This window comes from Pseudomonas sp. Je.1.5.c (genome assembly GCF_051129895.1).
Classification (GTDB): Bacteria; Pseudomonadota; Gammaproteobacteria; order Pseudomonadales; family Pseudomonadaceae; genus Aquipseudomonas; species Aquipseudomonas urmiensis.
The window spans coordinates 1-56,313 of sequence record NZ_JBCPSP010000001.1; the positions used below are offsets into that span (position 1 = coordinate 1).

General features: G+C 63.0%; 54 protein-coding genes (1 of these 54 only partly in view). 31 read left to right on the forward strand and 23 right to left on the reverse strand.

The annotated features are described in order from the left end of the window. Positions 1–92 precede the first annotated feature (92 nt). Both cysS and AAZU54_RS00010 read right to left on the reverse strand, forming a co-directional pair. Positions 93–1,475 carry a cysteine--tRNA ligase gene (cysS, locus tag AAZU54_RS00005; RefSeq protein WP_186555264.1) on the reverse strand — a complete coding sequence of 461 codons (1,383 nt, stop codon included), beginning with the start codon at positions 1,473–1,475 and terminating at the stop codon, positions 93–95. Between the two features lie 9 nt (positions 1,476–1,484). Further along, positions 1,485–3,188, reverse strand: coding sequence for a glutamine--tRNA ligase/YqeY domain fusion protein (locus tag AAZU54_RS00010; RefSeq protein ID WP_368973250.1), 1,704 nt, complete (start codon positions 3,186–3,188; stop codon positions 1,485–1,487). 260 nt (positions 3,189–3,448) lie between these two features. On the opposite strand from AAZU54_RS00010, the gene AAZU54_RS00015 reads away from it, so the two are divergent. The 4 genes from AAZU54_RS00015 to AAZU54_RS00030 all read left to right on the forward strand — a co-directional run bounded on the left by AAZU54_RS00015 (position 3,449) and on the right by AAZU54_RS00030 (position 7,648). Beyond that, positions 3,449–3,952, forward strand: coding sequence for a peptidylprolyl isomerase (locus AAZU54_RS00015; RefSeq protein WP_186555262.1), 504 nt, complete (start codon positions 3,449–3,451; stop codon positions 3,950–3,952). Beyond that, positions 3,949–4,671, forward strand: coding sequence for a UDP-2,3-diacylglucosamine diphosphatase (locus AAZU54_RS00020; RefSeq protein ID WP_434726287.1), 723 nt, complete (start codon positions 3,949–3,951; stop codon positions 4,669–4,671). The genes AAZU54_RS00015 and AAZU54_RS00020 overlap by 4 nt, the downstream gene beginning before the upstream one ends. Positions 4,672–4,876: 205 nt before the next feature. Then, positions 4,877–6,640, forward strand: a complete 1,764-nt coding sequence (locus AAZU54_RS00025; protein ID WP_434726288.1) for an L-lactate permease — start codon at positions 4,877–4,879, stop codon at positions 6,638–6,640. A gap of 42 nt (positions 6,641–6,682) precedes the next feature. Next, complete coding sequence (locus tag AAZU54_RS00030; protein WP_312152734.1) at positions 6,683–7,648, forward strand: ribonuclease Z; 966 nt, start codon at positions 6,683–6,685, stop codon at positions 7,646–7,648. 55 nt (positions 7,649–7,703) lie between these two features. Here AAZU54_RS00030 and AAZU54_RS00035 read toward each other — a convergent pair whose 3' ends face one another. Further along, positions 7,704–9,107: a purine-cytosine permease family protein gene (locus tag AAZU54_RS00035; protein WP_312152732.1), complete on the reverse strand. Its 1,404-nt coding sequence runs from the start codon at positions 9,105–9,107 to the stop codon at positions 7,704–7,706. A 319-nt stretch (positions 9,108–9,426) separates the two neighbouring features. On the opposite strand from AAZU54_RS00035, the gene AAZU54_RS00040 reads away from it, so the two are divergent. The 10 genes from AAZU54_RS00040 to AAZU54_RS00085 all read left to right on the forward strand — a co-directional run bounded on the left by AAZU54_RS00040 (position 9,427) and on the right by AAZU54_RS00085 (position 19,120). Beyond that, positions 9,427–9,912 (forward strand): flavin reductase family protein, encoded by a 486-nt coding sequence (locus AAZU54_RS00040; RefSeq protein ID WP_434726289.1) that lies wholly within the window; start codon positions 9,427–9,429, stop codon positions 9,910–9,912. A gap of 95 nt (positions 9,913–10,007) precedes the next feature. Next, on the forward strand, positions 10,008–11,051 hold the full coding sequence (locus AAZU54_RS00045; RefSeq protein ID WP_186555256.1) for an LLM class flavin-dependent oxidoreductase: 1,044 nt from the start codon (positions 10,008–10,010) through the stop codon (positions 11,049–11,051). A 297-nt stretch (positions 11,052–11,348) separates the two neighbouring features. After that, positions 11,349–11,945 (forward strand): amino acid synthesis family protein, encoded by a 597-nt coding sequence (locus tag AAZU54_RS00050; RefSeq protein ID WP_003256068.1) that lies wholly within the window; start codon positions 11,349–11,351, stop codon positions 11,943–11,945. A gap of 60 nt (positions 11,946–12,005) precedes the next feature. After that, positions 12,006–12,839 (forward strand): alpha/beta fold hydrolase, encoded by an 834-nt coding sequence (locus tag AAZU54_RS00055; protein WP_186555255.1) that lies wholly within the window; start codon positions 12,006–12,008, stop codon positions 12,837–12,839. After that, positions 12,836–14,317: an aldehyde dehydrogenase gene (locus AAZU54_RS00060; protein WP_186555254.1), complete on the forward strand. Its 1,482-nt coding sequence runs from the start codon at positions 12,836–12,838 to the stop codon at positions 14,315–14,317. The genes AAZU54_RS00055 and AAZU54_RS00060 overlap by 4 nt, the downstream gene beginning before the upstream one ends. A 14-nt stretch (positions 14,318–14,331) precedes the next feature. Next, positions 14,332–14,817, forward strand: coding sequence for a flavin reductase family protein (locus tag AAZU54_RS00065; protein ID WP_186555253.1), 486 nt, complete (start codon positions 14,332–14,334; stop codon positions 14,815–14,817). A gap of 236 nt (positions 14,818–15,053) precedes the next feature. Further along, on the forward strand, positions 15,054–15,443 hold the full coding sequence (locus AAZU54_RS00070; RefSeq protein WP_186555252.1) for a carboxymuconolactone decarboxylase family protein: 390 nt from the start codon (positions 15,054–15,056) through the stop codon (positions 15,441–15,443). A 90-nt stretch (positions 15,444–15,533) separates the two neighbouring features. Next, positions 15,534–16,286, forward strand: a complete 753-nt coding sequence (locus tag AAZU54_RS00075; RefSeq protein WP_186555251.1) for a GntR family transcriptional regulator — start codon at positions 15,534–15,536, stop codon at positions 16,284–16,286. 2 nt (positions 16,287–16,288) lie between these two features. After that, positions 16,289–16,852 carry an NUDIX hydrolase gene (locus tag AAZU54_RS00080; protein ID WP_027595373.1) on the forward strand — a complete coding sequence of 188 codons (564 nt, stop codon included), beginning with the start codon at positions 16,289–16,291 and terminating at the stop codon, positions 16,850–16,852. 96 nt (positions 16,853–16,948) lie between these two features. Continuing rightward, the gene (locus AAZU54_RS00085; RefSeq protein WP_434726290.1) at positions 16,949–19,120 is read left to right on the forward strand and encodes an ATP-binding protein; all 2,172 of its coding nucleotides are present in this window, start codon (positions 16,949–16,951) and stop codon (positions 19,118–19,120) included. A gap of 3 nt (positions 19,121–19,123) precedes the next feature. Here the strand turns inward: AAZU54_RS00085 and AAZU54_RS00090 are convergent, their stop codons facing one another. Beyond that, positions 19,124–21,334, reverse strand: a complete 2,211-nt coding sequence (locus tag AAZU54_RS00090) for an ATP-binding protein (protein ID WP_434726291.1) — start codon at positions 21,332–21,334, stop codon at positions 19,124–19,126. 180 nt (positions 21,335–21,514) lie between these two features. Then, positions 21,515–22,129: a LysE family translocator gene (locus AAZU54_RS00095; RefSeq protein ID WP_434726292.1), complete on the reverse strand. Its 615-nt coding sequence runs from the start codon at positions 22,127–22,129 to the stop codon at positions 21,515–21,517. Between the two features lie 111 nt (positions 22,130–22,240). Here AAZU54_RS00095 and AAZU54_RS00100 point away from each other — a divergent pair, with 111 nt between their 5' ends. Further along, on the forward strand, positions 22,241–22,693 hold the full coding sequence (locus AAZU54_RS00100; protein WP_186555247.1) for an Lrp/AsnC family transcriptional regulator: 453 nt from the start codon (positions 22,241–22,243) through the stop codon (positions 22,691–22,693). 345 nt (positions 22,694–23,038) lie between these two features. After that, entirely contained in the window at positions 23,039–24,451 is a 1,413-nt protein-coding gene (locus tag AAZU54_RS00105; protein ID WP_186555246.1) for a purine-cytosine permease family protein, read from the forward strand. Between the two features lie 112 nt (positions 24,452–24,563). Here AAZU54_RS00105 and AAZU54_RS00110 read toward each other — a convergent pair whose 3' ends face one another. Further along, positions 24,564–25,448, reverse strand: a complete 885-nt coding sequence (locus AAZU54_RS00110) for a LysR family transcriptional regulator (RefSeq protein ID WP_186555245.1) — start codon at positions 25,446–25,448, stop codon at positions 24,564–24,566. A 131-nt stretch (positions 25,449–25,579) separates the two neighbouring features. Further along, complete coding sequence (locus AAZU54_RS00115) at positions 25,580–25,870, reverse strand: DUF1330 domain-containing protein (protein WP_312156031.1); 291 nt, start codon at positions 25,868–25,870, stop codon at positions 25,580–25,582. A gap of 77 nt (positions 25,871–25,947) precedes the next feature. Between AAZU54_RS00115 and ribBA the strand changes: the two genes are divergently transcribed. From ribBA to AAZU54_RS00140, 5 genes are all read left to right on the forward strand, one after another. Then, a complete protein-coding gene (gene ribBA / locus AAZU54_RS00120; protein WP_186555243.1) occupies positions 25,948–27,069 on the forward strand; it encodes a bifunctional 3,4-dihydroxy-2-butanone-4-phosphate synthase/GTP cyclohydrolase II in 1,122 nt (373 codons plus the stop codon). A 186-nt stretch (positions 27,070–27,255) separates the two neighbouring features. Next, complete coding sequence (locus AAZU54_RS00125) at positions 27,256–28,281, forward strand: polyamine ABC transporter substrate-binding protein (RefSeq protein WP_186555242.1); 1,026 nt, start codon at positions 27,256–27,258, stop codon at positions 28,279–28,281. Further along, positions 28,278–29,195, forward strand: coding sequence for an ABC transporter permease (locus AAZU54_RS00130; RefSeq protein WP_186555241.1), 918 nt, complete (start codon positions 28,278–28,280; stop codon positions 29,193–29,195). The genes AAZU54_RS00125 and AAZU54_RS00130 overlap by 4 nt, the downstream gene beginning before the upstream one ends. Before the next feature lie 6 nt (positions 29,196–29,201). Continuing rightward, the gene (locus AAZU54_RS00135; RefSeq protein ID WP_186555240.1) at positions 29,202–30,011 is read left to right on the forward strand and encodes an ABC transporter permease; all 810 of its coding nucleotides are present in this window, start codon (positions 29,202–29,204) and stop codon (positions 30,009–30,011) included. Positions 30,012–30,031: 20 nt separating this feature from the next. Next, positions 30,032–31,180, forward strand: coding sequence for an ABC transporter ATP-binding protein (locus AAZU54_RS00140; protein ID WP_434726293.1), 1,149 nt, complete (start codon positions 30,032–30,034; stop codon positions 31,178–31,180). A 306-nt stretch (positions 31,181–31,486) separates the two neighbouring features. Here AAZU54_RS00140 and AAZU54_RS00145 read toward each other — a convergent pair whose 3' ends face one another. The 10 genes from AAZU54_RS00145 to AAZU54_RS00190 form a co-directional block, all read right to left on the reverse strand. Further along, on the reverse strand, positions 31,487–33,439 hold the full coding sequence (locus tag AAZU54_RS00145) for a response regulator (protein ID WP_186555238.1): 1,953 nt from the start codon (positions 33,437–33,439) through the stop codon (positions 31,487–31,489). Continuing rightward, positions 33,429–34,304, reverse strand: coding sequence for a sensor histidine kinase (locus tag AAZU54_RS00150; RefSeq protein WP_186555237.1), 876 nt, complete (start codon positions 34,302–34,304; stop codon positions 33,429–33,431). Before AAZU54_RS00150 ends, AAZU54_RS00145 begins: the two co-directional genes overlap by 11 nt. After that, positions 34,297–35,307 (reverse strand): ATP-binding protein, encoded by a 1,011-nt coding sequence (locus tag AAZU54_RS00155; protein ID WP_434726437.1) that lies wholly within the window; start codon positions 35,305–35,307, stop codon positions 34,297–34,299. The genes AAZU54_RS00150 and AAZU54_RS00155 overlap by 8 nt, the downstream gene beginning before the upstream one ends. Continuing rightward, positions 35,304–35,708, reverse strand: a complete 405-nt coding sequence (locus AAZU54_RS00160; RefSeq protein WP_186555236.1) for an ATP-binding protein — start codon at positions 35,706–35,708, stop codon at positions 35,304–35,306. Before AAZU54_RS00160 ends, AAZU54_RS00155 begins: the two co-directional genes overlap by 4 nt. Then, the gene (locus tag AAZU54_RS00165) at positions 35,705–36,067 is read right to left on the reverse strand and encodes an STAS domain-containing protein (RefSeq protein WP_186555235.1); all 363 of its coding nucleotides are present in this window, start codon (positions 36,065–36,067) and stop codon (positions 35,705–35,707) included. Before AAZU54_RS00165 ends, AAZU54_RS00160 begins: the two co-directional genes overlap by 4 nt. Before the next feature lie 4 nt (positions 36,068–36,071). Next, complete coding sequence (locus tag AAZU54_RS00170) at positions 36,072–36,923, reverse strand: STAS domain-containing protein (protein WP_312155900.1); 852 nt, start codon at positions 36,921–36,923, stop codon at positions 36,072–36,074. A gap of 328 nt (positions 36,924–37,251) precedes the next feature. Further along, the gene (locus AAZU54_RS00175; protein ID WP_186555233.1) at positions 37,252–38,124 is read right to left on the reverse strand and encodes an alpha/beta fold hydrolase; all 873 of its coding nucleotides are present in this window, start codon (positions 38,122–38,124) and stop codon (positions 37,252–37,254) included. 22 nt (positions 38,125–38,146) lie between these two features. Continuing rightward, on the reverse strand, positions 38,147–38,767 hold the full coding sequence (locus tag AAZU54_RS00180) for a LysE family translocator (RefSeq protein ID WP_186555232.1): 621 nt from the start codon (positions 38,765–38,767) through the stop codon (positions 38,147–38,149). A 100-nt stretch (positions 38,768–38,867) separates the two neighbouring features. Beyond that, the gene (locus tag AAZU54_RS00185) at positions 38,868–39,071 is read right to left on the reverse strand and encodes a helix-turn-helix transcriptional regulator (protein WP_405129794.1); all 204 of its coding nucleotides are present in this window, start codon (positions 39,069–39,071) and stop codon (positions 38,868–38,870) included. After that, the gene (locus tag AAZU54_RS00190; RefSeq protein ID WP_186555284.1) at positions 39,068–39,442 is read right to left on the reverse strand and encodes a hypothetical protein; all 375 of its coding nucleotides are present in this window, start codon (positions 39,440–39,442) and stop codon (positions 39,068–39,070) included. The genes AAZU54_RS00185 and AAZU54_RS00190 overlap by 4 nt, the downstream gene beginning before the upstream one ends. Before the next feature lie 133 nt (positions 39,443–39,575). On the opposite strand from AAZU54_RS00190, the gene AAZU54_RS00195 reads away from it, so the two are divergent. Beyond that, a complete protein-coding gene (locus AAZU54_RS00195; protein WP_434726294.1) occupies positions 39,576–40,055 on the forward strand; it encodes a GNAT family N-acetyltransferase in 480 nt (159 codons plus the stop codon). A 115-nt stretch (positions 40,056–40,170) separates the two neighbouring features. On the opposite strand, the gene nikR is transcribed toward AAZU54_RS00195, so the two are convergent. After that, positions 40,171–40,578, reverse strand: a complete 408-nt coding sequence (nikR, locus tag AAZU54_RS00200; RefSeq protein ID WP_186555229.1) for a nickel-responsive transcriptional regulator NikR — start codon at positions 40,576–40,578, stop codon at positions 40,171–40,173. A gap of 88 nt (positions 40,579–40,666) precedes the next feature. Between nikR and nikA the strand changes: the two genes are divergently transcribed. From nikA to nikE, 5 genes are read left to right on the forward strand one after another with little or no spacing between them, the layout of a single operon-like run. Then, the gene (nikA, locus tag AAZU54_RS00205; protein WP_186555228.1) at positions 40,667–42,241 is read left to right on the forward strand and encodes a nickel ABC transporter substrate-binding protein; all 1,575 of its coding nucleotides are present in this window, start codon (positions 40,667–40,669) and stop codon (positions 42,239–42,241) included. Between the two features lie 3 nt (positions 42,242–42,244). Beyond that, positions 42,245–43,186, forward strand: coding sequence for a nickel ABC transporter permease subunit NikB (gene nikB, locus AAZU54_RS00210; RefSeq protein WP_186555227.1), 942 nt, complete (start codon positions 42,245–42,247; stop codon positions 43,184–43,186). Further along, positions 43,183–44,028: a nickel ABC transporter permease subunit NikC gene (gene nikC, locus AAZU54_RS00215; RefSeq protein ID WP_186555226.1), complete on the forward strand. Its 846-nt coding sequence runs from the start codon at positions 43,183–43,185 to the stop codon at positions 44,026–44,028. The genes nikB and nikC overlap by 4 nt, the downstream gene beginning before the upstream one ends. Next, the gene (gene nikD, locus AAZU54_RS00220) at positions 44,029–44,799 is read left to right on the forward strand and encodes a nickel import ATP-binding protein NikD (RefSeq protein WP_186555225.1); all 771 of its coding nucleotides are present in this window, start codon (positions 44,029–44,031) and stop codon (positions 44,797–44,799) included. It begins immediately after the preceding gene. Continuing rightward, positions 44,796–45,617: a nickel import ATP-binding protein NikE gene (nikE, locus tag AAZU54_RS00225; RefSeq protein ID WP_186555224.1), complete on the forward strand. Its 822-nt coding sequence runs from the start codon at positions 44,796–44,798 to the stop codon at positions 45,615–45,617. The genes nikD and nikE overlap by 4 nt, the downstream gene beginning before the upstream one ends. Before the next feature lie 60 nt (positions 45,618–45,677). On the opposite strand, the gene AAZU54_RS00230 is transcribed toward nikE, so the two are convergent. Beyond that, positions 45,678–46,580 carry a LysR family transcriptional regulator gene (locus tag AAZU54_RS00230; protein WP_186555223.1) on the reverse strand — a complete coding sequence of 301 codons (903 nt, stop codon included), beginning with the start codon at positions 46,578–46,580 and terminating at the stop codon, positions 45,678–45,680. Between the two features lie 105 nt (positions 46,581–46,685). On the opposite strand from AAZU54_RS00230, the gene AAZU54_RS00235 reads away from it, so the two are divergent. Then, a complete protein-coding gene (locus AAZU54_RS00235; protein WP_186555222.1) occupies positions 46,686–47,756 on the forward strand; it encodes an AbrB family transcriptional regulator in 1,071 nt (356 codons plus the stop codon). A gap of 84 nt (positions 47,757–47,840) precedes the next feature. Next, complete coding sequence (locus AAZU54_RS00240) at positions 47,841–48,395, forward strand: lipocalin family protein (RefSeq protein ID WP_186555221.1); 555 nt, start codon at positions 47,841–47,843, stop codon at positions 48,393–48,395. Between the two features lie 74 nt (positions 48,396–48,469). Here the strand turns inward: AAZU54_RS00240 and pvdQ are convergent, their stop codons facing one another. Then, on the reverse strand, positions 48,470–50,785 hold the full coding sequence (gene pvdQ, locus AAZU54_RS00245) for a bifunctional acylase PvdQ (RefSeq protein ID WP_186555220.1): 2,316 nt from the start codon (positions 50,783–50,785) through the stop codon (positions 48,470–48,472). A gap of 199 nt (positions 50,786–50,984) precedes the next feature. Here pvdQ and AAZU54_RS00250 point away from each other — a divergent pair, with 199 nt between their 5' ends. Beyond that, positions 50,985–51,359, forward strand: coding sequence for a fe2+ zn2+ uptake regulation protein (locus AAZU54_RS00250; RefSeq protein ID WP_186555219.1), 375 nt, complete (start codon positions 50,985–50,987; stop codon positions 51,357–51,359). Between the two features lie 32 nt (positions 51,360–51,391). Here the strand turns inward: AAZU54_RS00250 and AAZU54_RS00255 are convergent, their stop codons facing one another. Further along, positions 51,392–51,580 (reverse strand): hypothetical protein, encoded by a 189-nt coding sequence (locus AAZU54_RS00255; protein ID WP_186555218.1) that lies wholly within the window; start codon positions 51,578–51,580, stop codon positions 51,392–51,394. A gap of 460 nt (positions 51,581–52,040) precedes the next feature. Here AAZU54_RS00255 and AAZU54_RS00260 point away from each other — a divergent pair, with 460 nt between their 5' ends. Continuing rightward, positions 52,041–52,421 carry a Mor transcription activator family protein gene (locus tag AAZU54_RS00260; protein ID WP_186555217.1) on the forward strand — a complete coding sequence of 127 codons (381 nt, stop codon included), beginning with the start codon at positions 52,041–52,043 and terminating at the stop codon, positions 52,419–52,421. 84 nt (positions 52,422–52,505) lie between these two features. Here the strand turns inward: AAZU54_RS00260 and AAZU54_RS00265 are convergent, their stop codons facing one another. After that, entirely contained in the window at positions 52,506–56,180 is a 3,675-nt protein-coding gene (locus AAZU54_RS00265; protein ID WP_434726295.1) for a translocation/assembly module TamB domain-containing protein, read from the reverse strand. Then, positions 56,177–56,313, reverse strand: the end of a protein-coding gene (locus AAZU54_RS00270) for an autotransporter assembly complex protein TamA (protein ID WP_312153019.1). It continues 1,606 nt past the right edge of the window; the window shows 137 of its 1,743 coding nt (coding positions 1,607–1,743); its start codon lies off the right edge, out of view; it ends in the stop codon at positions 56,177–56,179. The genes AAZU54_RS00265 and AAZU54_RS00270 overlap by 4 nt, the downstream gene beginning before the upstream one ends.

The following is a 56,313-nucleotide window of genomic DNA, read 5'->3' on the forward strand; positions in this document are numbered from 1 at the left end:
CCCACAAGGACTGCGCCGCCCTTAGGCATGCGCGGTCCCTGTGGGAGCGGGCTTGCCCGCGAAGGGTCGCAAAGCGGCCCCAAAATGCCAGATCAGTCAGCCAGACGCCAGGTAGTCGCGCCCTTGCTGTCCTCCAGCACCACGCCCATGGCCGTGATCTGATCACGAATCCGATCAGACTCCGCCCAGTTCTTGTCAGCACGTGCCTGCAGACGCGCCTGAATCAACGCCTCCACCTGCGCCGCATCGACCTTGCCTTCGGCACCGGCACGCAGGAAGTCATCCGCCTCCAGCTGCAACACGCCCAACACATCGCCCAGCTCACGCAGACGACCGGCCAGGCCAGCGGCGGCCTGCGGATCGCTGTCGCGCAGGCGGTTGATTTCGCGCACCAGGTCGAACAGCACCGCACAGGCTTCCGGCGTACCGAAGTCGTCGTTCATCGCCACGCTGAAGCGCTCGACGAACTCTTCACCACCGGCCGCAGCCACCCGCGGCAAGCCGCGCAGGGCGTGGTAGAAACGCTCCAGGGCGCCCTTGGCATCGCGCAGGCTGTCTTCGGAGTAGTTGATCGCACTGCGGTAGTGACTGGCCACCAGCAGGTAGCGCACCACTTCCGGATGGTACTTCTCGAGCACGTCGCGGATGGTGAAGAAGTTGTTCAACGACTTGGACATCTTCTCGCCGTTGATACGGATCATGCCGCAGTGCATCCAGGCGTTGGCATACTGCTTGCCGGTGGCCGCTTCGCTCTGGGCGATCTCGTTCTCGTGATGCGGGAACTCCAGGTCGCTGCCGCCACCGTGGATGTCGAAGCTCTCGCCCAGGCAGCAGGTGGACATCACCGAGCACTCGATGTGCCAGCCTGGACGACCCGGGCCCCATGGCGACTCCCAGCTCGGCTCGCCGGGCTTGACGCCCTTCCACAGGACGAAGTCGAGCGGGTCTTGCTTGGCCTCGTCGACTTCGATGCGCGCGCCAATGCGCAGGTCTTCGATCTTCTTGCGCGACAGCTTGCCGTAACCGACGAACTTGCCGACCCGGTAGTACACGTCGCCGTTACCCGGCGCGTAGGCATAGCCCTTGTCGATCAGGGTCTGGATCATGGCGTGCATGCCGGCGATGTGGTCGGTGGCACGTGGCTCTTGATCGGGCGGCAAGATGTTCAGGCGCCGCTCATCTTCGTGCATCGCGTCGATCATGCGGGCGGTCAGCGCATCGAAGGTCTCGCCGTTCTCGTTGGCGCGGTTGATGATCTTGTCGTCGATGTCGGTGATGTTGCGCACGTAGGTCAGGTCGTAGCCGCTTTTACGCAGCCAACGGGTGACCAGGTCGAACGCCACCATGCTGCGGCCGTGGCCCAGGTGGCAGTAGTCGTAGACGGTCATGCCGCAGACGTACATGCGCACCTTGTTGCCATCGAGCGGCTTGAAGGCTTCCTTGGTCTTGCTCAGCGTGTTGTAGATATTAAGCACGGCGATTCCTTAGCTACCCCAGGAGTCACGCAGGGTGACGGTGCGGTTGAACACCGGGCGGCCCGGCTGGGTGTCTTTCAGGTCGGCGCAGAAGTAGCCTTCGCGCTCGAACTGGAAACGGTCTTCAGGCTGGGCGTTGCCCAGGGAAGGTTCCGCACGACAACCGGTCAGCACCTGCAGCGAGTCTGGATTGATGTTGTCCAGGAAGCTGCCGCCCTCCTCGGTCTTCTCCGGGTTGGCCGAGCGGAACAGGCGATCGTACAGGCGTACTTCGCATTCGACGCTGGTGGCGGCCGGCACCCAGTGGATCACGCCCTTGACCTTGCGCCCCTCGGGGTTCTTGCCCAGGGTGTCGGGGTCGTACGAGCAGCGCAGTTCGACGATGTTGCCTGCTGCGTCCTTGATCGCCTCGTCGGCGCGAATCACGTAGCTGCCGCGCAGGCGCACTTCACCGTTTGGCTCAAGGCGCTTGTAGCCTTTTGGCGGCTCTTCCATGAAGTCGTCACGGTCGATGTACAGCTCACGGGCGAACGGCAGTACGCGCACGCCCATGTCTTCTTTGGGGTGACGTGGCAGCTCGAGGTTTTCCACCTGGCCTTCTGGATAGTTGCTGATCACCACCTTCAGCGGACGCAGCACGCACATGGCGCGTGGCGCATTGCGGTCGAGGTCGTCACGGATGCTGAACTCGAGCATGTTCATGTCGACCACGCCGTCGGAGCGGTTGGTGCCGATCATTTCGCAGAAGTTGCGGATCGATGCCGGGGTGTAGCCGCGACGGCGGAAGCCCGACAGAGTCGACATGCGCGGGTCGTCCCAGCCATGCACGTGCTGCTCGTCGACCAGCTGCTTGAGCTTGCGCTTGGAAGTAATGGTGTAGTTCAGGTTCAACCGGCTGAATTCGTACTGGCGCGGATGGGCCGGCACCGGCAGGTGGTCCAGGAACCAGTCGTACAGTGGACGATGACCTTCGAACTCCAGGGTGCAGATCGAGTGGGTGATGCCCTCGATCGCGTCCGACTGGCCGTGGGTGAAGTCGTAGTTGGGGTAGATGCACCACTTGTCACCGGTCTGGTGGTGGTGGGCATGACGGATGCGGTAGAGGATCGGGTCGCGCAGGTTCATGTTCGGCGAGGCCATGTCGATCTTGGCCCGCAGCACCCGCTCGCCGTCCTTGAACTCGCCGGCCTTCATGCGCGCGAACAGGTCGAGGTTTTCCTCGACGCTACGCTCGCGGAACGGGCTGTTCTTGCCAGGCTCGGTCAGGTTGCCCCGGTACTCCTTGGCCTGCTCAGGCGTCAGGTCGCAGACATAGGCGTTACCCGCCTTGATCAGCGCTACGGCCCAGTCGTGCAATTGGTCGAAATACTGCGAGGCGTAACGCACCGGACCTGCCCACTCGAAGCCCAGCCACTTGACATCATCCTGGATGGCGTCGATGTATTCCTGGTCTTCCTTGGCCGGGTTGGTGTCGTCGAAACGCAGGTGGCAGACGCCGCCGAACTCTTTGGCCAGGCCAAAGTTGACGCAAATCGACTTGGCATGGCCGATGTGCAGGTAGCCGTTAGGCTCCGGCGGGAAGCGGGTGACGATTTGCGTGTGCTTGCCCGAGTCCAGGTCGGCCTGGACGATCGGCCGCAGGAAGTTCGCAGGGACGGCGGGAGCGCCTTTGGCAGCGGCGTTGGGCGCGTTGTCGGCAGTGGGCTTGCTCATAGGATCCTTGAATGCACGTATTCGGCCTGGGTAGGCCTATTGAATCAAAGGGCCTATCATAGCCGAAGCAGTCAAGCTGCTGACAGCCGGACACCGACAAAGTGGCACGATTTATCGCAGTGTTTATCGCGACGGTGTAGCGTAATCCGGCAAAATGGCCGCCGCGCACTTGTGTCGCGCTCGCCCGATCCTGCGTCAGGTGACAATATGCGCACCTGTGCACCCTATTTCCAAAATGCCTTGATAGAGCGAATTTCAGCATGTCCAAAGTCAAATTGAGCACCAACCACGGCGACATCGTCCTGCAACTGGATGCCGAAAAGGCCCCGCTGACCGTTGCCAACTTCCTGGAATACGTCAAAGCAGGCCACTACAGCAACACCGTGTTCCACCGTGTGATCAAGGGCTTCATGATCCAGGGCGGCGGTTTCGAACCAGGCATGAACGAAAAACGCGACAAGAAGCCAAGCATCCAGAACGAAGCCGACAACGGCCTGAAGAACGACAAGTACACCATCGCCATGGCCCGTACCATGGAGCCGCATTCGGCCTCCGCGCAGTTCTTCATCAATGCCTCGAACAACGACTTCCTCAACCACAGCGGCAAGAACGTGCAGGGCTGGGGCTACGCCGTGTTCGGTAAAGTGACCGAAGGCCAGGACGTGGTCGACAAGATCGAAGGCGTTGCCACCGGTTCCAAGGCCGGCCACCAGGACGTGCCGAAAGACGACGTGATCATCGAGAAAGCCGAGATCATTGAGTGATTCTGCTGATCTCTGATCTGCACCTGCAAGAAGAACGCCCGGACATTTCCCGGGCGTTTGTTGATCTGCTCGAAGGCCGTGCGCGTCACGCCAAGGCGCTGTACATCCTGGGCGACTTCTTTGAAGCCTGGATCGGCGATGACGCCATGAGCCCTTTCCAGCAGTCGATCTGCCAGGCCTTGCGCCAGCTCAGCGACGCTGGAACGGCGATCTACCTGATGCACGGCAACCGCGACTTTCTGCTTGGCCAGGACTTCTGCAAGGCCGCTGGCGCCACGCTGCTGGACGACCCTTGCGTGGTCGAGCTGGGTGGCGAGCCCGTACTGCTGATGCACGGCGATACCTTGTGCACCCGCGACCTGGGCTACATGAAGCTGCGCCGCTACCTGCGCAACCCGCTGAGCCTGTGGATCCTGCGGCACCTGCCGCTGTCCACCCGGCAAAAGCTGGCGCGCAAGCTGCGTAGCGAAAGCCAGTCGCAATCGCGCATGAAAAACACCGAGATCGTCGACGTTACCCCTGAGCAAGTGCCCCTGGTGATGGCTGCGCACGGCGTGCGTACGCTGGTGCATGGGCATACCCACCGGCCGGCGATTCACAAGCTGGTGGTCGATGGTCAGCCAGCACGGCGTATCGTGCTCGGCGACTGGGACCGCCGCGGCTGGGCGTTGCAGGTCGATGAACAGGGCTTCCAGCTGGCCCCGTTCGACTTCAACTGATCTGCTTCTCACTGCTCAGCCCTGGCGTGATTGGCGGCCTGCCCGCGAACACGCCAGGGCTGATGCAATTCAAATGGATGCAAACGGCACATTGCTGCCCTGCAACTGCACGCGAACAAATCCTTCCTATACTGCACCTGGCGTCCTTGCAGTGCCGACCGCCCATTCAATGCAATACCTCCCATAACAACAAGCGAGGTGGCAGATGGTTTGGCAGCAGATCTACGATCCGTTCGGGAGCCCCTGGCTCTCCACCCTCATGGCCGCAGTCCCCGTCGTGGTGATGCTGGCGGCACTGGCGTTCTTCCACATCAAAGCGCATATCGCCGCCCTGCTCGCCCTGGCGTCGGCCTTGCTGATTTCCATCCTGGCGTTCGACATGCCCGCCAACATGGCAGGTTCTGCGGCGTTGTACGGCGCGGCCAACGGCCTGCTGCCCATCGGCTGGATCGTGCTCAACATCATCTTCCTGCACCGCCTGACCACCGAAAACGGCTCGTTCAAGGTGCTGCAGGACTCGCTCGCACGCATCACTGACGACCGTCGCCTGCAGTTGTTGCTGATCGCGTTCTGCTTCGGCGCCTTCTTCGAAGGAGCGGCGGGCTTTGGCACACCGGTGGCGGTGACCGGGGCGATCCTGATCGGCCTGGGCTTTTCGCCCCTGGCCGCCTCGGGCCTGGCGCTGATCGCCAACACCGCGCCCGTCGCCTTCGGCGCCCTGGGCACGCCGATCATCACCCTGGCCAAGGTCACCGGTCTGGATGAAATGGAGCTGTCGATGATGGTCGGTCGACAGTTGCCGTTCTTCTCGGTGATCGTGCCGTTCTGGTTGATCTGGGCGTTTGCCGGCTGGCGCAAGACGATCGAAATATGGCCGGCGATTCTGGTGGCCGGGGTCAGCTTTGCCATTCCGCAGTTTCTGGTGTCGAACTACCACGGGCCAATGCTGGTGGATGTGATCGCCGCACTGATCTCCATGGCCTGCCTGACCGGCTTTTTGCGGGTGTGGAAACCGGCCACGGTGCACACCTCTGCTGCCCTCACCGGGCGGGTGGACAATTCCAAGGTCGAAGCCGACCCCAAGGCGCCTGCTGGCGATACCCTGGCCTTCAGCCAGTCGGACCGGCGCACGGTGCTGCGGGCGTGGATGCCTTGGATCATCCTCACGGTATTCGTCTTCGCCTGGGGCACGGCCAGCTTCAAGAACCTGTTCGATACCCGCCCCGCGCTGGACCCTGCTACAGGCGTGGTGATGATGGACCCGCAGGGCAAGCCGCTGCGTGAAGCCAACCCAATCTTCGCCCCGAGCATCACGTTCGAGGCCATCCACCAGCAGATCGAAAAAGTCCCGCCTGTTGTGCCCACGCCGAAAAAAGAGGACGCGGTGTACAAGTTCACCTGGCTGACCTCGACCGGTAGCGGGATCTTGCTGGCGGCGATTCTCGGCGGCCTGCTGATGGGCTACTCGCCGCTAGCCCTGGCCAAGCAGTACCTGCGCACGATCTGGGTGGTGCGTTATTCGCTGATCACCATCGTCGCGATGCTCGCCCTGGGGTTTCTCACGCGCTACTCAGGGCTGGATGCGACCATGGGCCTGGCGTTTGCCGCCACCGGCATTTTCTACCCGATGTTCGGCACCCTGCTGGGCTGGCTGGGGGTCGCCCTGACCGGCTCGGACACCGCCTCCAACGTGCTGTTCGGCGGGCTGCAGCGGGTGACCGCCGAGCAACTTGGCCTGAGCCCGGTACTGATGGCTGCGGCCAACAGCTCGGGTGGGGTGATGGGCAAGATGGTCGATGCGCAGTCGATCGTGGTCGCCTCCACCGCGACCCGCTGGTATGGGCATGAAGGCGAGATCCTGCGCTATGTGTTCTTCCACTCGGTGATCCTGGCGATTCTGGTCGGCGGCCTGGTGACCTTGCAGGCGTACGTGGCGCCGTTCACGGCGATGGTGGTCGGCGGCGGCTGAAAGTCTGGGTAAAATGCCGATTTATCCGTAGAGGATCCTGCAATGGACCTGCAGTTTCTGGGCACCTCCTCCGGGGTGCCCACCAAGGCCCGCAATGTCAGCGCCACGGCCGTGATCGAGGCATCCGGCAAAGGCTGGTACCTGGTCGATTGCGGCGAAGGCACGCAACACCAGCTGCTGCACACCCCACTGTCGATGCGCGATCTGCGCGCCATTTTCATCACCCATGTGCATGGCGATCACTGCTATGGCCTGCCAGGTTTGCTGGCCAGTGCCGGCATGTCTGGGCGCAGCGAACCACTGCCGATGATCCTGCCGCTGGCCTTGCACGACTGGCTACGCCAAAGCCTGGCCGTGAGCCAGACCTACCTGCCCTTCGAGCTGCACTTGCAGGCTGTGGAAACCCTCCAGCACTGGAGCAGCGCCCAGCTGCAGGTGAGCACCGTCGAGCTGTCGCACCGGGTGCCCAGTTATGGCTTCGTGTTTAGCGAAATCAATCCCGAGCCGCGCCTGGATACCGACAAGCTGCTAGCCGATGGCATTGCCCGTGGGCCGCTGTGGGGTGAGCTGGCCCAGGGCCGCTCGATCGAGCACGCCGGCCAACAGCTCGCTGCGCAGGATTACTTGAAGCCCTCGCGCCCGCCACGACGCGTCATCGTCTGTGGCGACAACGATTCACCGAACCTGTTGGCCGAAGTGGCCAAAGGTGCCGATGTACTGGTACATGAAGCGACCTTCACCCAGCCCATCCTGGCGCGTGCACAGTCGAACTTTGGCCATAGCACTGCCGCCGCTGTCGCACAGTTCGCCCACGCTGCGGGGGTGCCGAACCTGGTGCTGACGCACTTCAGTGCCCGCTACCAGGACAATCCGCAGCGCAGCCCCTCGATCGATGATGTGCGTGCCGAGGCGTTGGCCCATTACAGCGGGCAGCTGATCCTGGCGCGGGATCTACAGCGTTACCACCTGGACCGGGAAGGCCGACTGCAGCCGATAGCCAGCCTTTGAGGGGCCTCGCTAACAGCCACGACCACCAAGGGCCGCAACGCGGCCCCTGATCTGCTTACTCATTCACACTCAAAGCGCGCGCCGCTCTTTCGCTGCGGCCACGCGTCGCCAGGCAGTAATACAGCGGGCACGTCACCAACAAGCCAAATAACCAGGACAGGTCCGCCCCTTCCACCAGGTTCGAATACGGCCCGACATACAGCGCGGTATTGGCAAACGGCAACTGCACCAGGATCCCGCAGGCGTAGGCAATGATCGCGTGCGGGTTGAACCGGCCATAGATCCCACCATCGGCGCGGAAGATCGAGGCGATGTCATACACGCCCTTCTTGATCAGGTAGAAGTCGATCAGGTTGATCGAAGCCCACGGCACCAGCACCAGCAGCAACGCCAGGATCAAGCCGATGAACTGGCCAATGAAATCCGCCGACGCGTTCAACGCGACCAGGCCACAACCGAGCAGAATCACCGCTGCGAGGACTACCCGCAGCTTGATGCTCGGCGTCCACTGCGCCACGAAGGTCTGGATCGCGGTGACGATCGACAGCACCGCGCCATACAGGTTGAGGGCGTTGTGGCTGATGATGTTGAGCAGGAACAGCACCATCAGAATCGGCCCCAGCCAGCCTGTGGCCTGCTCGACCGCAGCCATGGCGTCGGTGCCTTCCGGCACGCACAGCACGGCAATGGCACCAAAGCTGAAGCACAGGATGGTGCCCAGGGTGGCCCCCAGGTAAGTGGCCCAGAACGGCTTGGCGATCCCGATTTCACGCGGCAGGTAGCGCGAATAGTCGGAGGTGTAAGGCGAGAAGCTGATCTGCCAGATGGTGCCCAGCGACACCGTGGCGATAAAGCCCGACAGATTGAAGCTGCCCCGGCTGAAGAAGTCTGCCGGCAGGTCCTGGATGAACATCATGGCGAAGCCAGCCAACAGCGCCGAGCCCATCACCCAAGTGCCGATGCGGTTGAGGGTATGAATGAAGCGATAGCCAATCACGCCAATCGCCGTAGCGCTCAAGGCGCCGATGACGATGGCCGTCGGCATCGGTACGCTGGGGGCAATGCCATGGATCGACTTGCCAGCCAGGACAATGTTGGAAATGAAGAAGCCGATGTAGATCAGCGCGGTGAAGAACACGATCAGCAACGCGCCATAACGGCCGAACTGGCCACGGCTCTGGACCATCTGCGGAATGCCCAGCTGCGGCCCCTGCGCAGAAGCCAGGGCGATGACCACCCCGCCCAGCATGTGGCCAAGCACAATTGCAATCAGCCCCCACAGCAGGTTCAAGTGGAACACCTGGACCACCATGGCACCGGTGACGATAGGCAGGGGTGCAATGTTGGTGCTGAACCAGAGGGTGAACAGGTCGCGCGCCTTCCCATGGCGCTCGGCAGGTGGGACGTAATCGACCGTGTGATTCTCGACAAACTGGTGTTGCGACGACGGTTGGGACATAGGATTTCAGCTCGAAAGGGTCGTTTTTTATCGTTGTAGGAAACCGCTCTGGGCGGCCTCTCAGCTGCGGACCATATTATGGTATTCCAAACTTTTGACAACACTGCACCGCCCGAAAATAACCTAACTGATCCGGTTCAGCAGCCCACCGGCAGAGCGTGATTCTTTGGCTAAGCCACGTTTTACGCGGCCTTGCGCCGCTCATCGTGATTTTCACCAGGCGGAAAATTCCGCTTGCAAATCGAGTATTACGGTATACCATCAGACACATCAACGATAAAAAGCGGACCACCGCTACCCCTGCGAAGAGGATCACTTCATGATCGACGCAACCGTCTACAAGAACGTTTTGGGTTCCTTCCCTTCCGGCGTCACTGTCATCACCACCCTGGACGACGACGGCCAGATCGTCGGCCTGACCGCCAGTGCCTTTTCCTCGCTGTCGATGGACCCGCCACTGGTGCTGTTCTGCCCCAACTACAGCTCCGACTCCTACCCGGTACTGATGCAGAAAAAGCGCTTTGCCATTCACCTGCTTTCCGGTGAACAGCAGGCCGAAGCCTATGCCTTCGCCAAAAAAGGCAAGGACAAGGCCGCCGATATCGAGTGGACCTTGAGCGAGCTGGGCAACCCGCTGCTGGCCAATGCCACCGCCATCATCGAATGCGAGCTGTGGCGTGAATATGAAGGTGGCGACCACGCCATCATGGTTGGCAAAGTGCAGAACCTGATCGTCCCCGAGCAAGCGCCACTGCCGATGATCTACTGCCGCGGCAAGATGGCCAGCCTGCCCGCCTTCGCCTGAGCGCACCTATCCTGTCGATGGGTGCCGGGCGCGCCCGTCGTGGTTTCTGGCGCCTGCCCAGGCAGGCGCGACATTCAAGCTTCGAGGAAAGCCCCATGAAATTTTCGTTGTTCGTGCACATGGAACGTTGGGATGAACAGGTCAGCCACCGCCAGCTGTTCGAAGACCTCACCGAACTGACCCTGATGGCCGAGGACGGCGGTTTCAGCACCGTGTGGATCGGCGAACACCACGCCATGGAATACACCATCTCGCCCAGCCCGATGCCATTGCTGGCGTACCTGGCGGCGCGCACCGAAAACATCCGCCTGGGCGCCGGCACCATCATCGCGCCGTTCTGGAACCCGATCCGGGTAGCCGGTGAATGCGCCCTGCTCGATGTGATCAGCAACGGTCGGATGGAAGTCGGCCTGGCCCGTGGCGCCTACCAGTTCGAGTTCGACCGCATGGCCAACGGCATGCCGGCTACCGACGGCGGCAAGGCCCTGCGCGAGATGGTCCCGGCGGTGCGCGAACTGTGGAAAGGCGACTATGCCTTTGAAGGTGAGGTGTACAAGTTCCCCACCTCCACCAGCGTGCCCAAGCCGGTACAGAAAGGCATGCCGCCGATGTGGATCGCCGCACGCGATCCGGATTCGCACAACTTTGCCGTGAAAAACGGTTGCAACGTCATGGTCACCCCGCTGATGAAGGGTGACGAAGAAGTGCTGGACTTGAAGAACAAGTTCCAGGCCGCGCTGGACAACAACCCGGACGTGCCGCGCCCGCAGTTGATGGTGCTGCGCCACACCCACGTGCACAGCCCGGCGGAGCCAGACGGCTGGAAGATCGGCGCCCAAGCCATCTCGCGCTTCTACCGCACCTTCGATGCCTGGTTCGGCAACAAGACCACCCCGGTCAATGGCTTCCTTGAGCCGAGCCCGGAGTCGAAATTCGCCGAAGTGCCCGCGTTCGAGCTGGAAAACATTCGCAAGAACACCATGATCGGCACGCCTGAAGAAATCATCGCGCGGATCAAGTACTACCAGGAACTGGGCGTCGACGAGTTCAGCTTCTGGTGTGACAACAGCCTGCCGCATGCCGAGAAGAAGAAGTCGCTGGAGCTGTTCATCAAGGAAGTGGTGCCGGCGTTCAACTGAATTCCCATTGCCTGATTGATTGCGGGAAGCGCCCGCTCCGGCTGCTGCAGGAGCGGGCATTTTTTTGCGTGCTTGGCGCAGCAAGGTGGCAGCGGCGGTGGACTTTTCGCGGGCAAGCCCGCTCCCCCTGGGCCCGCGCGCTATCCCTGTGGGAGGGGGCTTGCCCGCGAAAAGGCTCAAGCCGACAGAGCACCTTTCATCTTCTGGGCAGAGAAATTTCCGACCACCTCTTGCACTACAAATATTATGGTATACCATCAGACAACAAGACCTGATAACCCTTCACAGGAGCTGCCCATGAGTTTCGAAATCCGCAAGATCGTCACCTACTCCGAAGAGACCCGCATCGAAGGCGGCAAGGCCACCGACAAACCGGTGACCATGGTCGGCCTGGCCGTGGTGATCAAGAACCCGTGGGCTGGCCGCGGGTTCGTTGAAGATCTGAAGCCGGAAATCCGCGCCAACTGCTCCGAGCTGGGTGCACTGATGGTCGAGCGCCTGACCGCTGCCATCGGCGGTGCCGACAAGATCGAGGCCTACGGCAAGGCGGCGGTGGTCGGCGCCGACGGCGAAATCGAACACGCCTCGGCGGTGATCCACACCCTGCGCTTTGGCAACCACTACCGCGAAGCGGTCCAGGCCAAGAGCTACCTGAGCTTCACCAACAAGCGCGGTGGCCCTGGCACCTCGATCCAGATCCCGATGATGCAAAAGGACGACGAAGGCCTGCGCTCGCACTACATCACCCTGGAAATGCAGATCGAAGACGCACCGCGCGCCGACGAAATCGTCGTGGTCCTGGGCGCCGCTGACGGCGGTCGCCTGCACCCGCGCATCGGCAACCGCTATATCGACCTGGAAGAACTGGCCGCCGAGAAGGCCAACGCTCAATAACAACAACCAGAAGCGCTGGGGCATTGCCTGCAAGCCCCGGCCTTCAAGGAGCGCCCCACCATGATTCAGCCTGTTGCTGAACGTACACCGGCCGGGACCAGTTACCTGAGCCAAGGCCAGGGCCAGCCTGTGGTGCTGATCCACGGCGTGGGCCTGAACAAGGAAATGTGGGGTGGGCAGTTCGTCGGCCTGGCCAACGACTACCGAGTCATCGCCTACGACATGCTCGGCCACGGCCAGAGCCACCTGCCTGCCGCTGACACACCGCTGGAAGGCTACGCCGCGCAATTGGCCGAATTGCTCGATCATTTGCAGATTACTCAAGCCACCGTGATCGGTTTTTCCATGGGTGGCCTGGTCGCCCGCGCCTTTGCCCTGAACTACCCGCAGCGATTGTCCGCGCTGGTAGTGCTCAATAGCGTCTTCAACCGCACCCCAGAGCAGAGCGCAGGGGTTATCGCCCGCGCCGCCCAGGCGGCTGAACAAGGGCCGGACGCCAACGTCGATGCCGCCCTGGACCGCTGGTTCAGCCGCGAATACAAGGCCGCCAACCCGGCCCAGGTCGCGGCGATTCGCCAGGTCCTGGCCAGCAACGACCCCCAGGGTTACCACACCACATACTCGCTGTTCGCCACCCAGGACATGTATCGCGCAGACGACCTGGGCACGATCCAGGTACCGACCCTGATCGCTACCGGCGAGCTCGACCAAGGTTCGACCCCGGCCATGACCCGCCAGCTCGCCGCGCGCATTCCCGGTGCGCACAGCGTGGTCCTCGCCGAACAACGGCATATGATGCCGGTAGAAGCGCCGCGCGAAGTCAACAAGATGCTGCTGGACTTCCTCAGGCAAGCCCGCACCCTCACCGAATCCGCCAAGGGGATTGTTGCATGACCCTCGTTCGTTTCCAGATGTGCATCGACGGCCAATGGCGCGATGCCCAGAGCGGCAAGACCTTCGACAGCCTCGATCCGGCGACCGCCCAGGCCTGGGCGCAACTGCCCGATGCCGATGAAGGCGACGTCGAACTGGCCGTACAAGCAGCCCAGCGCGCCTTCGACAGTCAAACCTGGCGTGGCCTTAGCGCCACGGCACGGGGCAAGCTGCTGCGCCGCCTGGGTGACTTGATTGCCGAAAACAAAGAGCACCTGGCCCAGCTGGAAAGCCGCGATAACGGCAAGCTGATCCGCGAAACCCGCGGCCAGGTCGGTTATCTGCCAGAGTTCTTCCACTACACCGCAGGCCTGGCCGACAAGCTCGAAGGCGGCACCCTGCCGCTGGATAAACCCGACCTGTTCGCCTACACCGTGCACGAGCCAATGGGCGTGGTTGCCGGGATCATTCCCTGGAACAGCCCGCTGTACCTGACCGCGATCAAGCTGGCCCCGGCCCTGGCAGCCGGTAACACCATCGTCCTCAAGCCGTCCGAGCACGCCTCGGCGACCATCCTCGAGCTGGCCCGCCTGGCCCTGGAAGCCGGCTTCCCGCCGGGTGTGGTCAACGTGGTGACCGGTTACGGCCCAAGCACCGGCGCTGCCCTCACCCGCCACCCGCTGATCCGCAAGATCGCCTTCACAGGCGGCGCCGCCACAGCCCGTCACGTGGTGCGCAGCAGCGCCGAGAACTTCGCCAAGCTGTCGCTGGAGCTGGGCGGCAAGTCGCCGAACATCATCTTCGCCGACGCGGACCTGGACAGCGCCATCAATGGCGCCGTAGCCGGCATCTATGCCGCCTCCGGGCAAAGCTGCGTGGCCGGCTCGCGCTTGCTGGTGCAAGACGAGATCTTCGATGAATTCGTCGAGCGGCTGATCGAACGCGCCAAGCGCATCCGCATCGGCAACCCGCAGGACGAGCTCAGCGAAATGGGCCCGATGGCCACCGCCCAGCAACTGGCCGTGGTCGAAGGCCTGGTCGCGGCGGCCAACGCCGAGGGCGCCAAGCTGCGCATGGGCGGCAAGCGTGCCGAGGTCGAGGGTGAAGGCTGGTTCTATGAGCCGACCCTGTTCGAGTGCGACAGCAACTCGATGAAGATCATGCAGGAAGAGGTGTTCGGCCCGGTCGCGGCGGTGATTCGCTTCAAGACTGAGCAAGAGGCCTTGGCGATAGCCAACGACTCGCAGTTTGGCCTGGCCGCCGGCATCTGGACTCGCGACCTGGGCCGCGCCCACCGCCTGGCCCGCGATGTACGTTCAGGGATCATCTGGGTCAACACCTACCGCGCAGTCTCGGCCATGGCGCCGATTGGCGGCTTCAAGAACAGCGGCTATGGCCGCGAGAGCGGCATCGATTCGGTGCTCGCTTACACCGAGCTGAAGACTGTGTGGATCAACCTGTCCACCGCGCCGATGCCCGATCCTTTCGTGATGCGCTAAGAGGGCCTGCCAAGATGATCGAACCTGGCATCTACAAAGACGTGATGGGCTCGTTCCCCTCCGGGGTCACGGTAGTAACCACCCTGGACGCCGACGGCGGCATCGTCGGCATCACCGCCAGCGCCTTCAGCGCGCTGTCGATCGAACCGGCGCTGGTGCTGTTCTGCCCCAACTACGCCTCGGACACCTACCCGATCCTGCGCGACAGCAAGCAGTTCGCCATCCACTTGCTGTCTGCCGAGCAGACGGCCGAGGCCTATGCCTTTGCCGGCAAGGGCAAGGACAAGGCCAAAGGCGTTCAATGGCACCTGAGCGAGCTGGGCAATCCGCTGCTGAGCAAGGCTACGGCGATCATCGAGTGCGAGCTGTGGCGCGAGTACGACGGCGGTGACCACGCGATCATCGTCGGCGCGGTGAAGAACCTGGTGCTGCCGGCCGAGCCGGTGACGCCGATGGTCTACCACAAAGGCAAGCTGGGCGCCCTGCCCCCACTTGGCTGATCGACCTTTGAGTCGGCGGTGGCTTTTTCGCGGGCAAGCCCGCTCCCACAGGGATCGTACCGATCCCAAGTTCTGTGAAGTACCTGTGGGAGGGATCACGCAGATCCCAACTTCTGTGAAGTACCTGTGGGAGCGGGCTTGCCCGCGAAAAAGCCACCGCCGATGACCCTGTTTTTAGGGGCCGCGCTACCCTCTCACCAATGGTTGCTGCCCCTGTTTTGATTCGGAGCTAGACAATGAGCAACGAAAAGTACGAGAAAGGCCTGCAGATTCGCACCCAGGTGCTGGGCGAGGACTACGTCAAGCGCTCGATCGAAAACGCCGACGAGTTCACCCAGCCGCTCCAGGAGCTGGTTACCGAGTACTGCTGGGGCCATGTCTGGGGCCGCGATGGCTTGTCGCGCAAAGAGCGCAGCATGATAAACTTGGCCATGATTTCCGCGCTCAACCGGCCCCACGAGCTCAAGCTGCATATCCGCGGCGCACTGCGCAATGGCCTGAGCCGAGAACAGATTCGCGAGATCCTGCTCCAGGTCGGCATTTACTGCGGCGTGCCCGCGGCGGTGGACAGCTTCCGCCTGGCCCGCGAAGCGTTCGCCGAAGCCGACACGGAGTCAACCCGTTAACAACGGGCTGTTCGAACCACCGCAAGGAGCAGCGCCCGGTTCGGGGGTGCCCTTCGGGTTGGCGCAACAGCCTCATAAAGAGCGCACCTGATGAAACGCCAGCCACTCGACGACAGCTTCAAGGTCAACCGCAACCCAGTCACCCTGCGTGAAATCGTGCTCGATAAACTGCGCGGGGCGATCATGAACTTCCACCTGCTGCCCGGCGACCGCCTGGTCGAGCGCGACCTCTGCGACCGCCTCGGCGTCAGCCGCACCTCGGTGCGTGAAGCCCTGCGCCACCTGGAATCCGAAGGCCTGGTCGAATTCGCCGACGCCAAAGGGCCGCGCGTGGCGATCATCACCCTGGAAGACGCCTGCGACATCTACGAGCTGCGCTGCGTGCTCGAAGGGCTGATCGTCCAGCTGTTCACCCTCAATGCCAAGGCCAAGGACATCCGCGCCCTGGAGCGCGCCCTGGAGGTGAACCGCGAGGCACTGGAAGAAGGCGAGCTGCAGCAAGTGCTCGAATCGGTGCAAGGCTTCTATGACGTGCTGCTGGAAGGTTCCGGCAACCGCGTCGCCGCCACCCAGCTGCGTCAGCTGCAAGCACGCATCAGCTACCTGCGCGCCACCTCGGTGTCGCAGGCCAATCGTCGTGGTGCCAGCAACCAGGAAATGGAAAAGATCGTCGCGGCGATCAAGAGCGGCGACCCGCAAGCGGCGCACCAAGCCTCGGTCGACCACGTACGCGCCGCCGCCAAGGTCGCGCTGGACTACCTGCGCCAGAAGCAGGATGACAACGCCAAGGTGCGCGAAATCATCGAGCCCCTGGTCCTGAAGGACCCTCGCATAGGCCGCTAAGCATGCCCAACGCCCCGCGCTATTGCCCGCACTGCACCACAGAGCTTGCCCGGGGCGTTCCCACTGGCGATACCCACGAACGCCTGCACTGCACTGGCTGCGGTTACATTCACTACATCAACCCGAAGATCATCGCCGGCTGCATCATCGAACGCGATGGCAAGTACCTGTTGTGCCAGCGCGCCATTCCCCCGCGCCCTGGCACCTGGACCTTGCCGGCGGGCTTCATGGAAGCGGGTGAAACCACAGAACAGGCGGCGCTGCGTGAAGTGTGGGAAGAAAGCGGCGTGCATGCCGAAATCGTCTCGCCCTACTCGATCTTCAGCGTGGCCAAGATCAGCGAGGTGTACATCATCTTTCGCGCCATCGCCACGCAGGAGACTGGCCAGTTCGGGCCGGAGACGCTTGCCTACAAGTTCTTCGAACCTGATGAGATCCCCTGGGATGAGATCTACTACCCGGCGATTCGGCAGATCCTCGAGCGCTATATCCTTGAGCGGCAGGCGGGGGTGTATGGGATCTACATGGGCAATGACGACACCGGCAAGGTGCATTTCATTCGCTGATCTGTGCACTGCCCGCACTGCCAACACAAATCTCTCGCCAGCAAGCCAATCTCAGGGCACCCTTATCACTCCCTGATGCAAGGACCAGCAAACCCCATGGCGAAATGGTTGGAAGGCGGCGGATCCATGGCCGAGCGAATCCGCAACCACGACTGGCCAGCCACCCCGCTCGGCCCGCTCGAGTCCTGGCCAGACGTGCTCAAGACCACCGTAGCACTGTGCCTGGGCTCACATTTTCCGCAGGCCGTGCTCTGGGGCGATGAGCTGATCACCCTGCACAACGATGCCTTCAGCGCGATTCTCGGCGAAAAACCCTTAGCCCTGGGGCGGCCATTCAGCGAGGTGTGGCAGGAAGCCTGGAGCGACATCAAGGCGATGGCCGACCGCGCGCTGGCAGGCGAAGCGGTGTTCATCGAGAATTTTCCGCTGCTGATCAACCGCAGCGATGGTCCGGAGCGGGCCTATTTCACCTTCTGCTACAGCCCCATCCGCGATCAGTATGGGCAGATCGTCGGCATGATCGACACGGTAACGGAAACCACTGCCACCGTAGTTGCCAACCAGCGCCTGAACTTCCTCGACAATCTCAGCCGCGCCCTGGCCGATGCCAATGACCCCGATCGGATCATGGCCACCACCACCGGTATGCTGGTCGAGCACCTGCGCCTGTCCAGTTGCGCCTACGCGGTAATGGACGCCGACCAGGACGGTTTCACCATCTGTGGTGACGCGGTAGCGCCAGGTTCACCACGCCTGGTCGGACAATACCGCCTGGCCGATTTCGGCACCCTGGCGGTCAAGCAACTGCGCGCCGGCTTGCCGCTGGTGATCAACGACAACCTCAATCAGCTCGAACCGCAGGAAGCGGCGACCTTCCAGGCCATCGGCATCACCGCGACCATCTGCATGCCGCTGATCAAGGAGGGTCGGTTGACCGCGCTAATGGCCATCCATGACCGAGTACCGCGCCAGTGGACCGGCTATGAACAAGCGTTGATCAGCGAAGTGACCGAGCGCTGCTGGGCGCATATTCAACGCGTCCAGGCCTACGCCGAAGTGCGCGAGACGGCGGCTGCGCTGGAGGCGCTGAACGCCACCCTGGAGCATCGCGTACAGGAGCGTACCGAGCAGTTGCTGCAAACCGAGGCGATGCTGCGCCAGACCCAGAAGCTGGAAGCCATCGGCCAGCTGACCGGCGGCGTTGCCCATGACTTCAACAACCTGCTGACCATCATCCGCTCATCCCTGCACTTTCTGCAGCGCCCGGATCTGGACGACAACCGCCGCCAGCGCTACCTCAAGACCATGGCCGACACCGTCGATCGCGGCGCCAAGCTCACCGGTCAGCTGCTCGCCTTCGCTCGCCGCCAAGCGCTCAGCCCGCAGGTGTTCGACGCCGGGCCAAGGCTGCAAGGCATGGCGGAAATGCTCGATACCGCCACCGGGGCGCGCATCCAGGTCAGCCTGGAACTGCCCGAGTCGCCCTGCTACATCCGCGCCGACCTTGGCCAGTTGGAAACAGCGCTCATCAACCTGATGATCAATGGCCGCGATGCCATGGCCGGCGAAGGCACCCTGCACTTGCGCCTGGTTGCCGACCAACGCATGCCCGGCGCACCCGGGCGCTTTGCAGCGATTTCGGTGAGCGACAGTGGCGTGGGGATTGCTCCTGAACTGCTTGAGCGCATTTTCGATCCGTTCTTCACCACCAAGGCTGCGGGCGAAGGGACGGGGCTTGGCTTGTCCCAGGTGTTTGGCTTCGTCAAGCAATCGGGCGGTGATGTGCAGGTGAACAGTGTTGCCGGCCAAGGCACCACGTTTACCCTGTACCTGCCCCAGGAAAGCGCGGCAGATTCGCCGCAAACCGCCCTGCCGAGCAGTGCCCCTGTGGCCCTGGCCGGCAGCAGCAAACGGCGCATCCTGGTGGTCGAGGACAACGCCGATGTCGGCAGTTTCACCACCCAGATGCTCAAGGAGCATGGCTATCAGGTCAGTTTGGCGCTTTGCGCCGAGGATGCCCTGGCGCAATTGAGTGGCGCCCAGGGACAGTTCGATGCGGTGTTCTCTGATGTAGTGATGCCCGGCATGGGCGGCCTGGCCTTGGCCAAGGAGCTGCGTCGCAGCCGCCCACAGACGCCAGTGATCCTCACCTCTGGCTACAACGAGGCCATGGCTGAAGGGGGGCATCAGGGCTTCGCGTTCCTGGCCAAGCCCTATTCGGCCGAGCAGGTGTGCCAACTGCTGGAAAAAGTGCTGGGGGCCGCCTGAGTCTCAGGCGCTGATCCGCAGCAGCCGCGCCAGGCTTTCAGCCAGCTCTGCGCGGCGAAAGGGTTTGCGCAGCACCTCGAAACCGTAAAGCTCACGCGGCGAGAGGTTGGCGTAGCCGGTGATGATCAACACGGGCAGGTCCTGATGCTGCTGGCGCAGTTGATGGGCGAACTGGGCGCCGGTCTCGTCACTCATGATCTGGTCGGTGACCAGCACATCCATGACCAGCCCCTGAGCGATCAAGGCGCGTGCCTGCGCCGGGCTGGCGGCCTCGCTCACCTCGTAGCCCAGGTCGCGCAACTGCAGCGCGGTGGCATGGCGCACGATCTCTTCGTCATCCACCAGCAGCACCCGCGTAGCCTCACGAGCCCGTGGCGGCTCTTGAGCTGGGCTGCCCGCGTCGACCACATGGGGCTCTCCCTGCGGCAGCCAGAGCGTCGCCTGGGTGCCCTCGCCCGGGCGCGAATGAATGGCAAAACCGCCACCCGATTGCCCTGCCAAGCCCTGCACCATCGGCAGGCCGAGCCCCGTCCCCTTGCCGACACCCTTGGTCGAGTAGAACGGCTCAAAGCAGCGAGCCAGGACTTCTTCATCCATGCCACAGCCGTTATCAGCCACTTGCAGCCACAGCTGTTGTCCGGCCACACCCTCTGGCCGCGGCGGGCCTGTGTCGGCGCCACCGGCAGAGATCAGCAGACGCCCGCCACTGTTCATCGCATCGCGGGCATTGACCACCAGGTTGAGCACTGCCAGCTCCAACTGGTGCGGGTCGACCAGCACGCTGGGCAGTCGCGCATCGATCTGCACCACCACCTCGATGGTTGGCCCCAGCGAACGGGCAATCAACTCGCGCATGTCACCGACCAGCATGGCCAGTGACACTGCCTGGGGTTTGAGGGTCTGCCGGCGCGCGAAGCTGAGCAGGCGGCCGACCAGGTTGCGCGCGCGATCCGCCGCTTGCAGCGCCCCATCGATCAGTCGGGTCGAGCGGCCGATATCGTCCGGGCGGCGGCGGATCAGCTCAAGCGAAGCGATGATCGGGGTGAGCATGTTATTGAAGTCATGGGCGATGCCACCGGTCAGCTGGCCGATCATTTCCATCTTGCGCACTTCGTGCAGTTGCAGCATCGCCGCTTCGCGCTCGCTGAGCATGCTGGCGACGCGCTCCTCCAGGCTCTCATTGAGCGCCATCAGTTCGGCAAAGGTCGCCTCCAGGTGTGCAGCACTGGCGCGCAAGGCCCGCTCGGCGCGGGCGTGGGTAATGGCCTTCCAGACCTGCTTGGCGGTTTCCTGGACCAACAGGCACTCGTCCTCGACGAACACATGAGGGGTATGAAATTGCACCGTCAGCATCGCCTCCAAACCGCTCGCCTGGAGCACGGGCACATGCAAGCTGGCGCACAGATCGGCCGAAGTACCGGCGGGGAAATCGCTCTGGACGCTCATGCCGCTGGCCAGTTGATCGTGCAATTGCGCAGCGAAGGCCTGGTAGTTCTGCTCACCGGTCAGCGAGGTCACGCCATCGACCCAGTCGCGGGCAACCCGCAGGTGCTGACCATCGCCGAGATCTTCGCCAAAAAATACCCGTAAGGCGCCAAGCTCCTCGCCCAGCCGGCGCAGCGCGTAGGCTTCGATGGCCTCAGGCTCATCCATGCCCGGCAACGCCTGCCCCAGCTCCAGCAGAAAGGCCTGGCGGCGCTGGAACTGCACCCGTTCGGTGGTTTCGGTAACGATACAGAGCACGCCGCCAACGCTGCCATCGGCCTCGCGCACGGCTGAGTAGGAGACATCGAAGTAGGCCGTTTCACCTAAGCCTCGGCGTTCGATATAGAACGGCCGATCATTGGCCGAAAAGGTTTCGCCGGTTTCGCGCACGCCGCGCAGCAGCGGTTCAAGATCGTCCCACAGCTCGCTCCAGTTCTCCTGCCCCGGTCGGCCCAGGGCACGTGGATGCTTGGCTCCGATAGTCGGCGCATACGCCTCGTTGTACAGCGCTACGTAGTCGGCGCCCCAGAACAACACGATCTGCGCCTTGGCCGGAAGAATAGTGGCCATGAGCGTTTTCAGGCTGGCGGACCAATCGGCCGGCGCCCCTAATGGCGAGGTGTCCCAGTCCAACGACTGCAGCAACGTGCTGACCGTGCCGCCACCGAGCAAGAAGCTCGGCATCGGGCTATGCGGGGAGTTTGCGTCGTTGTCCGAAACTGATTTCATTTCATCCTGACCATCGGTTGCCCTAGGCACAGTGCCATCTACCTGATGGATAAGAAATCAGAGAACGCCAGACGTTCCGCTGGGCTCAACAGTTAGTTGTCGACAGCCAATACGCCAGCGATAGATGTCGCCCCAGGGGGCTGCCTTGCAGCCCATCGCAGGCTGCGCCAGCGCCTACCGTTAGATCAGTTGCCCAGCTATCAAACTCACCCCGATCACCATCATCGCCGAACCCGACACCCTGCCGACCAGCCTCGCCGCCGCCGGGCGGCTGCGCAATACAGCCTTGGCGCCGTAGCCGACCAGCAGGTAGACCACCAGCGAGCTGAACAGGTGGACCAACCCCAGCAGCAGAATCTGCAGCGGTAGCGGCCAAGTTGAGGATGGATCGGTGAACTGTGGCAGCAAGGCCAGAAACAGCAAGAACACTTTGGGGTTCAGACCGCTGACGCAAAACCCCTTGAGCGCCCAGCGTGCCCCCGATCCTGCTTCATCGGCCTGGGCCGCTTCGGGCGCTGCCGGGCGCAACAGCAGATTACCGCCCAACCACAGCAGGTAAGCGGAGCCAGCCAAGGTCAGCAGCGACAGTGCCAGCGGATGCCCGGCGATCAGGCTACCGACCCCGGCGGCCACCACCAGCGTCGCGAGAAAGTGCCCCGAGAGCATGCCAGCTACCGCAGGCATCACCCAGCGTCCACGCATACCGGCCGAGATGGCGTAGGCCCAATCGGCACCCGGGGTAAGGACAAACAGCAACGACACGGCCCAGAACGCCGCCAACACACTGATAGCCACTTGAGTCTTCCTTCAGATCAGCTTTGGATGAAGAAAGATTACGGATATCGCCGAGGGATTTTCTTTCGTATATTCCCTCCCTGCGAACAATTACTGGAAGATTCTTCCCAAATGGACAGAACCGATCGCAAGATCCTTGCCGAGCTGCAACAAGACGGTCGCTTGTCGGTAACCGACCTGGCCGAGCGCGTCGGCTTGAGCCTCTCGCCCTGCCATCGACGCTTGAAAGCACTGGAGGAATCTGGCGCCATTGTTGGCTATCACGCACGCTTGGCGCCGGCGGCGCTAGGCTTGAACTTCGCCGCGTTGGTCTTCGTGACCTTGCGCGAAGTCACCCGCCAGCCGGTGGCGGACTTTGAAGCGGCGCTGGCGCAGATTCCGCAGATCGTCGAGGCGCAGCGCTTGTTTGGCGATCCGGACTACCTGCTGCATGTGGTAGCGCGTGATCTCCCGGCGTTTCAGAAACTCTATGACGAGCAGTTGACCAGCATCCCCAACGTCAAGCGGCTGAGCTCGACGCTGGTGATGAAAGAAGTGATTCAGGATCGATTGTTGCCAATGTAGTTGGCAGCTGCACGGCTTGTGTCGACTGCCAGCGAAAGGCCCGCCCAAACCCGCTTTTTACTCGCCCTCTGAGCGTGCAGTGCGCACCAACACGGCTCACTGCGTGCTGACGCCAACCCCCTTGAAGCCCCCAACCCCGCGGCCTTCAGCCCGGTGGCCCGTTCCTTGCTGCCAGCGACCTCTTAACCTTTTGTCAGCCTTAGGTTTTTTAAGGTTCATGAGCACATATTTACTAATTTCTCGATCCCTGCGCACCCCGCATCATCCCTCCAACAAGAACGCGTCGCCCCTTGCCGGCACGCACCCGGGCACTCCCCCGTGCCCCACCTTGCCTTGGAGTCAGTCATGACCAGTGCAGCCAACTCGGCACCTCTAATAGAAAAACACACGATCGGCTACGTGCCCCCGCAAGACCGCCATGGAAAGGTAAGGGATCTGTTCACCCTGTGGTTCGGCGGCAACATCGCGCCCCTGCCCATCGTCACTGGCGCCCTGGGCGTGCAGTTGTTTCATCTGAACCTGGTGTGGGGCATCGTCGCCATCCTGGTCGGTCATCTGCTCGGAGGCGTGCTGATGGCGCTGCACTCGGCGCAAGGCCCGCAGATGGGCATTCCCCAGATGATCCAGAGCCGCGCCCAGTTCGGCTCGCTCGGCGCGTTGCTGGTGGTGGTCATCGCTGGGGTGATGTACATCGGCTTCTTCGCCTCCAACATCGTCCTGGCCGGCAAGTCGCTGCATGGGGTCGCCGAGTCGGTTCCAGTGCCGGTCGGTATCGTGATCGGTGCGCTGGGCTCGGGCATCATCGGCATCATCGGCTACCGCTTCATCCACGTGCTCAACCGCATTGGCACCTGGGTCCTGGGGGTCGGCATCGTGGTCGGTTTTGGCTACATCTTCAGCCATGTCCAGAGCGATGATTTCCTCACCCGCGGCGGCTTCAACCTCGCCGGCTGGCTGGCCACCGTATCGCTGGCGGCGCTGTGGCAGATCGCCTTCGCGCCGTATGTGTCGGATTACTCGCGCTACCTGCCGGCAGACGTGAAGGTGTCGTCGACATTCTGGACCACTTACCTGGGCTCGGCCCTGGGTTCGAGCCTGTCGTTCGTGTTCGGCGCGGTGGCGGTGCTGGCGATCCCGGCGGGCATGGACACCATGGACGCCGTCAAGCTCGCCACCGGTGCAATTGGCCCGTTGATGCTGGTGCTGTTCCTGCTCAGCGTGATCAGCCACAACGCCCTCAACCTGTATGGCGCAGTGCTGTCGATCATCACCCTGATCCAGACCTTCGCTTACCGCTGGATCCCGACCGCGAAAAGCCGCGCGGTGCTGTCGCTGATAGTCCTGGCCGCCTGCTGCGTGGTGGCGGTGTTCGCCTCGGCGGACTTCATCGGCCACTTCGTCGATATGGTCCTGGTGCTGCTGGTCGTGCTGGTGCCGTGGACGGCGATCAACCTGATCGACTTCTATGTGATCCACAAGGGCGACTACGACATCGACTCGATCTTCAAGGTCGATGGCGGCATCTACGGGCGCTACAACCCGCAGGCACTGATCGCCTATGCCGTGGGCATCGTGGTGCAGATCCCGTTCATGAACACGCCGCTGTATGTCGGGCCGGTAGCCGAGCACATCAACGGCGCCGATCTGTCGTGGCTGGTGGGCCTTGCGATCACCTCTCCGCTGTACTGGTGGCTGGCCAGCCGCGACAGTGCCTATCGCCGTCGGCAGACCAGCGCCAAACTGGCAGCGGCAGCCTGATAGAGACAGCACCTGCGCGCTCCCACAACCCCGCTCTGACGCGCCACAGCGCGATGCACGACGGGGCCTCTGTGGGAGCGGGCTTGCCCGCGAAGAGGCCGGCACAGGCAACCTATAGCCGCCCCAAGCGCTCACGCAAAAACGCCACGAACGCCTGTACCGGCCGGGCCACTTGCCGGTGCTGTGGGTACACCGCCGACAGCTGCAGCGCTGGCGGTGTCCACGGCTCCAGAAGTGCGACCAACCTGCCCTCTGCCAATGCCCGCTCGACGATGAACGCTGGCAGATAGGTAATGCCCATCCCGGCAATCGCCGCATCCCTGAGCAGCTCGCCATTGTTCGCGCGCATCCGCCCCGTCACCGCAATGGCCAGGGCCTTGCCCTGATGCTTGAACTGCCACTGCACCTGCCGTGCATGCCCATAAGGTAGACAATCATGCTCACGCAGCGCTTCAGGCACTGCTGGCGTGCCGCGTCTCGCCAGATAATCGGGGCTTGCGCAGTAGACCCGTTCGATATCGGCAATCCGCCGCGCAATCAGACTGGAATCCTCCAAGCTACCAATGCGCAGTGCCAGGTCATAGCCCTCGCCAATCAGGTCCACCGCCCGGTCACTCAGGTCGACTTCGACGTCCAGTTGCCGATGCAGTTGCAAGAACTCCGTCAATAAACAGCCCAGATGGCTCATGGCGAATGACAGCGGCGCACTCAAGCGCAAGGTGCCACGCAACGCCTGGGTCTGGCCGCTGATGTCTTGCTCGACCTGCTGCACTTCGCTGAGCAAACGCAAGGCCGACTGGTAGTACTGCTGGCCCAATGGCGTGGCATCCAGACGCCGCGTCGAACGGTTGAGCAGGCGCACGCCCAGGCGCTCTTCGAGTTGCATCACGCGGCGGCTGACGAACTGCTTGGACAGCCCCAGGCGCTCGGCAGCGGCGGTGAAGCTGCCGGCTTCCATGACCTGGGCAAAAATACGCATGTCTTCGTAAGGGTTCATTGTCGCTATCCAGTTGACAGTGAACGCTTTATACCGGCTTTTCCCCAGCGAGGCAGCTGCCTAATCCCTGCACAGCTGGCAGCGCTGGCCCTAACGCCAGGCAAGCCACCTGAACGGCATGCGAGTGCGAGTCAATCTACCCCTTCGACGATGATCACCTCAGCCGTCGCCACCCCCTGGCGATGGCAGCAGGCCTGTTGATACTCGGCCGAGCGATAGCAGGCCAGCGCCTGTTCATACGACTCGAACTCAATGACCACACTGCGCTGCGGGGTTGGTCGCCCTTCCAGCGCTTCGCTACGCCCGCCCCGCGCCAGCAACCGCCCGCCATACGCCTTGAACGCCGCCGGTGCGCGCTGGGTGTATTGCTGGTACTGCTCAGGATCGGTCACATCGACATGGGCAATCCAATAGGCCTTCATCCACTGCTCTCCTGTCTTCAGGTATTTGTGTATTATGGTATACCATAAAAATCAAACCACCACAGCGAGCGTGCAGCATGGCTTTCAACAGCATCGAAGAACTACTCGAGGACTACCGGCAAGGCAAGATGGTCCTGCTGGTGGATGACGAAGACCGTGAGAACGAAGGCGATCTGTTGATCGCCGCCGAACACTGCGACGCGGCCGCCATCAACTTCATGGCCCGCCAGGCGCGTGGGCTGATCTGCCTGACCTTGACCGACGAGCACTGCCAACGGCTGGGCCTGGAGCAGATGGTGCCAAGCAACGGCAGCGCCTTCAGCACTGCCTTTACCGTGTCGATCGAGGCTGCCAGCGGCGTCACCACCGGCATCTCGGCGGCCGATCGTGCCCGCACCGTGGCTGCCGCCATGGCGCCCAACGCGCGGCCTGAGGACCTGGTCCAGCCGGGGCATATCTTCCCCCTACGCGCCCGTGAAGGCGGCGTACTGACCCGTGCCGGGCATACCGAAGCGGGTTGCGACCTGGCCCGCCTGGCCGGTTTCAGCCCGGCCTCGGTGATCGTCGAGGTGCTCAACGATGACGGCAGCATGGCCCGCCGCCCGGACCTGGAGGTGTTCGCCGCCCAGCACGGGATCAAGATCGGCACCATCGCCGACTTGATCCACTACCGGTTGAGCACCGAGCAGACCATCAAACGCATCGGCGAACGTGAACTGCCGACGGTGCATGGCACCTTCCGCCTGGTGACCTACGAGGACCGCATCGAGGGCGGGGTGCACATGGCCATGGTGATGGGCGAGATCCGTCGCGAACAGCCAACCCTGGTGCGCGTGCATGTGATCGACCCGCTGCGTGACCTGGTCGGCGCCGAGTACGCCGGGCCGGCCAACTGGACCCTGTGGGCGGCGCTGGAGAAGGTCGCCGACGAGGGTGCGGGGGTGGTGGTGATCCTGGCCAATCACGAGTCTTCCCAAGCCCTGTTGGAGCGGGTGCCGCAACTGACCCAGCCGGTGCGTGCGTATCAGCGTGGGCAATCGAAGGTGTACTCGGAGGTCGGCACCGGGGCGCAGATTCTGCAGGACCTGGGCGTGGGCAAGCTGCGTCACCTGGGGCCGCCGCTCAAGTATGCGGGGCTGGCGGGGTATGAACTGGAGGTGGTGCAGAGCATCCCGTTCGAGCCTGCAATTACAGGGTGATGGCCGGTCGCCCAGAGTGCTTGCCAAAATCTTGGAATACCATAATATGATATCCCGTAGACCTTAAATTATCGGCCGCATCCTAAACTCACAATCGGCCCCACGACATCGTTGAAATAGCTGCTCCCCGAACACATGGCGGGTGACAGACCCGCCTCGAATAACAAAAGTAACGAGGGCGTAACCATGCTGTTGAGCAAACGTGTAACCGCAGTGCTGTCCGCCAGCCTGCTGACCCTGGCCTGCCAGGCCAGCCAAGCCGCCGACAGCCTGAACTTCGTCAGCTGGGGTGGAACGACCCAGGATGCGCAAAAACAGGCATGGGCCGAGCCCTTCTCCAAAGCCAGCAACATCAAGGTCGTGCAAGACGGGCCCACCGACTACGGCAAACTCAAGGCCATGGTCGAGAGCGGCAACGTGCAATGGGACGTGGTCGATGTAGAAGCGGACTTCGCCCTGCGTGCCGCCGCCGAGGGCCTGCTCGAACCTTTGGACTTCAACACCATCCAACGCGAGCGCATCGACCCGCGCTTCGTTTCCGACCACGGCGTCGGCTCGTTCTTCTTCTCCTTCGTCCTGGGCTACAACGAAGGCAAGCTCGGGGCCAACAAGCCGGTGGACTGGTCAGCGCTGTTCGACACCAAGACCTACCCTGGCAAGCGCGCCCTGTACAAATGGCCAAGCCCAGGCGTGCTGGAACTGGCGCTGCTGGCTGACGGCGTGGCGCCCGACAAGCTCTACCCACTGGACCTCGACCGGGCCTTCAACAAGCTCGACACCATCAAGAAAGACATCGTCTGGTGGGGCGGCGGCGCGCAGTCGCAGCAGCTGCTGGCCTCGGGTGAGGCGTCGCTGGGGCAGTTCTGGAACGGCCGGGTCTACGCCCTGCAGCAAGATGGCGCGCCGGTTGGGGTGAGCTGGAAGCAGAACCTGGTCATGGCCGACTTCCTGGTCATTCCCAAAGGCGCCAAGAACAAGGATGCGGCCATGAAGTTCCTGGCCAACGCCGCCAGCGCCAAGGGCCAGGCCGAGTTCGCCAACTTGACGGCCTACGCCCCGGTCAACCTGGACAGCGTCAGCCAGCTCAAACCCGAGCTCGCCTCCAACCTGCCGACCGCCTACGCTCAAGACCAGGTGACGCTGGACTTCGCCTACTGGGCGAAGAACGGCCAGGCCATCGCTGCCCGCTGGAATGAGTGGCTGGTCAAATGAAAGTCGCCATCAATGCCCTGCACAACGCGCAAGGTGCCGCCAGCGGCAGCGGCGCACCAGGAGCGGCCATGCACCGTCCGAGCTTGAGCCAACGCTGGCGTGGCAGCCGCAACCTGCTGCCGGCCCTGTTGTTCCTTGGCCTGTTCTTCTTCGCCCCGCTGATCGGCCTGCTGCTGCGCGGGGTGCTGGAGCCAGTGCCGGGGCTGGGCAACTACGAGCAGCTGTTTGCCAACTCGGCCTATGCGCGGGTGCTGTTCAACACCTTCTCGGTGGCCGGCCTGGTGACCCTGATCAGCGTGCTGCTGGGCTTCCCACTGGCCTGGGCGATCACCCTGGTGCCCAAGGGCTGGGGCCGCTGGCTGCTGAACATCGTACTGCTGTCGATGTGGACCAGCCTGCTCGCGCGCACCTACTCATGGCTGGTGCTGCTGCAGGCCTCGGGGGTGATCAACAAGGCGCTGATGGCCATGGGGATCATCGATGCGCCGCTGGAAATGGTCCACAACCTCACGGGCGTGGTGATCGGCATGAGCTACATCATGATCCCGTTCATCGTCCTGCCGCTGCAGGCGACCATGCACGCGATCGACCCGATGGTGCTGCAGGCCGGTTCCATCTGTGGCGCCAGCCCTTGGACCAACTTCTGGAAAGTGTTCCTGCCGCTGTGCCGCTCGGGGCTGTTCTCCGGTGCCTTGATGGTGTTCGTCATGTCGCTCGGTTACTACGTCACCCCGGCCCTGCTCGGCGGCGCGCAGAACATGATGCTGCCTGAGTTCATCGTCCAGCAGGTGCAGTCGTTCCTCAACTGGGGCCTGGCTAGCGCCGCTGCTGCCCTGTTGGTACTGATCACCCTGGTGCTCTTCTACTTGTACCTGAAGCTGCAACCGGAATCGCCGGTTGGTAACGCGAGGTAAGCCGCCATGCTCCTGACGCCCAATGCCATGGGCCGCCCGCTGCGGGTTGGCCTGTACCTGACCACCGGGGTGATCGCAGCCTTCCTGTTGCTGCCGATCCTGTTCATCGTCCTGCTGTCGTTCGGCTCGTCGCAGTGGCTGGTATTCCCGCCGCCGGGCTGGACCTTCAAGTGGTACGGCCAGTTCTTCTCCAACCCTGAGTGGATGGAGGCCGCCCTGGCCAGCCTCAAGGTCGCCGTGCTGACCACGATCTGTGCAGTGGCGCTGGGCCTGCCCACCGCCTTCGCCCTGGTACGCGGGCGCTTTCCTGGCCGGGAGATGCTCTACGGGCTGTTCACCCTGCCGATGATCGTGCCGCTGGTGATCATCGCCGTGGCGGTGTACGCGCTGTTTCTCAAGCTTGGCTACACCGGCACGCTGTTCGCCTTCGTGGTCAGCCATGTGATCGTCGCCCTGCCGTTCACCATCATCTCGATCATCAACTCGCTCAAGCTGTTCGACCAGTCGATCGAAGACGCCGCGGTCATCTGCGGCGCCTCGCGGCTGCAAGCGATCTTCAAGGTGACCTTCCCGGCCATTCGCCCAGGGATGATCGCCGGCGGCCTGTTTGCCTTTTTGGTGTCGTGGGACGAAGTGGTACTGAGCGTGATGATGGCCAGCCCCAACTTGCAGACCCTGCCAGTGAAGATGTGGACCACCCTGCGCCAGGACCTGACCCCCGTCATTGCGGTGGCCTCGACCCTGCTGATCGGCCTGTCGATCCTGGTCATGCTCATCGCCGCCGCCCTGCGCCGGCGCAACCCAGCCAGCGCCTGAACGCCCCGGAGACAATAACAATGAGTGCAGTGAGCAAAGACAACGCGCCCAACCAGACCCTGGTCAGCTTGCGCAACCTGAACAAGCACTACGGCGAATTCACCGCCGTGGACAACATCAACCTGGACATCCAGGATGGCGAGTTCCTCACCTTCCTCGGCTCCAGCGGCTCGGGCAAGTCCACCACGCTGTCGATGCTGGCCGGCTTCGAGACGCCCAGTAGCGGCGAGATCCTGGTCGATCAGCTGTCGCTGGTCAACGTCCCGCCGCACAAGCGCGACATCGGCATGGTGTTCCAGCGCTATTCGCTGTTCCCGCACCTGTCGGTGCGCGACAACATCGCCTTCCCCCTGGCGATCCGCAAACTCAGCGCTGGCGAGATCGCCAAGCAGGTCGATGCGATGCTCAAGCTGGTGCAACTGGAGCCGTTCGCCCATCGCCGCCCTGCTCAGCTCTCCGGTGGCCAGCAGCAGCGGGTGGCAATTGCCCGGGCGCTGGTCTACGAGCCACGGATCCTGTTGATGGACGAACCGCTCGGCGCGCTGGACAAGAAACTGCGCGAAGACCTGCAGGACGAACTGCGTCAGCTGCATCGCCGGCTGGGCATCACCATCGTCTACGTCACCCACGACCAGGAAGAAGCCATGCGCCTGTCACAGCGCATCGCCATCTTCAGCCACGGCAAGATCGTCGGACTGGGCAGTGGCTATGACCTTTACCAGAATCCGCCGAATGCCTTCGTCGCCTCGTTCCTGGGCAACTCCAACTTCCTGCGCATCAAGGCCAGCAGCAATGGTGCCGGGCGCTTTGAGGGGCAAGCACTGGCAATTCGCCTGACCCCAGGGCTGGTCGCCGAACAGGACGCGCTGATCATGGTGCGGCCGGAAAAAGCCCTGGCCTTGAGTGCCGAGCAAGCTGCGCGCGAGCCACTCCCGGCGGGTTGGAACGAGGTCAGTGCCAAGGTCGCCGAGGTGTTGTTCCTGGGTGAGAGCCAGACGTGCCATGTGGTCACTGCCGGCGGCACTGAAATGACGGTCAAGGCCTTGTCGGCGGCGGGGATGCCGATGCAGCCAGGGGAAACGGTCAAGGTACGCTGGGCGGTAGCCGATGCCTGTATCTATACCGAGTGGGCCGAGAGCGATCTGAGCAAGGCTGCTGGGGCACACTGATCGGCCACCTTTCGCGGGGCAAGCCCGCTCCCACGCTTGGCTCATGAGGCGAAGAACCTGAGCCAAGCATGGGCGCCACGCTTGGCTAGGCGCCAGAGGACGTGGCAACCAAGCAACGTGGGAGCAAGGCCGCTGGGACGCATTGATCGGTGACCTGTCGCCGGGCAAGCCCGCACGCTTGGCTCATGAGGCGAACAACCTGGGAGCCAGGCATGGGCGCCATGCTTGACTAGGCGCCAGAGGACATGGCAACCAAGCAACGTGGGAGCGGGCTTGCCCCGCGATGAGGCCAGCAAGTACAACGTTTCATCCTGCGGCCAGCTGCCCCAAGCTGCGCCGCACCTTGTCCAGCAACTCACCAATCTGGAACGGCTTGATCAGCATATCCATCCCCGTGCCAAGAAACGCCTGGCGATCCAACGCGGTCTCGGCGTAGCCGGTCATGAACAGCACCGGCAGCCCCGGTCGGTAGGTGCGGGCCATGTCCGCCAGCTCCCGGCCACTGATCCCCGGCAAGCCGACATCGGTCAGCAACAGCTCGATCCCTGCGTCTTCGCGCAAATGGTCCAGCGCCTGCTCAATGGTCTCGGCCAAGGTGCAGCGATAGCCGGCATCGGCCAACGCCTCGGCCACCGACAGGCGCACCGAAGCCATGTCCTCGACGATCAGCACATGCTCGCCGGCGCCCTTCTGGTCGACCTGGGGTGCGCGATCAGCACTGGCCGCTTGTTGGGTACTGGCCGGCAGCAGCAGGGTCACTTCGGTGCCCTGCCCTGGCAGGCTTCGAATCGCCACATGCCCCCCAGACTGGCGAGCGAACCCATAGATAGTCGACAAGCCAAGCCCGGTGCCTTGACCGACCGGTTTGGTGGTGAAAAACGGATCGAAGACTTTTTCCAGCAACTGCGGCTCGATGCCGCTGCCATCATCGCGCACCGTCACCGCCACATAGGGGCCGTCCTGCAAATTGGGGTCGCCATGCGACCAGGTCGCGGCAGTATTGACCCAGATATGCCCGCCCTTGGCCAAGGCATCCCGGGCATTGATCACCAGGTTGAGCACTGCGCTTTCCAGCTGGATCGGATCGACCAGGGCAATCGCCGGGCGGCTGGAGAGCTGCAGTTGCAGTTCGATGCGCTCGCCGATGGTGCGGGTAATCAACTCCTCCAGCGAGCGCACCCGTTCGTTGACATCTACCGGCCGGGTATCGAGCGGCTGCTGGCGGGCGAAGGCCAGCAAGCGATGGGTGAGCGATGCCGCGCTCATTGCCGAGCTCAAGGCAGCCTCGGCGTAGCTTGGGACTTTCTCCACACGGTTTTCCGCAACCCGTTTGCGGATCAATTCCAGGCTGGTGATGATGCCGGTGAGCAGGTTGTTGAAGTCATGGGCGATACCGCCGGTGAGGCTGCCCAGCGCATCCATCTTCTGTAGTTGCAACAACTGCGCTTCGCTGCGTGCGCGCTGGGCGACTTCATGGGCCAGCTGGGTGTTGGCGTCATCCAGGCGGGCCAGGTGCGAACGCTCGCGATGGCGGTGCTCGGTGACGTCCTCGACGAACACCAGGCACAAGCCGGGCGCGCGATAAGGCGACAGCTGCCACTCGGTATCCCGCGGCAGGCCTTGCACGGTCATGGCCAAGGTGCCACGCCAGCGCTGGCCATCGGCAAGGTGCTGACGCAACAGCGCCAATTCGCCTTGCTGATCGCTGGCAAAGCACTCACGCAAGGTTTCCGGGTGGCGGTTGTCCTGGATCAGCTGGGCGAAGGCCTGGTTGCATTCATGCACCTTGAGGGTGGCGTCCAAGACTGCAATCGGTGCCGAAACATTGCTGAAGATCTCACGAAAACGCGCTTCGCTCTCGCGCAGTGCACGCTCGGTGTCGCGCACCCGCAGCAAGGTGCGCAGGGTCGCCAGCAGCACGTCCGGATCGACCGGGTGCACCAGGTAGGCGTCGGCGCCCGCTTCCAGGCCAGTGATGATGTCACCGGTCTGGATCGACGCGGCAGACACGTGGATCACCGGCAGCAACGCGGTTGCCGGATCGGCGCGCAGCAGGCGCACGATGTCGAACCCACTCATGTCCGGCAGGTTGACATCGAGAATCAGGGCATCGATCTGCTCGTTGCGGATCATCGCCAGGCCGTCGCCACCGGTGCCTGCTTCCAGCACCTGGTAGTCGTGCAGCGCCAGCCGCCGGCGCAGCGCGTAACGCGTGGCGGCGTTGTCGTCGACGATCAGCAGGCGGATGTCAGGGTTCATCGACGCTCTCCTGGGCGATGGCCAATGGAATGATCACAAAAAACGCCGAACCCTCCCCTGGCACGCTGTCCACCCCCACTTCGCCCCCCAGCAAGGCGGCGAAACGCTTGCACAGCGACAACCCCAAGCCAGTGCCGCGCAGACGCTTTTGCAGTGGCGAGTCGAGCTGGGCGAAGTCCTCGAACAGGCCTTCGAGCAGCTCTGGCGCAATGCCGATGCCGGTATCGGTAACGGCGAAGCGAATCTGATCGCTGCCATGCAACTGGGCCGAGACCCGCACTTCGCCTCGGGTGGTGAACTTCAGGGCATTGGAAATGAAGTTACGCAGAATCTGGGTCAGCTTCTTGTCGTCGGTATACAGCTGGGGCAGGCCCTGTGGTTCTTCGAAAATCAGATCGACAGACCCGGTATCGACAATCGGCCGGAACATCCCGCGCAAGGCGGCGAACAGGTCGAGCATGTCGAACCAGGCCGGCGAGATGGTGATGCGCCCGGCCTCGATCTTGGCCAGGTCCAGCAGGTCATCGACCATGTCGCTGAGCTCGCGAGTCGCGGTGCTGACGAACGCCACCTGCAACTGCTGCTCTTTGCTCAGCGGCCCGTCCACTTCGTCGGCGAGCAGGCTGGTAATGCTCAGGATCGAGCCCAGCGGCGTGCGGAATTCGTGGCTCATGTAGGAAAGGAAGCGGCTTTTCAGGTCCGATGCCTGGCGCAATTGCTCAGCCTGGATGTCCAGCTCGGCATACAGCGCCAGCACGCCCTGGTTGGTTTCTTCCAACTCGCCGCGCAAGGCCTGGTTTTCCGCCTGCAAGCGCGCCACCAGGGCGGCCTGCTCGGCGGTGGTGTGGGGCGACGGCTCAGGCATGCACTGTCTCCAGGTCGATAACCAGCACCGTGACATCGTCCCGCCCGCGGCAGAAGTCGCGGTGCAGCACGGTGGCGATCACGGCCGGGTGGCGCGAGGCCAGGCCGGGGTAGGCTTGAAGGTTCCAACGCGATTGCAGGCCGTCGCTGAACATGATCAACAGATTTCCCTTCACGTGAGCGTAGTCGAACACCTGGCCCTTGCGGTATTGACCCCCGACGATGCCGGGGTGCGAGGCCAGGCCCCGCGGCCGTTCGCCGCCCACCAAGGTGGCGCCGATATTGCCGATGCCAACGAACGCCAAGCTGTCGGCGCAGGCATCGTACTGAGCGATGGCCACCGCGCCGCCGCGGGTGCCAGCCATGGCGTGGTGCAGCTCGCCAAGCAAGCCTTGCGGCTCACTGAACGGGTTGCCGGCAAACTCCTGGGCCCCGGCCTTGGCGGCTCGCTCGGCCTCCTCACCGTGACCCAGACCATCTATAAGCAGTGCGCTCAGTCGTTGCTTACCCAGGGTCACGTGCCAAGTATCACCACAGGCGGGGTCATCATGCAGTGAATGCTGGCTGACCCCGACCCGCACATCCGGCCCACTGGCGTCCTCGCGGTACAGCCGCGCCAAGACCACTGCGCCACGCTCATCGGCATGCACATCGAACACCTGTGCCAGGCGACTGACCGCGCCCAGGCCAATGCCCTGGGTGCCGCCGGTCGAGTAGCCATCGGCCAGGCAAGCGTGTACATCGAACCCCTTGGCGCGATCCACCGCCAGCAGCTCAAGGCCGTGCCCGTCACCATGAGGCAGTACCCGCAAATGCAACTCGCCGCGCTCGGCATGTTTGAGCACATTGCTGGCAAGCTCGGTAGCGACCAGCGCGGCTCGACCAGCATCGGCTGGATCAAAACCATGCTGTTCGGCCAGTTTCTGCACCACCCGGCGGGCGTGGCCCACCTGGCTGTGATCATCCAGGCGCAATACCTGGGTCAGGCTGGCGGCAAGGTTCATGTCCATCGAGTTATCGTTACCCGGGTGCCTTGCCCGGGAGCGGTGTCGAGTTCGAATTCATCGACCAGCCGGCGCGCGCCGGTCAGCCCCAAGCCCAGGCCCGAGCCGGAGGTCCAGCCATCGGTCAACGCCAGCTTGACGTCAGCGATGCCGGGGCCTTCGTCGCGAAATACCAGGCGCAAGCCAACCCTGCCGGCGTCCTCGATGACCTGCCAGTCCATATCGCCGCCACCGCCATACACCACGGTGTTACGGGCCAGTTCGCTGACCGCCGTGACCAGCTTGGTCAAGTCGACCAGGCGCATGCCGCAGTCACTGGCGATCCTGCGCGCCAGCTGTCGGGCCAGTACCACATCCTGCTCCAGGCGCACCGGTTGGCTGCCGCTGTCGCGAATGCTCATGGCCGACCTACCCGCTGACGCAGCAGATTCATGCCGCGGTCAACGTTGAGCGCGGTGCTCACCCCTGGCAGGGTCAGGCCGAGTTCGACCAGGGTGATGGCTACCGCCGGCTGCATGCCGACCAGCACGGTTTCGGCGTCCATGATCCGCGACAAGCCGGAGATGCTGGCGATCATCCGGCCGATGAACGAGTCGACCATGTCCAGCGCCGAGATATCGATCAACACGCCCCGCGCCGAGGTGTGGTCGATACGCGCGGTGAGGTCGTCCTGCAGGCGCAGGGCCAGTTGGTCGTGCATGTCCACCTGGATGGTCACCAGCAGGAACTCGCCCATCTGCAAGATAGGGATACGCTCCATCGGCTCACACTCGCTCGTCTGGGCGGTTGCCTAGACGGGTCAGCGCCAATTTGAGAGCATCGGCAAGATTGGACTTGGTGGTCAGCGTGCCCAGGTCCAGGCCCAGGTGAACGATGGTCTGGGCGATCTGCGGACGCACGCCGCTAATGATGCAGTCGGCGCCCATCAGGCGGATGGCAGTGACGGTCTTGAGCAGGTGCTGGGCCACCAGGGTATCGACCGTGGGCACGCCGGTGATGTCGATGATGGCGATTTCCGAGCCGGTGTCGACGATACGCTGCAGCAGTGACTCCATGACGGTCTGGCTGCGTTGCGAGTCGAGGGTGCCGATCAGCGGCAAGGCGAGCACTCCATCCCACAGTTTGACCACCGGGGTGGACAGTTCTAGCAGCTCTTCCTGCTGGCGCTTGATCACCCCTTCGCGGGTTTTCTGATAGGTGCGGATGGTGTGCAGGCCAAAGGCGTCGAGCAGCTCGGAGACCTCCCACAGCTGCTCGGCCAACAGCGCCGGCTGCTCGCGGTAGTGACTTTGCAACAGGGTGAACAGCGGGCCTTTGAGGGCAAAGATGAAGTAGGCGGTCTGGTGCGACTCCTGGCCCGCCTGGGCACGGCTGCTGGAGAGTTTCTCCAGGAAGCGGCGGGTTTCTTCCCAACCTGCTGCGCCAATGTTGCCGCCGCTTTCGCTGCGCAGGCCATCGACTACCAGTTGGAGAAAATCACGGGTTTCCTGACGCAAGTCCTGCTCTTTGATATTGCGGGCGGCGCCATTGGCTTCCAGTGCTGCGATCCAATCGCCGATCAGCTGGGACTGGTTGCTAGCAATTGCTTCCAACGTACTGTTCTGCAGTGCTGCCATGTGCCTTGCTCTCCTGAAAATGCCTGCCGGCGCCCGATAGAAATTACCGGCCCCAAAAAATGACATCCACCAGTGAAAATAGTTGTGGCAACCACCCAATAATTGCATTGGGCTATCCGCCGTGCTGCTAACTCTAGGCCAAGATCGCCCGGTCCGTGGTAGACAGCGACTCAGCAACTGCATAGCGGTAGAGAGGCACCGGCACAGCGCAACAACGCAATGCAGGACAGATAGAACGCATCCGTTTAGGCCATCAGGTAGGCTTGCTCACGCACACTCCGATTAGTCCACCCTCCTCCAGCCCGCTTTATCGCCCTCAATCTGCGCGTCAGGGCTTGAGAAAAGCCATTACCTGCTCAGCTGCCAATGCTGGATTTTCTTGCATGAAGCAATGCCCGCCCGGCATCTGCTGCGCCGTCACGCTCGCATTGAGCGCCGCCAGGCGGCGCACCGAGTGAGGCACGAAGGGATAGGTCTGCTCGCCGTAGAGAATCCGCGTGGGCGTGCGGATTCGGCCCAGCTGTGTCCACATACGCTCGGGGAAGGAGCTGAAGATCTCCACTTCGCGGCTAGGCCGGCATTTGAGCACCACCGCTTCACCGCAGTCGCCAATGGCATGCTCGACATACGCCTGCAACGCCTCGTCGCTCCAGCCTTTGAAGATGCCCCGCCCCTGCAGCGAGGCATGTGCCGCCGCGCGATCAGGCCAGTGGCTGCGCCGCGTGGCCGCCTTGCGCGCCAAGGCGTGTCGCCGGTGCAGGCCAACCAGCGCGGCAGCGCCCATAACCCCGAGCATGCGCCGGCTGAACAGCACCGGATCGAGCAACACCGCGCGTTCGAACAGCTGCGGCTCATTGGCCAGGATCAACCCGGTCAGCACCCCGCCAAAACTGTGCCCAAGGGCATACCGGGGGACATCGCCATACTCGCCTCGACCCGCCTCGAAAGCCTCCACGGCCAACGCAGCCGTGCGGTTCCAACCACGAAATGCGCCGCCATGGTCACTGTCGCCATGGCCCTGCACATCGCTCAACCACAGGTCGTAATGCTCGCCCAAACGCATCAGCAGCGGCTGGTAGGCCAGGCTGCAAAAGCCGTTACCGTGAAGAAAGTGCAGCAGTGGCCGGCCACTGGCGGGCGAGCGCCAACCGCGCAGGGTGAAGCCTTCAGGGCAATCATGGGACCAAGGGATCAATTGCATCAGCCGGCTGCGCTCATCGGGATCAGGAAAACGCCGATTCTACAAACAGCAGCGGGTACAGCGAAATCACCAGCAGCAGGGCCATCAGGACATTGAACAGCATCAGCCAACGTGGATTTTGCAAAAGGCTGCGCAAAGCACTGCCGAACATCACCCAAATCCCGACACTGGGCAGGTTGACCAGGGCGAATACCGCCGCGATGACGATCACATTGACGACATAACCCTGCGCTGGCGTGTAGGTGGTAATCGCCCCAACGGCCATCACCCAGGCTTTGGGGTTGACCCACTGGAACGCCGCCGCGCCCAGGAAACTCATCGGCTTGGCCGAGCCATTGCCGCTGGCAGAGATCGGCCCAGAAGTGGCGATCTTGTAGGCCAGATACAGCAAGTACGCAGCGCCGAGGTAGCGAAGGATGCTGTACAACGGCGGCCAGGCCTTGAACACTTCGCCTAGGCCAAAGCCTACCGCCAGCACCATGACCATGAAGCCAATGCTGATGCCCATGGCGTGCGGAATCGAACGACGCACCCCAAAGTTCACCCCCGAAGCGAGCAACATGGTGTTGTTCGGCCCCGGGGTGATCGAGGACACGAAAGCAAAAAGCACAAAGGCAGTCAGCAGGTCGAGAGAGGCAAGCATGGCGTGGTTCCGCAGCGTGGAGTAGTTATCGTGCAACCACAGTAGCGGAGTAGCGCCTGCCAACCACCAGTACAGTTACCTTATATTTTGCAGATACACATCACTGTACCGATTGTTCTGGCTGGAAGATTTCTTCGATGCTCAGGCCAAACACCCTGGCGATGGAAAAAGCCAGCGGCAGGCTGGGATCGTAACGGCCGGTTTCGATGGCGTTGACGGTCTGGCGCGAGACACCCAGGCGCTCGGCCAGCTCGGCCTGCGACCAGCCCTGCTCGCCGCGCAGGGCGCGGATGTGATTGTTCATCGGTAGCGTCTCACCCCAACCACCGCGCCGATTGCCCACAGCGAGCCCATCAGGCTCCAGACCATGAACATCGACAAACGCGGGTAGCCTGCCGTCTCCAGGAAGCCGTAACTGAAGGTCAGCAGCGCGGTGCCCACGAACGCCAAGCCAAGGGCTTCGAGCTGGATGCGCCGGGCCAGCTCATCCAGGCTGCGCAGGTGCCCAATGACCACCCCGGCCATCATCAGCATCGCCGGCACCGGCAGCAGGGCCAATGCCGTTTTGCCAGCGCCGGTAGGCAGGCTCGGCAGGTAGTGGCTGCTGACCAGCACGCAGCCGGCATAAGCCAGCAGCGTCAGGATGAAATTGCCCAGGAAGCGTCGTTGCGCCATGGTCGGACCCTCGATGTAAAGTGTGCTTGACATTGAAGGCGATCGCGCTCGCCATGTCAAGCTAACTTTACATCTCGGCAAGCCCTGCCCTTGCCGCGTAAGATGAGCATCTCCAACCCAAGGAAGCCCCAGCATGAGCCTGACCATCCGCCCCGCCGCGCGCAGCGATGCCGCGCACATCCTGGCCTTCATCACCGAGCTTGCCGACTATGAACGGGCCCGCCATGAGGTGGTGGCCAGCCTGGCTGATATCGAGCGCAGCCTGTTCGACGAAGGCAGCACGGTGAGCAGCTTGATCTGCGAACGCAATGGCCAGGCGATTGGCTTTGCCGTGTACTTCTACAGCTATTCGACCTGGCTGGGGCGCAACGGCATCTACCTGGAGGATCTGTACATCACCCCAGAGCAACGCGGCGATGGCGCCGGGCGCCAGTTACTGCGCTTCATTGCTCGGGAAGCGCTGGCCAACCAGTGCGGACGGCTGGAATGGAGCGTGCTGGACTGGAATGAGCCGGCGATTGGTTTTTACCAGTCGCTTGGGGCCCAGGCGCAGGATGAGTGGATTCGGTATAGGTTGGAAGGTGAGCGGCTGGCGGCGTTCGCCCAGGGCTAGGCTGGCGTTGGCAAGGCCCTCAATCTGCCGGCAGATTGCAGCGCTTGTACAAGGGTTGCCATCAGCCCGCGCAGCGACTGCCTGAGGTCGCTGCAGGGCAGCATTTATGCCGCGGTCAGTGGCGCTCCGGCGCTGGCATCACCTGCACATGCCCATGCTCCACGCCACGCTCAGCCATCAGCTGACGCGACAGTTCAACGACCTCGCCGCTGGCCCCCTGCAATACCGATACCTCCAGGCAATGCCCGGCATCGAGGTGTACATGCAGGGTCGAGCGGGTCAGGTCGTGGTGGGCGTGGAAGGTTTGGTTCAGGCGCTTTGGCAGCTCACGGGTGTCATGGTCGTACAGATAGCTGACCACCGCCACGCACGGAGCAGCCTCTGCCAGCGGCTCAGACTCGAGCAGACCATTGCGCAGCAGGTCGCGAATGGCCTCGGAGCGGCCTTGATAACCATGCTCAGCCACCCGCCGGTCGATGACCTCGAGCAACTCCTCGTCCAGCGTGATGGTGATCCGTTGCATTTTGTTACTTCCAGTAAGATCATTTTGCCTAGACATCATACCTGCCACCTCTCTAGGCTAGCGCCTCCGTTGAAGTGGGGGACGCAGTGTGAAGCAGCAGCCAGGTAAACGAAAGCTCGCCCGCTGGGGCGTGTTGCTACTGGCCGTAAGCCTCTGCGCGCAGGCAGGCGACGACACCGATCCTGGTCCTACGCTGAGCTACTCCTGGCCGGTCAATGCCGGCCCCCTCGACCCGCGCGGCTACTCGCCTAATCAGATGTATGCCCAGGCCATGGTTTACGAGCCGCTGGTGCGCTACAGCGCCTCAGGAACCCTGGAGCCTTGGTTGGCCACCGCCTGGCAGGTCTCGCAAGACGGCAAGACTTACACCTTCACCCTGCGCGACGGGGTGCGTTTCGCCGACGGTACGCCGTTCGACGCCGCCGCAGCCAAGGCCAACCTGGATGCGGTGCTGGCCAACCCCCAGCGTCACCGCTGGATGGAGCTGGTGAGCACACTCGATCATGTCGAGGCCGCGGATCGACTCACGCTGCGTCTGGTACTCAAGCATCCGTACTACCCGACCCTCATGGAGCTGGCCCAGGTGCGCCCATTGCGCTTCGCCTCACCGCAGGCCAAACCCGGCCAGGCAGTGGGCACAGGCCCGTGGATGCGGGTCGAAAGCCGGTTGGGAGAATTCGACCGTTTCGCCCGCAACCCCAATTACTGGGGAGCACAACCTGCCTACAGCCAAGTCTTGGTCAAGGTTATCCCCGATCCGAACAGCCGCGCGCTGGCCTTGCAAGTCGGCCAACTGCAGTTGATCCAGGGCGCCGCCGGCGAGATCACCGCCGGCACCTTCGTGCGCCTGCGCGATCAAGGCTTTGCCACTGCGCTGTCGGCGCCATTGGCCACCAGGACCTTGGCGATGAACACCGGCCGCGGCCCGACGCGGGAGCTGGCGGTGCGCCAGGCGATCAACCATGGGCTGGACAAGCAGGCGATCATCGACAAGATCCTCTACGGCCTGGAGCCGCGTGCCGACACCCTGTTCGCGCGCAACATGCCCTACGCCGACCTCGGCCTGAAACCCTACGTCTACGACCCTGCCGTGGCCGTCAAGCAACTGGAGGCTGCTGGCTGGACCCTGGCCCCGGGCGCAGTCGTGCGCAGCAAGGCCGGTGAGCCGCTGTCGATTGAGCTGGTGTTCCTCGGCACCAGTGCGCTGCAAAAAAGCTTGGCCGAAGTGTTCCAGGGTGAGCTGGCCAAGCTTGGCATCCACATCGCCCTGCGCGCGGTGGAAGACGGCGCATTAGTACGCCGCCAGCGCGACGGCGACTTCGGCATGATCTTCGCCGACACCTGGGGCGCGCCTTACGACCCGCACTCGTTCGTCAGCTCCATGCGCTACGCCGGCCACGCCGACTACATGGCGCAACGCGGCCTGGCAATCAAGGACGAACTGGACCGACGCATCGCCCAGGTGCTGGCCAGCACCAATGAGCAGCAGCGCGCCGAGCAGTACCGGTTCATCCTCGCCACGTTGCACGAACAGGCGGTCTACCTGCCGATTTCTTACCTCACCGCGATCAGCGTACGGCGCGCATCAGTGGCCAACGTGCAGTTCGGCAGCACCCTGTTCGATGTGCCGTTCGAAGCCATGACCCCGACCCAGGAGCACTGATCGATGCTGCGCTATATCTGCCTGCGCCTGCTATTGCTGGTACCGGTCATGCTTGGCGTGTCGCTGCTGGTGTTTTTCCTGCTGCACCTGGGCAGCACCGATCCTGCACTGGACTACCTGCGCTTGTCGCATATCCCACCGACCGACGCGGCCATTGCCGAGGTCCGACAAACCCTGGGGCTTGATCAGCCACTGTATGCGCAGTACCTGACTTGGCTGGGCAAGGCCGTGCAATTGGACTTCGGTATTTCCTACCTGACCGGTCGCCCAGTGCTCGACGACTTGCTCTATTACCTGCCAGCAACCCTGCAACTGGGCGGCCTGGCCCTGGTCTGCACGCTGGTGTTGTCGGTGCCACTGGGGCTGCTGGCGGCCCGCTGGCAGGGGCGCTGGCCCGATCATGCGGTGCGTGCAGTAACCTTTCTCGGCGTGTCGATGCCGAACTTCTGGCTGGCGTTCTTGCTGATCGCACTGTTCTCGCTGTGGCTCGGCTGGCTACCGCCACTGGGGCGTGGCAGCGCTGGCCAGTTGGTGATGCCGGTGCTGGCCATCGCCCTGATGTCGATGTCGATCAACGCCCGCTTGCTGCGCGCCAGCCTACTGGAAGCCAGCGGCCAACGTCACGTCACCTATGCCCGCGCCCGTGGCCTGGGCGAGCGCCAGGTGTGGCGCGATCATATCTTGCGCAACGCCTGGCTGCCGCTGGTCACCGCCACCGGCATGCATGTCGGCGAGTTGATCGGCGGTGCGTTGGTGATCGAGACTATTTTCGCCTGGCCCGGGGTCGGCCGTTTTGCCGTCTCGGCGGTGCTCAATCGCGACTTCCCGGTGATGCAGTGCTTTACCTTGCTGCTCACCGCGCTGCTGATGCTATGTAACCTGCTGGTGGACGTCTGCTATGCCTGGCTCGACCCGCGCAGCCGCCTGCAAGGGGTGAGCGCATGAAGGCGTTGTCGCGGCTACGCCACCCCGCGCTGGCGGGTAATTACAGCCTGGTCGTGGGCATGGTACTGGTCGGCCTGCTGGCGCTAGTGGCGGTTTTCGGCCAGTGGCTGGCGCCGCACGATCCCGATCTGGTCGACCTCAGCCAGCGCCTGTTGCCTCCCGACGCCAGTCACTGGCTAGGCACCGACCACCTGGGTCGCGACCTGCTCTCACGGCTGATCGTCGGCACCCGACTGTCGCTGGGCAGCGTGATGCTCACCCTGGCGCTGGTGCTACTGCTGGGCATCGTGATCGGTGGCGTGGCAGGTTTTGTCGGGGGCAAGCTCGATCTGCTGATCATGCGCCTGTGCGATATGTTCATGACCTTCCCGACCCTGGTGCTGGCGTTCTTTTTCGTGACGTTGCTGGGTACCGGCTTGAGCAATGTGATCGTCGCCATCGCCCTGTCCCACTGGGCCTGGTATGCGCGCATGGTTCGCGGCCTGGTGATCGCCCAGCGCGGTCGCGAATACCTGCTGGCCTCGCGCCTGGCTGGCGCCTCACGCTGGATGCGCCTGCGCCAGCATGTGCTGCCGAATATTGCCGGGCCAATGCTGGTACTCGCCACCCTGGATATCGGCCACATGATGCTGCATGTCTCGGGCCTGTCATTCCTCGGCCTCGGGGTGACGCCGCCAACCGCCGAATGGGGGGTGATGATCAACGATGCCAAGGAGTTCATCTGGACCCATCCACAGCTATTACTGTTGCCTGGGCTGATGATTTTCTTCTCGGTGATGGCCTTCAACCTGCTCGGCGATGCCCTGCGCGACCGCCTCGATCCGACCCTGGAGACGCGCTAGATGGTGGGCTCAATCCTGCAGGTGCGTGGGCTGTGCATCGAGGGTCGCAGCGGCCTGTTGGTCGATGACGTCGACCTGCAGCTGCGCCGCGGTGAAGTCTGTGCACTGGTCGGCAGCAGCGGCTCAGGCAAGTCGCTTAGTTGCCTGGGACTACTTGATTTACTGCCTGGCGGCCTGGTTCGCAGGCATGGTCAGCTGTCGCTGGACGGCCAGCCACTGCACCCCAACCAGGTACGCGGACGCCTGGCCAGCCTAATCCTGCAGAACCCGCGCAGCGCCTTCAACCCGGTACGCGACATGGCCAGCCATGGCCTGGAAACCCTAAAGTTGCGCGGGATTACCGGCGCCGCCGCGCGCCAACGGCTGGACGAATGCCTGGACGCCGTGGGCCTGAGCGAGCGCCAGCGGGTATTACAGTCATTCGCCTTCCAACTCAGTGGCGGCATGCTCCAGCGGATGATGATTGCCCTGGCGTTGATGGCTGAAACACCGTTCCTGTTAGCCGACGAGCCCACCAGCGACCTCGACGCGCTGAGTCAGGCGCGCTTTCTCGATCTGCTGATGCAACTGGTCGAACAGCATGCTCTGGGCGTTTTGCTGGTCACTCACGATATGGGGGTGGTGGCACGCTGCGCTGATCAGGTGGTGGTGATGGAGGCCGGACGCATCGTTGAACGCCAGAGCGTGCAGGGTTTGTTCGACAGCCCAGCCAGCAGCAGCGCGCGCACCCTGCTTGAAGCCCATCAAATACTCGGCCGGAGACACCCATGAGCCAGCTCGATATCTGCCAAGTCGCCCATGGCTACCGCACCGGTGGCCTGCTGCGCCGAGGTGGCTGGCTACAGGTACTCGATGGCATCGACCTGACGTTGTCGGTGGGCCAATCGGTCGGTCTGCTGGGCAGCAGCGGCAGCGGCAAGAGCACCCTCGCCCGGCTGCTGCTGGGCCTGGAAAAACCGCGACAAGGTCAGGTGCGGTTTGCCGGGCAAGATGTCAGCCAGCTTCGCGGCGAACCGGCCCGCGAATTCCAAAGGGCGGTGCAGTTGGTGTTGCAGGATGCGCCAAGCGCCTTCAACCCTCAGCGCTCGATTGCCTGGAGCATTGCCGAACCACTGCGTCACCTGAGCCAAATGAATCAAGCGGCGCAGCACAAACGGGTGCTGCAGTTGCTTGAGCAGATGGGCTTGCGCGCCGAACATGCCGAGCGCTTGCCGCACCAGCTCAGTGGCGGTCAGCTGCAGCGCGCCAACATCGCTCGAGCCTTGGCCATCTCGCCGCAATGGGTGGTGCTCGATGAGGCCCTGTCCAACCTCGATCGAGTGCTGCAATTGCAGTTGCTGCAACGCCTGGACGCACTGCGTCGTGAAACCGGTACTGGGTTTGTCCTGATCAGCCATGACCTGAGCCTGGTGCGCTATTTTTGCCAGCGGGTCGTGCTGATGAGCGAGGGGCGAATCGTCGAGGATCGCCCGGTTGACCAGGCCTTGGCGTTCGAGCATCCCGTGGGCCAACAGCTGCAACGCGCCATGCTGCCAGAGCGCCCTAAGCAGCGCTTGCCAGCTGCGCAGCCAGCCACTGCGCAAGCGTAAGATTGCACCTTCATCGATCCGTAGGGCTACCCATTGGCCGCCTGGACAGCCCTAGGCGGATCAATCCTCTCTGAAAAAGCTGCGGCCGTTATCGCGCAGCAGGTCGACCATCGCCCCAGCAGCAGGCGGCAGATAGCCTTCGGCGCGTACCGATACCGCGACGGTACGGCTCATGGTGGTTTCCAACAGCGGCACTTCGCGCAAGCGCGACATGCCCTGGCCATGTTCCAGGGTTTCGCGGGCGACGAAGCTGAGCAGCCCGGTACGGGCGATCAGACGTGGCAGCAGCGAGACCGTGTTGGTCTCGATCTGCACCTGCGGCGCTGGCATTTGGCGGGCGATGAACACATTGTCGAGCCAGCGCCGGGAGGTCACCGTGCTGCCTGGCAGCACCCAGCGGTACTGACACAGATCCTTGAGGGCAAACGCTGCGCCGAATACCGGGTGATCGGCGCTGGCGACCACTACCGCTTCATCCTCCAGGATCGGGTAGCTGCGAAATTGCGGGTCATCGACGATCAGCGGGCAGATGATCGCGTCCAGGCGGCCGGTGCGCAGGGATTCGCGCAGCACATCGTCTTGGGCGATCGACAGCTGCAAGGTCAACTGCGGCGCGCGCTGCAGCAACGATTCGGTGAGCTGTGGCAACAGGTACTCGGCCATGCTCGCGGCGCAGCCCAGGCGGATGTTACCGACCAGGCCACCGGCGAAGTCGCGCACCTCTCGTTCGGTTTCGGCAATGCTCAGCTGCAACTGCCGGCCGCGCTCGAGCAACAGCTGGCCGACGTCGGTCAACTTGATGCGCCGACCGTCGCGCTGGAACAGCCGCGTGCCCAGCGACTCCTCCAGGCGCTGGATGCTTTTACTCAACGCCGGCTGGCTGCGGTTGAGCTTCTCGGCGGCCCGCCCGAGGTGGCCCAGTTCGGCGATGGTTTCAAAATAGGTAAGGTCGCGTAGATCCATGATTCATGAATTTTAGTTATCGATTCATCGAAAGTAGAAAATAGACTTGATCAATTGCCACGTCGATAATTTTCTCCGTCAAACGCGTTCTGGAGCATATCGACCTTGCAGACCTTCTTAGCTGGCCTGGCCTCCCCTTCACGAATCCTGCTCTGGCTGGCGCTCATCGTTTGTGCAGGCGGGGTCGGCCAGTTGCTGCATAGGTTGGCGGTGCCGGCCGGTCTATTCCTCGGGCCGATGCTGGTGGCGATAGCCTTTGGCGTATCTGGCGCGCAACTACGCGTGCATCGGCACGTGTTTCGCTTGAGCCAGGGCTGCGTAGGGTTGATGGTCGCTCATTCGGTGACCTGGACCGTGTTGGCTTCGCTGGCGCAGTCTTGGCACGTCATGCTGCTGGCCACCGCGCTGACTGTGCTGCTGAGCGCGCTGGTCGGTTTGGGCACTGTGCGTTATGGCGGCATCTCGGCTACTACCGCCGCCTGGGGTACCGCACCTGGCGCAGCCTCGGCGATGGTGTCGATGGCCGAGGAGAACGGTGCCGATGCACGGGTGGTCGCCACCATGCAGTACGTCAGGGTGGTGTGCGTGGTCATGATCGGCGCGCTGGTCAGCCACTTGCTCGGCGCAACCAGCGGCGCGGGCGTTGCAGCCAGCACTGGCGCCAGCCTGCCGGGGCCGCAAGTAGGCCAACTACTGCTGAGCCTGGGGGTCGTTGTGCTGGGCGTGGCCCTCGGCACCAAGCTACCGGCTGGGGCGCTGTTAGTGCCGCTGGTGCTCGGTGCAGTACTGCAACTGAGCGGGCTGCTGCTGATCACCCTGCCCGCCTGGTTGCTGGCTTGCGCCTATGGCGCGATCGGCTGCTATATCGGTCTACGCTTTGACCGGCCAACGGTGCGCTACGTGTGGCGTCGGTTGCCGAGCATGATAGCCGGGGCAGTGGTGCTGATCATATTGTGCGCCGGCTGCGCCTGGCTGTTGGCGCGGGCGACCGGCAGCGACTTTCTCTCGATGTACCTGGCCACCAGCCCCGGAGGGCTGGATGCGATGGCGATCATTGCCGTGGAAACCCATGCTGACGTCGGCCTGGTGCTGGCAATGCAAACCTTGCGCTTGTTTGGGGTCATTGTGACAGGTGCCTATTGTGCCAGGCAGATCATCCGTTTCACCCGCGCTTGACGTTCGATACAACTTTTTGCCATCAGCCCCCGTCCAACAGACACTGGGTCTTTTTTCAGCTCAGACCATTCCAGGAGGTTGCCGATGTCGATGCGAACCACGTTGCTGCTCTCATGCCTAACCCTGGCTTTAGTGGGTTGCGCAAGTTCAAGCGATGACCCGAAACCGCCGAGCACCATGCAGGTAGACCTGCAGCAGTACCAGGGCACCTGGTACGAACTGGCGCGGTTGCCGATGTTCTTCCAGCGCAACTGCGTGCAGTCAGAAGCGCGCTATAGCTTGCGCGAGGATGGGCGGATCGGCGTCGACAACCGTTGCCGGGAAGCCGATGGCCAGTGGAATGAGGCCCAAGGCGTCGCCGAGCCGCAGCAAGCGGGCAAGACCGACAAGCTTTGGGTCAGGTTCGACAACTGGTTCAGCCGCCTGGCGCCAGGGTTGACCAAGGGCGAATATTGGGTGCTGTACCACGATCAGGATTATCGCGTGGCGCTGGTTGGCCATCCCAATCGTGAGTACCTCTGGCTGCTCTCGCGTACCCCGACGGTCAATGGAGAAACTCGAGATAAATTGTTGGCGATTGCCCGTGAGCAGGGTTACGACACTTCGGAGCTGGTGTGGCGACAGGCAGACAAACCATAACCAGGGTTCATTACAGGCAGCCTGGCCTCTTCGCCGTTGCGGTTGAGCGCGAAGAGGCCATCGCGGCTGACTGACTAGCGTAGAGAACTGGCCAGCGCGGCCTTGTCTCGCTCGCTGATCACGTACTGACGGTACTGCGGGTCGGCCTTGATCTGCGCTTCGGTAAACGCAATTGGCGCCAACTGCTTGGCCGAGAATGCTCGCGTCTGGTCGGCAGAATGCGCCGAGCCCGCCTCACTGGACTGGGAGAACGCCAACAAGCCTCGGGCCTGCGGCCCCTGCTCAGTGAAGCTGACCACCTGCAAATAGCTGGTACCACTGACCACCAGGCGCTTGCCCTGCCCTTGCGCAACGCTGTACATCGCGTTGTACACCCCAAGCGCCTGCGGGCCGCCAGGCACCGGCGTACCATCGAGCGAATGCTGGATCTGCCCCCAGCGACTGTCATTGCCCACACCGGCCTCGGCCAGTTGCTGCAAAGAGTCCAATGCCGCCTGATGCAACAGCTTGCGCACCGCCGCCTGTTCAACCGCAAGGCCGCGCGGTGTGTGCTGCGGATCAGCCGGATCGAAGGCTACACGCCAGCTTTGCGGATGCTCGGCAAGTGCGGTGAAGAGGTTGTGGAAGTGCAACAAACCAATGCCGGCATCCAGATCGGCCTTGCCATTCCAGGCGTTCAGGCTGGCACACAGCGCCGCCACGTCAGCCTCGGCTGATTTGCACCAGTTCAGCAAGTCGGGCAAGAGCAGGCTTGCGGCGTATACCTCATCATCGAGCACCATGTCCTGCAGCTGTTGCACGCCGAGCTTTTGCTTACCTTGCAAGCGCTGCAGGGCAAATCGGCCGCGCAGGCTCAACGCTTGATCATCGCGGCTGATCAACGGCGAGAAGCCAGTCAGCGGTTGCGCAGGATTAGCCATCCACGCCGGGTCGTTGGAGTTCTGCACGAAATCGCGACGCTCCAGGCTCGGCAACAGATGTGCCGGGGTGATGCCGGGCTGCGCTGCCTGCGGGTCGACCTTCCATTGGCAGGCACTGCGCGAACCATCCAAAACCACCGCAGGGCCTGTGAGCGCTGGATTGCTGCACTGGGCAAGGAGGTCTTTGTCGACAAACGGGACCACCGACTGGTTCAGGTACAGCGCCTGGCCAGCCTCGTCCACTGCCAGTGTGTTGACCCAGGGAATCCCCTGAAGCTGCGCCACGGAGGCCTTCAGCGCCTGGAGGCTGTCGGCACGGTTGATCTGATACCACTGCTGCAGCACCCGCGAGTTGTCCAGGTTGGCATCGCGCAAGCTGTAGGCATGGCGATTATCCCAGTCCAGCTTGCCTGGCCACTGCACCACCGGACCGAAACTCGATGCGTAGACCTCGCGCTCGACCTGGCTGAGCGCACCATCCTGGCCTTTGACCGAGACAGTCAAGGTCTGGCGGGCAAGCGGCAACGACTTGCCGTCCAGCAGGTAACGGGTCGCGTCGTTCGGGTCGAGTTCCAGCCGGTACAGGGTAAAGTGCTTGGAGGTGTCGACGGTGTGGGTCCAGGCCAGATGACGATTGAAGCCGATGTTCACCAACGGCAGCCCCGGCAACGCAGCGCCCATGACATCGAGCTTACCTGGGATGGTCAGCTGCATTTGATAGAAGCGCATGCCGCCCATCCATGGGAAGTGCGGATTGGCCAGCAACAGGCCGCGGCCGTTGGCCGAGCGCTGCGAGCCCACCGCAACTGCGTTGCTGCCACGCTCCGAGGCAAATCGCTGCTGGCGCTCCAAGGCCAGGCTGAAGTCGCTTACCGGACGCTGCGCGGCAAGTTTAGGCGGCGCAGCGCCGACCAGCGCCTCGACGAACTGACCGGCGCCCCCTTCTACCAGCAACCGGCGCGTCAACTTCACCAGGTCAAGGCTGGTGATCGGCCGCACCCAATCGCCTGCACCACATTCGGCGGGCAGGCCCTGGGCCTTGCGTTCGCCCAGGGCGCGGTTGAAGCCGCTGGCATACCCCTCGAGCAAATCGCGCACCGACGCCGGCTGCGCCTGGAGGAAGCCGCTGACCGCAATGGGCGTATTCAACCAGGTGAAGAACAGGTCGCTATCGAGATTATCGCGCTGCTCGAACGTCTTGCCCTGCGCGCCAAGGAAACGTGAGCGCTCACCGTTGACGGTAAGCACTTCATTGGCCAACAGGCAGAGGTTGTCCTGGGCATAGGCATAGCCAATGCCGTAACCCAGGCCGCGTTCGTTGTTGGCCAGGATATGCGGGACCCCAAAGCTGGTGCGGCGGATCTGTGCGGTGGCATCGCCTGCGGCTTCCTTAGCGTGGGCGACGATGCTGCTGGCCACCAGGGCAGCCGCCAGGCAGAGGTGAGTCAAGGGGCGCGAAAGTGGGTACACGGGCAATCCTCGGATTCTGGAGTCATCCCGTTCAGACGAATGGCCCGATGAAAATTTTACGGCTGGCAACGCCCTGGAACGTCTTCATCTAGGCGCGTTGGATTTTTTTTCATCCAGGACTGCAGTTTTGCCAATCTCATTCGTCTTTATAAGTGAGGCACCCATGAATTCGGGACAGTCCACGAAAAGGAGCATTCACATGTACAACTCCCAAGCGTCACTGCAGACCGCTCACGGCCCTGGCAACGTCGGCGCTGCGCGGCTTGTCGAGGGCGAAGAGCGCGTCGGTAACGGGCAGATTCGCGAACTGCTGCGCACCTATGGCCTGCGCACCAGCCTGATCAGGCTCAAAGTCATCGACGCCCTGCACTCGGCCGACCGCAATGGCCGCAGCATTGGCGTGCGTGGCATTCATGCGCAACTTGAGCAGTTGGATATTCCGCTGTCGTTTCTAAGCGTCCGTGAAGTGCTCAAGCGCCTGTGCGCCGAAGGCGTGATTACCCTCGGCTCGGATAAATGCTACAGCCTCAATCCCCAGGCCCGCGCCGTGCTGGAACAGCCCGCCGCCCGCTGAGCGCATGGCCGGCCAAGGTAGGCCGGCCAGGTTCAGGGCTTGACCTTGCGCCGCAAGATCCCATTGATCACCACCACGATTACCGCGATGGCAATCGCCAGGTACTGGAAGGTTTGCTCGCTGATCGTCCCCTGCTTTTGCAGATGGGACAGACCCAGCATCAGCCCCAATACCACCAGGATGATCAGGATCGAATATTTAAGGCGCTGCACGTGTGTCATGGAAAGTTCCTTGCAACATCAGGGACATGTGGCTCGCAACGAGCCGCGGCAATGATACAACGCCATCGGCCACAGGCGTGTATTTCCTGCTGAACGTGCCTGCTGCCTAGCAGCTGCGTGCGATTTTCACCCTGCACAACCCCTACGACACTTTGCCCCTGGCTGGCGAGCGCCCCCGCTGCCGGAGGGTAGTGCTACCCATGAGCACCATCGTCCAATGCATGCACCGAAAATCAAGGCCTGCAGCAGGGTGCCGTGGAGTTGTCCTACATAGGGCTCCCTCATTCCCTTCACGCTGCATTCACTCAGGCTACAGCCTCTGGCTCGCTTGTCGCCTAGCGGCCGAGTTTGACGCTCACCGACAATCGAACCGAGCCACGGCCAAGGCCAGTGGCAATCGCTCTACCGGTCCTGGATGCCCAAGCGCGGCGCCACCACAACAATTCTGAGGGAGCCTCACATGGATTTTCCAAACCTGACTTGCATCGACGTCACCCAACTGCCGCATTCGTTGCAGGCCCTGATCGACTGTATCGGCATCGACAACGCCTACCAATTGACCTGCGCTTATGGTGGACGGCCAAAGTACATTCCCAAGCACCGAGAACGCACCAAGCTGGCTGACGTACTGCCACCCGCAGCGCTGGACGCCTTGATCAAGCGTTTTGCCGGCGTGGCCCTGGAGATTCCCAAGGCCGATCATTTCCTGCGCCAACTGCGCAACCAGCAGATCCAGAAGGAAAGTGCCAACGGCTTGTCGCGCAGCCTGTTGGCCGACAAGTACGGCCTGAGCCTGCGCCAGATCGGCAACATTCGTCGGCAAGAAGCGCACGCGCGCTAAGCCACGTTCAGACAGGTACACTCAGCCCGCCTGGATAACGATGCTGTTATCCAGGCGGGCTGAGTGCATTTTCAAGGTATTTGGTCAGAAGTCGCGCTTGTAGAAGATATCCAAAGAGCTGGCCAAACCACTGGCAGCTTCAAGATAAACCTTCTTGCTCAGCTTGTAGCGCAGCGCGATGGTGTTGGCTGGCTCGAACACCCCCACCCCATAGCGTAGGCTCAGACGCTCGGTCAGATTGCCGCTGGCGACTACGCTGGTGCTGTTACCCGAGCCTTCGGTGTCGAGCTGGAAATCCTCGATACCCAGGCCCGAGGCCAAGCTGCCGGTAATCCCCGCACTGCCCGCCAGGCCCAAGCCCAATGCGGCCTGGGCAAGCATGTTGTTGTCTTCACCGGTATTCCCCAGCGGCCGCCCGAGAATCAGGTAAGACAGGGCTTGCTCCTGGCTCATCGCCGGCTCGGAAAACACCTGAGTGGTCGGCTGCTCGGCGCTGCCGCTCAGACGAATACCGGCGATAACGTCATCGACCTGGCGGATCGCTTCGATGTCCAGATAAGGCTGGTCGATAGGCCCTGCGAACAACAGCCGGGCGCGCCGGATGGTCAGGCGCTGGCCATAGGCGCGGTAGCGACCATCAGCCAGGCTGAGCTCGCCGCGGGTGTCCATGTTGTCGCCAATATGAACGTGGCCAAGCAAGTTGGCGGTGAGCCCGAAGCCGCTGAAGGAGAGTTTTTCCCGACCCACCTCGACGTCAATGTCCATGGCCACTGCCATGGGGGGCGCACCCTGTTCGGTCTGGTGACCGATGATCACGGTATCGTCCGAGACCTTGACCGTCGAAGGCGGCAGCTCGCGCACGGTGATTTTACCTTTTGGCACATGCACCTTACCGGTGATCGCCAGTTTTTCGCCTGCCAAGCGAATGGTCAGGTCTGGCGCCACCTCGAGCGCGGCGTAAGGCTCGACCGTCACCGGCAATTGCTGGCCTTGCAGGCGTAGGTCCATGTTCAGCGCCTGGCCCCAGGTGAGGTTGCCACTGAGCTGGCCACGACCCGCCGCACCACTGCGCCAGCCACCTTGCAATTGCACTTGCTCGCCGGCGATCAATGCTTGCAGCGACAAATCCTCGAGGCTGACCGGCAACTCGGCACCGCTCACCTCGCCCCCGGTGAGCGCCAGGTTGCCATTGACCTGGGGCGCCAGCAGCGAGCCGGACAAGCGACCACTGCCATTGAGCTGCCCAGCAAGGCGCTCGACCATCGGCACGAATGGCCGGGCGATCGACAGATCCAGGCCCGACAGACGGAAATCACCTGACAGCGGTTTATTCTTGCCCAGCGGATCAAGTCGGGTCGACAGGGCCAGCTCGCCGAGGCGCTCACCGCGGAAATTCAGCACGGTGTCGACCCGACGAGGATTAAGTGTGCTGTCCAGGCGCAGCACCTGATAAGGGAAATCGAGCCAACGCTCACCGTCACGTACCCGCAAGGTGCCGCCGCTGGCATCGACACGAATGCTGCCCTTGGGGCCGCTGGCAGGGATATCCAGATTGATGTCCGCATTCAGCTGGCCCTGCCAGGCGAAATCCTTGGGCAACCACTGGGCCAGGCTTTCGATCGGGAATTGCTTGAGGTGATAGCGCAAGCGCGGCTCCGGCGCCAGGCGCTGATCCTCGCCGCACAGGCTGGCCTGACCGGCACGCCAGCAGTGCGCACCGAAGTCCAGCTGGCCGTTGGCCAAACGCTGCAGGCGTGCCGGGGCTTGCAGCTGCCAGTCCTGCCCACCGGCCTGAATGCGCCCACTGGCCAGCCTGCCGCGCCAGTCACCCTTGGCTAACTGGCCGTCTGCGGCCAGGTCGAGTTTGAGCTGAGGGCCATTGAGCGCCAGGGTCACAGCCTGCTGGCGGATATCCCCTTTGCCCGCGACATCCAGGTTGCCCAGCGAGGTGTCACCGAGGCGGATGTTGCCGGCCTTCAAGCTGATCTGGGCGCGCTGGGCGCTGTCCAGGCGTGCATCCAGGTCAAGCCGCTGCAGGCGGTTGTCGGCTTGAGCCAGCTGCTGACCTTGCAGGGTCAAGGTGCCTTGCGGCGCCGCCAGGGTGCCGGCCAGGTCCAGGCGACCTTTGACTTGCCCTTGCAGGCGTGGCCAGAGCTGACCAAGGCGCGGCAGATCCAGGTCGATACGCCCCGCCAGGCGCTGCTGCAAGCTGCCACTGCCATTGATGCGGTTGTCACCTAGTTGCACCGCCAGCGTGCCCAGGGTCCAGCTTTCACCGGCGCCTTGGGCCTCGGCCTTGAGCACAGCCGGCTGACCGCGTAGGCGCCCCTTGAGGTCCAGTTGCGCTTGCAGCTGTAATTGCTGGTTGTTCAACTCGCCTTTTGTGCGCAATGGCCCCGCCAGCGTGCCTGGCAACTCGGCCAGCCAGTAAGCCGGATCGAGCGCCGACAGCTGCAGGTCGACATCCCAAGCCAAGGTATCGGCAAAGCGTACCGCCACGCTGCCGGCGGCCTTGCCCTGCCCTGCGCTCAGGGCCAGCTGAGGCAGGCGCACTTGAGTCAGATCACCCTCGAACGGACTGGCCAGGTTGAAGGCACCTGCCGGCCCGTCGAGATCGCCCTTGAATGCGCCCTGATAATTGCCATCGCGGTAGTTCACTTGGGCATTGAAGCGCTTGAGGGTAACTTGCGGCGCCTCTTGCAGTGGGTAGAGCCGCAGCCAGGGGAAATCCACCCAGTCGATCTGCGCATCGGCTACCAGCCCCTGCTGCCAGTCGGCATTGGCTTGCAGCTTGACCCGCTGGGTCTCGCTGGCTGTGAGGTCAAGGGCGGCAAGCTGTGCCCCTTTGGCATCCACCTGCCCAGCCAGGGCCAGGGCTATAGGGCCCTGCTCGGCGGGCAGATTAGCCGAACCTGTCAGTTGGTAACCTTTGCGCAAGTCGCCGCTGGCATCCAGGCGCAGTTGATTCAGCTGCAAGGTGTCAGGCAGCGAACCGGCAGGTTTGAACGCGTCGGAACGGATGCTCAATTTCGCCGGCAAGTGCTCGGCCAGCGCTTGTAACTCACCCGTCAAATGGGCGTTCAGATAGCCGCTGCTAGTGGCGTCGAGGTTGAGAGTTTTCTGCAACTCGCCTCTGGCGGTCAGTGCCAGCTGCCAGGCCTGCCCTTCTACCGCAGGCAACTGCACGCTGCCAATAAGCTGCAATGGCCAGTCACCTTCAGGCAGCAAGTCACCTTGCAGGCTCAGGTGCAGGTCTTCGCGCTGCACCTGCAGGCTGTCGATGCGCAAGCCGTTGGCTGTCCAGTGAGCGGCCAGTTGCAAGTCGCCCAGCAGGTCGCTGCCATCCAGGCGTAATTGGCCCAACTTGACCTCGCCCAGCTCGATCGCCAACGGCAAGCGCAAACCGGGCAGTTGGATCGGGCCGCTGTCCGCCGGCGCTTCACTTGGGGCGAACGCCATGTCGACGCGCTCTGCCTGCAGCCTGTCGATACACAAGGTCGCGCGCAGCAGGCACGCCGGTGACCACGCCAGGTGTGGCGCCAGGACTTCAACCCGGCTACCACCCTCGACCCAGTTCAAGCGACTGGCCTGCCAGTTTGCGCCCAGGCGGCCCTCAAAGTCGCTGACCTCAAGCCCGGGCACCAACCCCAGCACCCAACGGCTGCCAGCCTGGGTGCCCAGCACCAGGCCAAGCGCCAGGGTGATCAGCAGCACCAGGCCGAGCAAGGTCAACAACACATAGTTCAAAGCACGCGTCACAGCTCAGGCCCCATGGAAAAGTGCAGGCGAATACCACCGTCGTCGTCCAACGCCTTGGCCAGGTCCAGGCGCAACGGCCCAACCGGCGAAACCCAGCGTACGCCAAAGCCGACACCGGTCTTGAGACTCGGCA

Coding starts and splice junctions, on each gene's coding strand:
- AAZU54_RS00140 (WP_434726293.1), top strand. CDS start 30,032: ATGAGTGCAGTGAGCAAAGACAACGCGCCCAACCAGACCCTGGTCAGC.
- ribBA (WP_186555243.1), top strand. CDS start 25,948: ATGGCTTTCAACAGCATCGAAGAACTACTCGAGGACTACCGGCAAGGC.
- AAZU54_RS00165 (WP_186555235.1), bottom strand. CDS start 36,067: ATGGAGCGTATCCCTATCTTGCAGATGGGCGAGTTCCTGCTGGTGACC.
- AAZU54_RS00230 (WP_186555223.1), bottom strand. CDS start 46,580: ATGGATCTACGCGACCTTACCTATTTTGAAACCATCGCCGAACTGGGC.
- AAZU54_RS00260 (WP_186555217.1), top strand. CDS start 52,041: ATGGATTTTCCAAACCTGACTTGCATCGACGTCACCCAACTGCCGCAT.
- AAZU54_RS00075 (WP_186555251.1), top strand. CDS start 15,534: ATGAAACGCCAGCCACTCGACGACAGCTTCAAGGTCAACCGCAACCCA.
- AAZU54_RS00015 (WP_186555262.1), top strand. CDS start 3,449: ATGTCCAAAGTCAAATTGAGCACCAACCACGGCGACATCGTCCTGCAA.
- AAZU54_RS00255 (WP_186555218.1), bottom strand. CDS start 51,580: ATGACACACGTGCAGCGCCTTAAATATTCGATCCTGATCATCCTGGTG.
- AAZU54_RS00040 (WP_434726289.1), top strand. CDS start 9,427: ATGATCGACGCAACCGTCTACAAGAACGTTTTGGGTTCCTTCCCTTCC.
- nikR (WP_186555229.1), bottom strand. CDS start 40,578: ATGCAACGGATCACCATCACGCTGGACGAGGAGTTGCTCGAGGTCATC.
- AAZU54_RS00085 (WP_434726290.1), top strand. CDS start 16,949: ATGGCGAAATGGTTGGAAGGCGGCGGATCCATGGCCGAGCGAATCCGC.
- AAZU54_RS00045 (WP_186555256.1), top strand. CDS start 10,008: ATGAAATTTTCGTTGTTCGTGCACATGGAACGTTGGGATGAACAGGTC.
- AAZU54_RS00025 (WP_434726288.1), top strand. CDS start 4,877: ATGGTTTGGCAGCAGATCTACGATCCGTTCGGGAGCCCCTGGCTCTCC.
- AAZU54_RS00155 (WP_434726437.1), bottom strand. CDS start 35,307: ATGAACCTTGCCGCCAGCCTGACCCAGGTATTGCGCCTGGATGATCAC.
- AAZU54_RS00170 (WP_312155900.1), bottom strand. CDS start 36,923: ATGGCAGCACTGCAGAACAGTACGTTGGAAGCAATTGCTAGCAACCAG.
- AAZU54_RS00035 (WP_312152732.1), bottom strand. CDS start 9,107: ATGTCCCAACCGTCGTCGCAACACCAGTTTGTCGAGAATCACACGGTC.
- AAZU54_RS00090 (WP_434726291.1), bottom strand. CDS start 21,334: ATGAAATCAGTTTCGGACAACGACGCAAACTCCCCGCATAGCCCGATG.
- AAZU54_RS00190 (WP_186555284.1), bottom strand. CDS start 39,442: ATGGCGCAACGACGCTTCCTGGGCAATTTCATCCTGACGCTGCTGGCT.
- AAZU54_RS00195 (WP_434726294.1), top strand. CDS start 39,576: ATGAGCCTGACCATCCGCCCCGCCGCGCGCAGCGATGCCGCGCACATC.
- AAZU54_RS00135 (WP_186555240.1), top strand. CDS start 29,202: ATGCTCCTGACGCCCAATGCCATGGGCCGCCCGCTGCGGGTTGGCCTG.
- AAZU54_RS00100 (WP_186555247.1), top strand. CDS start 22,241: ATGGACAGAACCGATCGCAAGATCCTTGCCGAGCTGCAACAAGACGGT.
- AAZU54_RS00110 (WP_186555245.1), bottom strand. CDS start 25,448: ATGAACCCTTACGAAGACATGCGTATTTTTGCCCAGGTCATGGAAGCC.
- nikD (WP_186555225.1), top strand. CDS start 44,029: ATGGTGGGCTCAATCCTGCAGGTGCGTGGGCTGTGCATCGAGGGTCGC.
- AAZU54_RS00030 (WP_312152734.1), top strand. CDS start 6,683: ATGGACCTGCAGTTTCTGGGCACCTCCTCCGGGGTGCCCACCAAGGCC.
- AAZU54_RS00105 (WP_186555246.1), top strand. CDS start 23,039: ATGACCAGTGCAGCCAACTCGGCACCTCTAATAGAAAAACACACGATC.
- AAZU54_RS00160 (WP_186555236.1), bottom strand. CDS start 35,708: ATGAGCATTCGCGACAGCGGCAGCCAACCGGTGCGCCTGGAGCAGGAT.
- AAZU54_RS00175 (WP_186555233.1), bottom strand. CDS start 38,124: ATGCAATTGATCCCTTGGTCCCATGATTGCCCTGAAGGCTTCACCCTG.
- nikB (WP_186555227.1), top strand. CDS start 42,245: ATGCTGCGCTATATCTGCCTGCGCCTGCTATTGCTGGTACCGGTCATG.
- AAZU54_RS00145 (WP_186555238.1), bottom strand. CDS start 33,439: ATGAACCCTGACATCCGCCTGCTGATCGTCGACGACAACGCCGCCACG.
- AAZU54_RS00060 (WP_186555254.1), top strand. CDS start 12,836: ATGACCCTCGTTCGTTTCCAGATGTGCATCGACGGCCAATGGCGCGAT.
- AAZU54_RS00185 (WP_405129794.1), bottom strand. CDS start 39,071: ATGAACAATCACATCCGCGCCCTGCGCGGCGAGCAGGGCTGGTCGCAG.
- AAZU54_RS00250 (WP_186555219.1), top strand. CDS start 50,985: ATGTACAACTCCCAAGCGTCACTGCAGACCGCTCACGGCCCTGGCAAC.
- AAZU54_RS00150 (WP_186555237.1), bottom strand. CDS start 34,304: ATGCCTGAGCCGTCGCCCCACACCACCGCCGAGCAGGCCGCCCTGGTG.
- AAZU54_RS00050 (WP_003256068.1), top strand. CDS start 11,349: ATGAGTTTCGAAATCCGCAAGATCGTCACCTACTCCGAAGAGACCCGC.
- AAZU54_RS00080 (WP_027595373.1), top strand. CDS start 16,289: ATGCCCAACGCCCCGCGCTATTGCCCGCACTGCACCACAGAGCTTGCC.
- nikE (WP_186555224.1), top strand. CDS start 44,796: ATGAGCCAGCTCGATATCTGCCAAGTCGCCCATGGCTACCGCACCGGT.
- AAZU54_RS00125 (WP_186555242.1), top strand. CDS start 27,256: ATGCTGTTGAGCAAACGTGTAACCGCAGTGCTGTCCGCCAGCCTGCTG.
- AAZU54_RS00240 (WP_186555221.1), top strand. CDS start 47,841: ATGTCGATGCGAACCACGTTGCTGCTCTCATGCCTAACCCTGGCTTTA.
- AAZU54_RS00180 (WP_186555232.1), bottom strand. CDS start 38,767: ATGCTTGCCTCTCTCGACCTGCTGACTGCCTTTGTGCTTTTTGCTTTC.
- AAZU54_RS00055 (WP_186555255.1), top strand. CDS start 12,006: ATGATTCAGCCTGTTGCTGAACGTACACCGGCCGGGACCAGTTACCTG.
- AAZU54_RS00010 (WP_368973250.1), bottom strand. CDS start 3,188: ATGAGCAAGCCCACTGCCGACAACGCGCCCAACGCCGCTGCCAAAGGC.
- AAZU54_RS00115 (WP_312156031.1), bottom strand. CDS start 25,870: ATGAAGGCCTATTGGATTGCCCATGTCGATGTGACCGATCCTGAGCAG.
- nikC (WP_186555226.1), top strand. CDS start 43,183: ATGAAGGCGTTGTCGCGGCTACGCCACCCCGCGCTGGCGGGTAATTAC.
- AAZU54_RS00070 (WP_186555252.1), top strand. CDS start 15,054: ATGAGCAACGAAAAGTACGAGAAAGGCCTGCAGATTCGCACCCAGGTG.
- AAZU54_RS00130 (WP_186555241.1), top strand. CDS start 28,278: ATGAAAGTCGCCATCAATGCCCTGCACAACGCGCAAGGTGCCGCCAGC.
- AAZU54_RS00065 (WP_186555253.1), top strand. CDS start 14,332: ATGATCGAACCTGGCATCTACAAAGACGTGATGGGCTCGTTCCCCTCC.